Raw genomic sequence first — 57,671 nt, forward strand, 5'->3', positions numbered from 1 at the left:
GATCATCACGCGATGGCCCACCCCAACGGCGACACCAAGCTCTCCGGCGTGTCCACCGCCCTCAGCGAGCCACCAAACCCCACCACTCCAGGGGACTCACCCGCCAGGAGTTCCCGGTCATCGTCGACGGCCCGCGCCCGGGCCAGGAACTGCCCGAGATTGGCCGGTCCAGCAGTGTCGGTACCGACTGGGATAGTGAGGTCATCGCTCAACAGATCGGCGAAAGCGGTGAGAGTTACTGCGTCCATGACGCCCACTCCTCAAGATCACGAGAAGCCAATAGCGAAGGAACCGGTCGAGCCGCGTGACGATCGGTCACCCGGCCACTCATGTTCCTCGTGGTTCGTTCCGCGAGTTCGGAATCATTGATCTGATCCCAACTCGACTACGTCTATGATATACCTCATGCGACATCCGCACAATAGTTCTAACAACATTGTGCGGAGCATTCCGATAACCTGTCTCACTGCACAAACAGGGCGTTCAGCTCCGAGTCCTGCCCCCACGATTTTCCCGACGGAGGTGCGGGTGTCCCACGCAACGATCTACGACGGCCTCTACGTTCAAGCCCGCGGCAACTTGCGCGCCGAGCTCACCACAGCGCTGCGCACCGGGCGGATCGGCCGCACACCCCGCCACGGCACCTCGACCACTACCACCTCGACCACTACCACCCCGACCACTACCGCTCCGGCCTGTGCCGGGGTCTCGATCAGCGAACGACCGCCCGAAGCCGGTGACCGGGCCATCCCCGGCCAGTGGGAAGGCAACCTCCTCATCAACGACGACACCGGATCGGCGATCGGCACCCTGGCCGAACGCAGCACCGGCTTCCTGCTCCTGCTCCACCTGCCCGAGGACCATCGCGCCGAGACAGTCGCCACCGCTATGCGACGCGCCATCACGACCCTGCCAGAACAGTTGTGCCGGTCGTTGCCCGGAAACAGCGGCAACGACACGGACGCCCACGCCGACATCACGAACGCAACCGGCCTGCCGATCTACTTCGCTGACCCCCGCAGTCCGTGGAAACGCGCCGCCGGCGAAAACACCAGTGGACTCCTCTGCCAGTACTTCCTCGAAGGAACCGACCTCTCGTTCCACGGCCCCGGCATTCTGGACAACGTCGCCGCCGAGGTGAACGCCCGCCCCCGGGAGCGCTATGGCTTCCGCACCCCGGCCTACCTGATGCAGCGACTCCTCGACGCAGACCTCACCCCCGACGCCGATGCGCCGGACGCGCCATCCCGGCTCGTCTAGAAGAGTTCGTCAGATGTCCGGGCCGACCGCACCAGGTCCCGGCAGATCTCCATCTGTCCGGTGTGCTGGGTGAGTTCCCGGAGCAGGTGCACCACCACGAACTCCGGTGTCGACGAGGCCGCGTCGGCGCGCGTGGAACCGATGGCGCCGCGGTCGGCGATGCCGTCGGTCAGGGCCAGGTGCAGGTAGCGGGGCAACCGCTCGGCGATCCGATCCAGTAGCGCCCGCGCGTGGGCCACGGAACCGCGCGCGGTGAACTCGGCCGCGCGATCACGCGGAAGGTGTTCACCGGCAACGAGGTTCCCGCCCCAATCGGCGACGACGCCGTCGAGGTGGGTCACCAGGACGAAGACCGAATTCATGGTCGGCGGCAGCGGGGTGGCGTTCACCGTGTCGTCGTCGAGGTCGTCGAGGACCGCCGCGATGGTCGCGACGGTCTCTTCGGCGATACGCAGGCAGGCGGTCTCCAGCGCGGAAGTGCTCGCGGAAGTGCTCACCGAACGCGGCTCCGGTCAGTCCTCGAAGAGTGACCGACGCAGCTTCTCGTCCTTCTCCAGGACGATCGACTCCAGGTCGGCCTGGAACTGCTCCATCGCCACGCGCAGCCGCGGTTCGGCGATGCCGAGCATGCGGACCGCCAGCAGGCCCGCGTTGCGCGCCCCGCCGATCGACACGGTGGCCACCGGCACCCCGGCGGGCATCTGCACGATCGACAGCAGCGAATCCATGCCGTCGAGGAACTTCAGCGGCACGGGCACGCCGATCACCGGGATCGGGGTGGCCGCGGCCACCATGCCCGGCAGGTGCGCGGCGCCGCCGGCACCGGCGATGATCACCACAATGCCGCGCTCGGCGGCTCCGCGCGCGTAGTCGAGCATGCGGTGCGGCGTGCGATGGGCGGACATCACGCCCACCTCGAAGGGCACGCCGAACTCGGCGAGCGCCTCGGCGGCGAGCTTCATCACCGGCCAGTCCGAATCGCTGCCCATGATGAGGCCGACGCGCGGCGCGGGTGCAGTCATGTCAGTTCTCTCCCTGATGTGGATCCCAGCCGTCGGTCCAGACGCCGTGGCTCATCCAGTGTGCCGCACGCTCGGCCCGCTCCCGCACGTCGGCGAGGGGCTGACCGGGACGGCCCACGATGTTGAGGTGGCCCACCTTGCGGTCCGGGCGCTCGGCCTTGCCGTAGAGGTGCACCTTGGCCTCGGGCAACCGGGCCATCAGGTGGTGCAGGCGCTCGTCCATCGACATCTCCGGCACATTCTCGGCGCCGAGGATGTTCGCCATGACCACCACGTCGGCGGTGGCCGCGGTGGCCCCGAGCGGATAGTCCAGCACCGCGCGCAGATGCTGCTCGAACTGCGAGGTCACCGCCCCGTCCATGGTCCAGTGACCACTGTTGTGCGGCCGCATCGCGAGTTCGTTGACCACCAGGGCGCCGTCGACCGTCTCGAACAGCTCCATGGCCATGTTGCCCACCACGCCCAGTTCGTCGGCCAGCCGCAGCGCCATCTGCTGGGCGCGCTGCGCGGTCTCCTCGTCGAGGCCGGGCGCCGGAGCCAGGACGACGGCGCACTGTCCATTGCGCTGAATGGTCTCCACCACCGGCCACGCCGCGCCCTGCCCGTGCGGCGACCGGGCGATCATCGCCGACAGTTCACGTACCATCGGCACCTTCTGTTCGGCCATCAGCACCGAACTGTCGGCGGCGGCGTCGAAGACCTCCAGCGCCTGCTCCTGCCCGCAGTCGATCAGCCAGACGCCGCGCCCGTCGTAGCCGCCGCGGACCGCCTTGAGCACGATCTGCCAGTCGTGCGCGGCACCGAACTCGATCAGCGCCGACCGGGCCGCAGCACGGTCTCCGGCCAGGTCGACGAACGCCGGCACCGGCAGGCCCAGCTCGGCCAGCCGGTTCCGCATGAGGAGCTTGTCCTGCGCGTACTGCAGCGCCGCCGACGGCGGACGCACGGCGACGCCGTGCGCCTCCAGCGCCCGGAGGTGCTCCAACGGCACCCCCTCGTGGTCGAAGGTCAGCGCCACCGCCCCCTCGGCGGCCCGCAGCAGGTCGTCGAGGTCGTCGTGCGAACCCAGGACCACATCGGGGCTCACCACCGCCGCGGGGTCGCCGGCCGAACCGGCCAGGACCCGCAGGCACTGACCCAGTGCGATCGCGGACTGATGCGTCATGCGGGCGAGCTGTCCGCCACCGATCATGGTGACGGTCGGCAGGCCTGCGCGCGGGGAAGCTGAAGGCGTACTCACGGTGTAATCCTGGCACGATCGCGGGCCCGTCGGCACAACGAGGCTCCCCAGACCCGCCCGCCGCGCCCGGGTCCGCCCGTCGAGCCGGAGGCCGAATCGCTCACAAACACGGCCGACGATTCCTGGCTGGACCGATTCTGTACGTACAATGACTCTTTGTGCCATCCATCGACGGGCTTGCCTCCCTGCTGCCCGACCCCCTGCATCGCCTGGCACTGAAGTACAGCGAGTTCGTCAAGTTCGCCATCGTCGGCGGCACCACCTTCGTGGTGGACATGGCCATCTACTACGGCCTGATCTTCACCGTGCTGGAAGAGAAGCCGGTGGTCGCCAAGGTGATCTCGGGTGTGATCGCCACCATCTTGAGCTACATCCTCAACGCCGAATGGGCGTTCAAGAACCGCGGCGGCCGGGCCCGACACCACGAGGCGCTGCTGTTCTTCGCCATCAGCGGTATCGGCGTCGTCCTCGCGGCGGCACCCCTGTGGCTGGGCAACAACGTCTTCGACATGCGCCAGAACCTCGGGACCGTGGAGTTGGCCGTGGTCGACTTCATCCTCGCATTCATCCTGGGCAATCTGCTGCAGATGGCCTTCCGGTTCTGGGCGCTGCGCCGGTTCGCCTTCCCCGATCAGCAGCCGCCGGGCGGTCATGGCGGTTCCACCGACGTGGATCCGTCGGCGGAGGAACTCACCGATGAGGAACTGGGCCACGCCTGAGCGCCGAATCGGCCCCGCAGTTCTCGGAACGGGCGGGCACCACGATGGTGAAGACCGCCGGGCGTCGTGACGCCAGATCCAGGCGCCCGCCGTCGGCTTCGGTGAGTGCCCGCGCCAACGACAGCCCCACCCCACTGCTGGACGTACCGGAGACGCCGCGCCGGAAGATCTCCCCCACCAGTTCGTCGGGCACGCCGTCGCCCTCGTCGGAGACCGTGATCCGCACGACGTCCGCGGAGGCCAGATCCTCCACCCGGACGGTCACCGTCCCACTGCCGTGCCGGAGCGCGTTGTCCAGCAGCACGCTCAACGCTTCGCGCAGGCGCCCGGGCCGACCGCTCACCGGCCGCGGGACACCGTCGATCCGCACGTCGATCCGGCGGTCGGCCGCGGTGAACGTCGATTCGAGATCCTCGGCGAGCCCGCGCACCACCTCCGGAACCGCCACCGCGGTGCGTTCGCCGTCGTCGGCCCGCGAGGCCGCCACGAACTCGTCCAGGTCGGCGGCCAGGTTCTCCACCAGGTCCATCGCCTCCTCCGCCTCGTTGACCACGTGCGGGTCCGGGTGCAGGGTGAGCTCGTCCAGACGCAGGTGAATCGCGGTGAGCCGGCTGCGCAGCTGGTGGGACGCATCGCCGATCACCTGCCCCTCGCGCTCCAACCGGCGCAGCACCGCGGTGTTGGCCTCCGACAGCGCGGTCGTCACGCGATCGAGCTCGTCGATCCCGTAGTACGGCCACGGCGAACTCAGATCGCCGCGCGCCATCGCCGTCGCCCGGGTGGCCACCTGCCGCAGCGGCCGGGTCAACCGGAGAGCCGTGACGAACGCGACCAGCACCCCCACCGCGAGGGTCACCAGAATGACCACCACCAGGACGCCCACCGCGAGCCATTGACGGGAGCGCACGTCGCTGCGCGGCACCGACAGGGTCAGCAGATAGCCCGGCCCCAGCGTGACCGATTCGGACACCTGATCGCGCGCCGCCGGTCGACCGATCTCCTCGGCCCCGGAGGGCCCGACGAGAGTGAGCGTGCCGTTGCCGGGCACGAGCAGCCGGAAGTCGTCCAGTTCCAACTTGTCCGGCCCGACCAGCCGGCCCGCGGTCTCCTCGGTCAGCACGTACTCCGAGATCGACTTGAGCCGGTCGGCCAGGTCTTCGTGGGCGTTGAGCGAGATACCGGTCCACGTCAGCGTGGTCAACGGCACGCCGAGCAGCACGGCCAACGCCGCCATCGTCACGAGCATCGCCCGCACCAGTTGTTGCCGCATGGGGCCCACCGTCAGGGATCGAAGCGGAAGCCGACGCCGCGCACCGTCGCGATGTGCTTGCGCCGCCCCGGCTGGTCGTCGCCGAGCTTCCGGCGCACCCAGGAGATGTGCATGTCCAGGGTCTTGGACGACCTCAGATCCGTCGAACCCCACACCTCGGTCATGATCTCGTCGCGGGTGCGCACCTGCCCGGGGGTCTCCATCAGACAGCGCAGCAGGTCGAACTCCCGGTTGGCGAGGGTCAGTTCGGTGCCGTCGACGACGACCCGGCGCGCCCGGGCGTCGAGCTGGATGTCGCCGCTGTCGAGGACCACGTCGTCGCCGCCGGCGCTGCGGCGCTGCAGCGCCCGCACCCGGGCCAGCAGTTCGGCGAGCCGGAACGGCTTCCCGACGTAATCGTCGGCCCCGGCGTCGAGCCCCACCACGAAGTCCACCTCGTCGGTGCGTGCGGTCAGCATGAGCACCGCCAGCTGGGGCCGTTCGCTGCGGATCCGGCGGCACACCTCCAGCCCGTCCATCCCGGGCAGACCCAGGTCGAGGATCACCAGCGAGTACGCGCCGGACACGGCCGCGGCCAGGGCCTCCGGACCGGTGCCCACCACGGTGCAGTCGTTGCCCTCCCGGTTGAGCGCCCGCGCCAACGGCTGGGCGATCGACGGGTCGTCCTCGGCCAGCAGCACCGCGCGCCCGCCGGTCATCGTCGACCCCGGTCGTCGTCGGGCTCGTCGAGGAGCTGTTCGTACAGCAGTGCGTGCACGGCTTCCACCCGCGGGATGTCGGCGAAGGTCAGCGGGTCCTCGGACGCCGACTGGATCTGCAGCGATCCGGTGCGCAACAGCCGATCGATCAGGCCGTGCTCGAATTCGACGGTGTTGATGCGGCTGATCGGGATGTCGATGCCCGACCGCGTGAGAATGCCTGTCCGGTAGATCACCCGGCGATCGGTCACCACGAAGTGGGTGTAGCGCCAGGTGAGCAACGGTCGGACGAGCCACCACACGCTGCCCACCGCCCACACCGCGACGATCGCCACCGTGCCCCAGGTACGCGCGGCCTCCGAGTCCTGCGAACTCCACAGCAGTCCCAGCGCCAGCCCGGCGACCGCGGTGATCAGCCAGAACAGCAGAATCGGTGGCACCAGCGATTTCCAGTGCGGATGCCGGTGCACCACCACCACCTCGTCGGGTGCCAGGTTCTCCCGCGGGTATGCCATGCCGATCAGCGTAGTCCGCGGCCACCCCGGTACCGGCAGTACACTGGAGTCCCAGTTGTCCGCGCCGCCTCAGTGAGCGGCACCACCGCAGACCACAGGCAGGGACCGATGACTTACTCCGATCCGCGTGACCCTCGTCGGCAGTCGCCGCCGACCCGCGCGTACAGCGCCGACCCGGCCGGCTATCCGACCAACCCGCCCACCCAATCCGGTTACACCCAGCCCGGTCACACCCAGCCCGGTCAGAGTCCCGCGGGTTATCCGGCGGCGCCGAGCCCGCGCGGCCCGAGCCGTCGCCCGGACCTGGATCCGCTGCTGTTCTCCGGCGGCGTCTTCATGACCGGTGTGGTCACCGGCCTGGCCGCCTGGCTGATCGCCTGGATCATCGGCCTCATCGCCCGCGCGGTCACCGCCACGGGCCAGTTCGGGGCGTGGAATCCGCTCGACCCCGGCGGCGAGTACTGGTTCGCGCTCGCGGGCTTCCTCACCGCGCTGGTGGGCGGCGCACTCTGGTACCTGCTGCAGCTGGTCACGCCGACACCGGACAGCTTCTACCGCTGGATCGTCGGGCTGCTGATCATCGCCGCCTTCGTGGTGCCGCTGGCGGCCGACGGCGACATCTGGCGCGGCCTGGCGACCGGCGTGATGCACGTGTGCATCGGCATTCCCGTGCTGTCGCTGATCCCGACGATGGGCAATCGCAGCAAGCAGCGCCACTGACACGGCGAGTCCGTCGACCGGACCCGAATTCCGGTCGAGCCCAGATCAGGTCAACCGCAGATGGGTCACATCCCCGGCCGAGGCGGCCACGGGCCCCTGCGGACCGTCCACCACGATGCGGCCCTCGTCGTCGACGTCGACGGCGATGCCGATCACCTCGACGTCCCCGGGCAGCACCAAGCGCACCCGTTTGCCGAGCGTCGCGCAGGCCCGTCGGTATTCCGCGGCCAACGCGGGCAGCTCGGCGGGCCACCGATTCAGCAGCCCCGACAGCGCCGACAGGTAGGCCGCGGCCAGCGTCGTCGGATCGACCGCCGTGCCGGTCAGTTCCCGCAGGCAGGCCGCGGTCTCGATGGCCGGTTCGGCCGCCGTCAGGTCCAGGTTGAGACCGGTGCCGATCACTGCGACCCCGCCGTCGCCGGGCGTCGGCGCGAACTCGCAGAGGATGCCCGACAGCTTCCGGCCGCCCCGCGCGTCGGCACTCGCATCCGGCACCAGCACGTCGTTCGGCCACTTGAGGTCCACGTCGACGCCGGAGACCTCGGCGACCGCGGTCCGCACGGCCAAACCGGTCAGCAGCGACAGCCAGCCCACCGCCGGGGTCTGGGCCGCGTCCACCCGCAGCGCCGCCGACACCGCCAGCTGTCCCGGCGGGGTCTGCCACACCCGGGCGTAGCGGCCGCGGCCGGCCGTCTGCTGCCCCGCGATGAGCACGGCCGCGTCCACGTCGTCGCCCGCTGCGGCGCGCGCGACGAGGTCGGCGTTGGTGGAGCCGGTCGCGGCGACCACCTCCACCTGACGCCAGCGAGTGCCGTCCAGGGCACGGGCGAGGGCAGCGGGATCGGGCAGCACGGGAGAGCTCACGCTCACGAGCCTAATGGCCCGGCCGAGACGCCCATTCCTACTGGCCAGTACATGTGTCGGTTCACACCCGCGCCCCAACCCTCGATAGCATGAGGTCCCATGACCACTGCTCGCCGCGACGACGACGCCGCTCCTGACATCCACACCACGGCAGGCAAGCTTGCCGATCTCCGCAACCGGCTCGCCGATGCCGAGCATCCCGTCGGCGAGGCCGCCATCGAGAAGGTGCACGCCAAGGGCAAGCTGACCGCCCGCGAACGCATCCTGAATCTGCTCGACGACGGCTCCTTCGTCGAGCTCGACGCGCTGGCCCGCCACCGCAGCACCAACTTCGGCCTGTCCGACAAGCGCCCGGTGGGCGACGGCGTCGTGGTGGGCTACGGCACCGTCGACGGCCGCGAGGTCTGCGTCTTCAGCCAGGACGTCACCGTCTTCGGCGGCAGCCTCGGCGAGGTGTACGGCGAGAAGATCGTGAAGGTCATGGACCTCGCGGTCAAGACCGGCCGCCCGCTCATCGGCATCAACGAGGGTGCCGGCGCCCGCATTCAGGAAGGCGTCGTCTCGCTCGGGCTGTACGGCGAGATCTTCCACCGCAACGTCCGCGCCTCCGGCGTGATCCCGCAGATCTCGCTGATCATGGGCCCCGCCGCCGGCGGCCACGTGTACTCCCCCGCCCTCACCGACTTCACGGTGATGGTGGATAAGACCAGCCAGATGTTCGTGACCGGCCCCGACGTGATCAAGACCGTCACCGGCGAGGACGTCACCATGGAGGATCTGGGCGGCGCCCACACCCACATGACGCGTTCGGGCGTGGCGCACTACGTCGCCGAGGACGAGCTCGACGCCCTCGAGTACGTGCGGGACCTGCTCAGCTACCTGCCGAGCAACAACCGCGCCGAGGCCCCGCGCCTGCCGGCACCCGATCGGGTCGGCTCCATCGAGGACAACCTCACCGAGGAAGACCTCGAACTCGACACCCTGATCCCCGACTCGCCGAACCAGCCGTACGACATGCACGAGGTGATCCGCCGTCTGCTCGACGACGACGAGTTCCTCGAGGTGCAGGCCGAGCGCGCGATGAACATCATCGTCGGCTTCGGTCGCGTCGACGGCCGCAGCGTCGGCATCGTGGCCAACCAGCCGACCCAGTTCGCCGGCTGCCTGGACATCGACGCCTCGGAGAAGGCCGCCCGCTTCGTGCGGACCTGCGACGCGTTCAACGTGCCGATCATCACGCTGGTCGACGTCCCGGGCTTCCTGCCCGGCACCGACCAGGAGTACAACGGCATCATCCGCCGCGGCGCCAAGCTGCTGTACGCCTACGGCGAGGCCACCGTCGGCAAGGTCACCGTCATCACGCGCAAGGCCTACGGCGGCGCGTACGACGTGATGGGCTCCAAGCACATGGGCGCCGACGTGAACCTGGCCTGGCCCACGGCGCAGATCGCCGTGATGGGCGCCTCGGGCGCGGTGGGCTTCGTCTACCGCAGCCAGCTCAAGGAGGCCGAGGCCAACGGCTCCGACGTCGACGCGCTGCGCCTGGAACTCCAGCAGGAGTACGAGGACACGCTGGTCAACCCGTACGTCGCCGCCGAGCGCGGGTACGTGGACGCGGTGATCCCGCCGAGCCACACCCGCGGTCAGATCGCGAACGCCCTGCGTCTGCTGGAGCGCAAGTACGTGCAGCTGCCGCCGAAGAAGCACGGGAACATCCCCCTGTGAGTGCGAGTTCAGCGAACGAAGGAGTCACTCCGGTGAGCAACGAGACGGGCCAGAGCCCGAACGAGGCCGGCGCGCCGGCGCAGCCGTTCCTGACGGTGGTCAAGGGCAACCCGAGCGACGAGGATCTCGCCGCGCTGGTGGTCGTGCTGTCGGCCGCCGCCGGTTCGGCGGCGCCGAGCGGCCCGGGCACCAACGACCGGTGGGGCGCACCCACCGATCTGCACCGGCCCACGTGGGGCATGCCGACCAGCTACGTGCACGGTCACTGACATGACGCGGGTCCTGTTGGGGTCCGCCTCGCCGGCCCGGCGGCGCGTCCTGATCGACGCCGGGCTGGCCCCGCTGGTACTGGTGGCCGACCTCGACGAGGACGCACTGGTCGACGAGCTCCAGGCCGCCGGCACACCGCCGGCGGAGATCGTCACGGCGCTGGCCCGCGCCAAGGCGGCCGCGCTGCTGCCCCGGATCCTCGGCTCCGCCGATTCGGAGTTCTCCGAGGTGGCCGCCGACGGGGTGGTGCTGACCTGCGACTCCATGCTTCTGATCGACGACGAACTGGTCGGCAAGCCGCTCACCCCGCAGGTGGCGGTGCAGCGCTGGCGCCGCATGCGCGGTCGCACCGGTCTGCTGATCACCGGCCACGCCGTCACCCGGCTGCGCGACGGCGCGGCGATCGCCGAGGTCGCCGCGTCCAAGTCGACCGTGATCGCGTTCTCCGACGTCAGCGACCAGGCCATCGAGCGCTACGTCGCCACCGGCGAACCGCTGCAGGTGGCGGGCGGATTCACGCTCGACGGGCGCGGCGGCTGGCTGCTCGACGGCATCGACGGCGATCCGTCGTCGGTGATCGGCATCAGCCTGCCGTTGACACGGGAACTGCTCACGCGGGTCGGGATCGACGTCACCGAGCTGTGGGCTTGACCGATTCGGGGGTCCGGCCGATTCGGAGGCTTGACCGATTCGGGGGCCTGACCGACGTGCCCGGCCCCGCGCACGCGCCGACACCGACCGCGACCGAGCCGGTCGCGGTCGGCGGCCGTATGCTTGAAATTCCAAGCGGTCCGCGTTCGGCGGTTCGCTGCGCCGAGCAGGAGTAGCACGTGACAGTGGAATTCGATCCGAACCCGTCGTTCGGCGCTTTCGCCCATCCCGAGCGACTGGTCAGCACCGAGTGGTTGTCCGCGCACCTGGGCACCCCCGGTCTCAAGATCATCGAGTCCGACGAGGATGTGCTGCTCTACGACATCGGACACATTCCGACCGCCCAGAAGGTCGACTGGCACCTGCACCTGAACAATCCGGTCACCCGCGACTACATCGACGGCGAGGCCTTCGCCGAACTGATGCGCAGCAAGGGCATCGAGCGCACCGACACCATCGTCGTCTACGGCGACAAGAACAACTGGTGGGCGGCCTACGCGATGTGGGTGTTCACCCTGTTCGGTCACGAGGACGTGCGCCTGCTCGACGGCGGTCGCACCGCCTGGATGGACGAGCAGCGCGAGACCTCCTTCGAGGTGCCCGAATACCCGCGCAGCGACTACCCGGTGATCGAGCGCGACGACGCGACCATCCGCGCCTTCGCCGACGAGGTGCGTTCGGCGATCGGCGCGGAGCCGCTGATCGACGTCCGCTCGCCGCAGGAGTACACCGGCGAGCGCACGCACATGCCGGACTACCCCGAAGAGGGCGCACTGCGCGGCGGCCACATCCCCACCGCCGTGTCCATCCCCTGGGCCCGCGCGGCCGCACCCGACGGTCGTTTCCGCAGCCGCCCCGAGCTCGACGAGATCTACGCCGGCTTCGATCCGGCCACGCCGACCATCGCCTACTGCCGCATCGGCGAACGCTCCAGCCACACCTGGTTCGTGCTGACCTACCTGCTGGGCTTCTCCGCCGTGCGCAACTACGACGGTTCGTGGACCGAGTGGGGCAACGCGGTGCGGGCGCCCATCGTCACCGGCGACGAGCCCGGCGTGCTCGAGGGCTAGCGTTCCCATGCCTCTCACTCCCGCCCTCGCCGCGATCGTCGACGATTTCGCCGACCTCGGTCACCCCGATCGCATCACTCTGCTGTTGGAGTTCGCCGACGATCTGCCGGAGCTGCCCGAGCACCTGCACGCCGAGTCGATGGAGCCGGTGCCGGAATGCCAGTCGCCGATCTTCCTGTCGGTCGACGCGTCCGATCCCTCGGCGGTGCGCCTGTACTTCAGCGCACCGCGCGAGGCGCCGACCACGCGCGGTTTCGCCTCGATCCTGCACTCCGGTCTCGACGGCGCGTCGGCGGCGGAGATCGCGGCGGTGCCGGTCGACGTCGTCAACGACCTGCATCTGGGTTCGGTGATCTCCCCGCTGCGCCTGCGCGGGATGACCGGCATGCTGGTGCGGATCCAACGCCAGGTCGCCGAGCAGACCGCCGCGCCGTCCTAGCGTCCACGAAAAGTCCTGCGGCCCCATGGAATTCACGCAGTTTCTCGATGCCAAGGTGCGTCCCGGCGCGCTCGCCGAATGGATCCCCGCCGTCCCCGGCGGCCTCGGCAGCTGGCACCGGGACCCGCGCGGCACCTCCCACAATCACGAGCAGCACCTGCGGGCGGCCCACGACTATCGCGTGCGCACCCAACGCGAGGGCGGCCGCGAGGCCTGGCTCGGGGTGGCCGTGGAGTTCGACGAGCAGATCTCGCTGGCGGCGGTGCGCACCGCCGTGCTCGCGTGGATCAATCGTCACGAGGTGCTGCGCACCCACGTGACCCTGGTCGGTCCCCGCACCGAGCGGTACACCACCGATCCCGGCACGGTGCACCTGCGCATGACCCGCGTCGGGTGGTACCGGGACGCCGACCTGCTGTTGGAGCAGATCGGCGGCTCGTTCGACCGGGCCACCACGCCCATGCACTGGCCGGCCTATCGATTCGCCACCGTCGCCCGCGCGCACAGTTTCACCCTGCTGTTCGCCGCCGATCATTCCCTGGTCGACGGCTACTCGCTGATCAACTCCCAGTACGAGCTGCGCGAGCTGTACGCCGCCGCCGTCGAGCGCCGCGCACCGCAACTGCCGCCGACCGGCAGCTACATCGACTTCTCCGGGGCCGAGCGCGTCGCCGCCGACTCCGCCGACGATCGGCACACCGCGGTGGCCGTCTGGGACGAGTTCCTGGCCGGGCGCACCGACCTGCCCAGCTTCGCGCTGCTGCCCACCCCGCCGCCGGCGCGGCCGACGGCCCCCGGCGAGCACACGGCGCCGGCCCAGCACTCGCGCACCAGCCGACTGCTCGACGATGCCACCGCCGAGGCCTTCACTCGCCGCTGCACCGACCTGGGCGGTTCGCTCATCGGCGGCATCCTGGCCGCGACCGCGCTCGTGTATCGGCGGCACAGCGGCGCGGACCGGTTCGCCACCCTGATGCCGCGGCACACCCGCAACCACGCCCGCTTCCACGGCGCGCTCGGCTGGTTCGTCGCCCTGGCGCCGGTCACCGTCGACATCTCCGACGATCCCAGCTTCCCGACGGCGCTCGAACGCGTCATGGTCTCCCTCGACCGCGCCCGGGAGGGCGCCGCCCTGCCGCTGTTGCGGCTGGCCACCATCCTCGGCTTCGATCCCGAGCCCAAGTTCGTGGTCTCGTTCATGGACACCCGGGCCGTTCCGGGGGCCGCCGCGGCCGACGAGGGCGCCGCCCAGGCGCTGCGCTCGCACGCCTACGCCGACGACGAGTTCTATCTCTGGGTCAACCGCACGCCGAGCGGACTGCGCATGCACGCACGGTTCCCGGCGGCGGAGTCGGCGCAGGACGTCGGCGCCGTTCTCCAGGGATTTATCGACGACTTCGCCGACCTACTCGCGAGTATCGCCGTCGGAGGGTAAATATCGAGACGTGCCATACGCGGCTCGACCGGGAATACTCGGCGGGTTGGCGTGAGGGCGTGCGGCGCCGACGCCTAGAGTGAGGTAGGTCGTGCCGGTCGTCCGGCAGTGTCATCGCGCTGCGACGACCACCTAGAAGTGCCCACGGCGAGTTCGCCACAACGAGCTCCCACAACAGAAATTCAGTTGTCCCCGACAACAGCCCGCCACCGCGGGCCCCAGCCAGGAGAGCCAGTGCCCAACACCGAGATCCCCCAGAAGACCATCAAGAAGGTACTCATCGCCAACCGCGGTGAGATCGCGGTCCGTGTGATCCGTGCGGCACGAGATGCGGGCATCGCCAGCGTGGCCGTCTACGCCGAGCCCGACGCCGGTGCCCTGTTCGTCGAACTGGCCGACGAGGCCTTCGCGCTCGGCGGGCAGACCTCGGCCGAGTCCTACCTCGTCTTCGACAAGATTCTCGACGCCGCCGCCCGTTCCGGCGCCGACGCCATCCACCCCGGCTACGGCTTCCTGTCCGAGAACGGCGACTTCGCCCAGGCCGTCGAGGAGGCCGGACTCACCTGGATCGGCCCGCCGCCCGCCGCGATCCGCGCCCTCGGCGACAAGGTCACCGCGCGCCACATCGCCGAGCGCGCCGCCGCCCCGATGGCCGCCGGCACCAAGGACCCAGTCTCCGGCGCCGACGAAGTGGTCGCCTTCGCCGAGAAGCACGGCGTCCCGGTCGCCATCAAGGCAGCCTTCGGCGGCGGTGGTCGCGGCATGAAGGTCGCCCACACCATCGAAGAGATCCCCGAGCTGTTCGACTCGGCCACCCGCGAGGCCGTCGCCGCGTTCGGCCGCGGCGAATGCTTCGTCGAGCAGTACCTGGACAAGGCCCGGCACGTCGAGGCCCAGGTGATCGCCGACCAGCACGGCAACGTCATCGTGGCCGGCACCCGCGACTGCTCGCTGCAGCGTCGCTTCCAGAAGCTGGTCGAGGAGGCCCCCGCGCCGTTCCTGACCGACGCGCAGCGCACCATGATCCACGAGTCCGCCAAGGCGATCTGCCGCGAGGCTGGCTACTACGGCGCCGGCACCGTGGAGTACCTGGTGCAGGGCGAGACCGTCTCCTTCCTCGAGGTCAACACCCGCCTGCAGGTGGAGCACCCGGTCACCGAGGAGACCGCGGGCATCGACCTGGTGCGTCAGCAGTTCCTCATCGCCGAGGGCCGTGAGCTCGAGCTCACCGAGGACCCGGCACCGCGCGGACACTCCTTCGAGTTCCGGATCAACGGCGAGGACGCCGGTCGCGGCTTCCTGCCCGCTCCCGGCCCGGTGGCCGTGTACCGCGAGCCGTCCGGCCCGGGCGTGCGCGTGGACTCCGGCGTCCGCCAGGGCGATGTGATCGGCGGCCAGTTCGACTCGATGCTGGCCAAGCTGATCGTCACCGGCGCCACCCGCGAGGAAGCGCTGCAGCGTTCGGCGCGCGCGCTGGCCGAGTTCCACGTCGACGGCCTGGCCACGGTGATCCCGTTCCACCGCCACATCGTCGAGAACCCCGCCTTCGTCGGCGACGGTGACTCGTTCGACGTCTACACCAAGTGGATCGAGACCGACTGGGACAACACGATCGAGGCCTACAGCGGTCTCGGCGCCAGCACCGACGAAGACGAGAACCTGCCGCGCCAGGCCGTGGTGGTCGAGGTCGGCGGCCGCCGCGTCGAGGTCTCCCTGCCGGGCGACCTGAACCTCTCCGGCGGCAACGGCAACGGCGGCGCGCAGCGTCGCAAGCCGAAGGCGCGCACCCGCACCAAGGGCGGCGGCAAGGCCGTGTCCGGCGATGCCGTGGCCGCCCCGATGCAGGGCACCGTGGTCAAGGTGGCCGTGGCCGAGGGCGACACCGTCGCCGAGGGCGACCTGGTCGTGATCCTGGAAGCCATGAAGATGGAGAACCCGGTGAACGCGCACAAGGCCGGAGTGGTGACCGGACTGTCGGTGGAAGCCGGCTCCGCCGTCACGCAGGGCACCGTCCTGCTGGAGATCAAGTAATCACCGCACGCGGCAGTAGCGACCACCGATGACCGCCGTCGAAATCAACGCCGGCGCGTGGTACCTACGCGCTCTGCGGCACGACGACCGTCTTTCCGACGTCCCGGCACTGGCCGACCTGGGTCTTCCCGACCCGGCCGGCTACGTCGCCGGGACGTCGGCGGTTGCCGCCCCCGTCGACGACGCCGCGGCCGATGCCGCGCCCGATGCCGCGGTGCGGTGCGTCTGGGCCGTCGCGGAGCCGACGACGGGTGAGCTGGTCGCTCTCGTCGGAGTGGCGGGCGTGCCCGATGGCGAGGCCGCGCTGCGCGGTCTGGCCCGCACCGACTTCGCCCACGCACTCACCGAATCGGTTCCCGTCGTGCGGCGCTACGCCGAGCAGGCCCTCGGTCTGCGGCCCGGCGAACTGATCGCCGAACCCCCCTAACACCCCTACCGGTCGGTTGACTGCCCGGTAGATGTGTCCTTGGTCGCTTCTCGGGCGGTTACGTGAGAGTAGGTACTACCCCCGAGGCCTTCGGCGGCTTACCGTGGAATCACCCGATCGAAGTAGAACCGATCATTTTCGGTCGCGCCCTGTCGCGCCGAGATCCCGCCAGCAGCCCTGGCATCCCCCGAAGCAGAGAAGGGCGCATGTTCCGTCGTATTGCGATTGTCAACCGTGGAGAGGCCGCGATGCGGCTCATCAACGCCGTCCGTGACCTGAATGCCGAGACCGGACAAGCAGTCCAGACCATCGCTCTACACACCGACGTCGACGCCGGTGCCACGTTCGTGCGCGAGGCCGACCTCGCCTACGACCTGGGCCCCGCCTCGGCCCGGCCGTACATCGACCTCGCGGTGCTCGAGCGCGCCCTCACCGAGTCCGAGGCGGACGCCGCCTGGGTCGGCTGGGGCTTCGTCGCCGAGGATCCGGCCTTCGCCGAGCTCTGCGAGAAGCTGGGCATCACCTTCATCGGACCGTCGCCGGAGGCCATGCGCCAGCTGGGCGACAAGATCGGCGCCAAGCTGATCGCCGAGGAGGTCGGCGTGCCGGTGGCACCGTGGAGCCGCGGCCCGGTGGAGACCGAGCAGGAGGCCATCGAGGCCGCCGAACGCATCGGCTACCCCCTGATGCTCAAGGCCACCGCTGGCGGCGGCGGTCGCGGCATCCGCATGGTGGGCGATGCCTCCGCCCTGGTCGACGCCTACCAGCGCACCCGTGACGAAGCCGAACGCGCCTTCGGCAGCGGCGTCGTCTTCCTCGAACGTCTGGTCACCGGCGCCCGCCACGTGGAGGTCCAGGTGATCTCCGACGGTCAGGGCACCGCGTGGGCCCTCGGCGTGCGCGACTGCTCGGTGCAGCGCCGCAACCAGAAGGTCATCGAGGAGTCCGCCTCGCCGGTCCTCGGCCCCGAGCAGGTCGACGAGGTCAAGGCCGCCGCCGAACGTCTCGCCGTGAAGGTCGGCTACCGCGGCGCCGCGACGGTCGAGTTCCTGTACCACCCGGGCGAGAAGCTCTTCGCCTTCCTCGAGGTGAACACCCGCCTGCAGGTGGAGCACCCGATCACCGAGGTGACCAACGACTACGACCTGGTGCGCGCCCAGTTGCACGTGGCCTCCGGCGGTCGCCTCGACGGGGAACGTCCCGTCGAGCGCGGTCACGCCGTCGAGGCGCGCCTGAACGCCGAGGACCCGGACCGGGACTTCGCGCCCTCGCCGGGCTACATCGCACGTCTGGAACTGCCCAGCGGCCCCGGCGTCCGCGTGGACACCGGCGTCAGCGAGGGCGACACCATCCCCGCCGACTTCGACTCGATGATCGCCAAGATCATCGCCTACGGCAGCACGCGCGATCAGGCGCTGGCCCGTCTGCGCCGCGCCATGTCGCGCACCCGCGTGGTGATCGAGGGCGGCGCCACCAACAGCAGCTTCATCATCGACCTGCTCGATCAGCCCGAGGTGATCGACGGCAGCGCCGACACCGGGTGGATCGACCGCGTCCGCGAGCAGGGCCGTCTGGTCTCCCACCGGCACTCCTCGGTCGCCTTGGCCGCCGCCGCCATTGACGCCTACGAGGAGGAGGAGCGGGTCGAGCTCAACCGCCTGCTCGCGACCGCCCGCGGCGGCCGCCCGCAGGTGATGCACGAGAGCGGACGTCCCGTCGACTTCAAGTTGCGCGGTGCGAGCTACCGGGTGAGCGTGGCCCGGGTCGACGCCCAGCGCTTCCGCGTGATCATCGAGGCCGGCGCCCAGAAGCAGACCGCCCGGGTCCAGATCGAGCGGTACGACGAGCACACCGGCCGCATCACGGTCAACGGTGAGCGCTTCCGCGTCCTCACCGATACGCACGGCCCGGTGCACCTGGTGGACGTCGACGGCGTGACCCACCGGGTCAGCCGCGACGAGGGCGGCGTGGTCCGCTCCCCCGCGCCCGCACTGGTCATCGCCACCCCGCTGGAGGTCGGCGCCGAGGTGCAGGCCGGCGACCCGGTGCTGGTGCTGGAGAGCATGAAGATGGAGACGGTGCTGCGCGCGCCGTTCCCCGCCCGTCTGAAGGAGTGCGTGGTCTCCGTCGGCGCCCAGGTGGAGACCGGCGCACCGCTGCTGCGCCTGGAGCCGATCGCCGACGGCGCCGACGCCGCCGCCGACACCGGCGCCGAGGCGCGCCTGGACCTGCCCGAGTCGCGCACCGACGCGTCCCCGGCCGAACTCGCCGCCACCGAACGCGACATGCTGCGCGCCCTGATGCTCGGCTTCGACGTCGATCCGGGCACCGGCACCCGCGTCCTCGACGACTACCTGGCCCTGCGCCAGACGGAGATCGACGCCGACGAGCGTCCGCTGGCCGCCGAGCTGGACCTGCTGGGCATCTTCGCCGACCTCGCCGAGCTGGCCCGCCGCCGTCCCTCCGACGACGACGTCCACGATCGCGTCCACAGCGCCCGCGAGCACCTGCACACCTACCTGCAGAGCCTGGACGTGGAACTGTCCGCGGCACCCGAGCAGTTCCGCGCCAAGCTGGCCGCGGCACTGGCCCACTACGGCGTGCCCGACCTGGAACGCACCGACGAGCTCGAGAACGCCGTCTTCCGGATCTTCCTGGCCCTGCAGCGTCTGGACGACGTGGTTCCCGGGATCTCCGCGCTGCTGCGTCGCTGGATGAAGGAGCCGCCGCCGCCTGCGGAGCTGCGCGAGCACACCGGCCACGTGCTCGAGCACGTCGTCGCCGCCACCCAGCTGCGTTTCCCGGTCATCGCCGACCTGGCCCGCGGCGTCCTGTACGCCTGGTACGGCCAGCCGCGCCTGCGCCGTAAGCGCGAACGCGTCTACGCCGCCATCGACAGCGACCTGAACTACCTCGACCAGCATCCGAAGGCCTCCGACCGCGCCGAGCGGATCGCCGAGATGGTCAAGAGCACCGAACCGCTGGTGCGCGTGCTCAGCCGTCGCCTGGTCGACGACTCGCTCGACAACTCCGCGATGCTCGAGGTCCTCACCCGCCGCTACTACGGCAACAAGGGCCTGTCCGCGGTCGCCACCCACCGGGCCGGCGGCTGCACCTTCGTGCTCGCCCAGCGCGGCGGCTCGCTTCTGGTGTCGGCGGCGACCAGCTTCGACAAGCTCGACACCGCGATCTGCGGCCTGGCCGAACTGGTCGACGGCGCCGCCTCGATCGACGCCGACGTCTATGTGCGCTGGGACGATCAGCCCGAGAGCCTCGACGAGATGACCGCGGCCCTGCACGACGTCGTGAGCGCCCGCCTCCTGCCGAATCAGGTTCACCGGGTCACCGTGACCGTGGCCGGGCTCGGCGACGAGGCCATGCACCACCACGTCACCTTCCGGCCGTCGGCCACCGGGATGGCCGAGGACCGCCTGATCCGCGGTCTGCACCCGTACATCGCCCAGCGCATGCAGATGGAGCGCCTGCGCAAGTTCGATGTGACGCGGCTGCGTTCCTCCGACGACGAAGAGGTCTACCTGTACCGCGCGGTGGCCAAGGCCAACCCGGGCGACGACCGCCTGATCGCCTTCGCCCAGGTCCGCGACCTGATCGCGGTGAGCGAGCAGGACGGCAGCATTCTGACCCTGCCGACCGCCGAGCGCACCTTCGAGGCGTGCGTCGACTCGATCCGCCGGGCACAGGCGCGCCGCCCGTCGTCGAAGCGGTTCAACACCAACCGCATCGTCATGTACATCTGGCCGCCGCTGGAGGTCAGCCGCGAGCAGGTGGCCCGCGTCGTCACCCACACGCTGGGCACCGCCGCCTCCACCGACGGCGCCGGGCTCGAGGAGATCGAGCTGATCGCCCGGCACCTGGACCAGGAGACCGGGGAGCTCGCCAAGGTCTCGGTCCGGGTCACCTTCGACGCCGCAGGCGAAACCCAGGTCACCGTCGGCGACCCCGACGACAGCCCCATCGAGCCGGTCGACGAGTACCGGCAGAAGGTGCTGCGCGCGGCCCGCCGCAACAACGTCTACCCCTACGAGCTCACCGATCTGCTCGGCGACTTCACCGAGTACGACCTGAACGACGCCGACGAACTGGTGCCGGTGGACCGGCCCAAGGGTCGCAACACGGCCGCCGTCGTCGTCGGCACCGTGACCACCCCCACCGAGAAGTACCCGGAGGGTGTCGAGCGCGTGGTGATGTTGGGCGACCCGACCAAGGCCTTGGGCGCGCTCACCGAGCCGGAGTGCCGCCGGTACATCGCGGCTCTGGATCTCGCCGAGGAGCGCAAGCTTCCCGTCGAGTGGTACGCGCTGTCCTCCGGTGCCGCCGTGAAGATGGATTCGGGCACCGAGAACCTGGACTGGGTGGCCGCCGCGCTCAAGCGGATCGTGGAGTTCACCCAGGACGGCGGCGAGATCAACATCGTCGTGTCCGGTATCAACGTCGGCGGCCAGGCCTACTGGAACGCCGAGGCCACCATGCTGATGCACACCAAGGGCATCCTGGTGATGACCCCGGACTCGTCCATGGTGCTCACCGGTAAGCAGGCCCTGGACTTCTCCGGCGGCGTCTCGGCCGAGGACAACTTCGGTATCGGCGGCTACGACCGCGTGATGGGCCCCAACGGCGAGGCGCAGTACTGGGCGCCGAACCTGACCGCGGCCATCGGCGTGATGATGAGCCATTACGACCACACCTACGTGGTCCCCGGCGAGGACGGCCCGCGTCGCGCGGCCTCGTCCGACCCGATCGATCGCGATGTGTCCGGCTTCCCGCACCAGCTCGAGGGCAGCGAGTTCGCCACCGTGGGCGAGATCTTCTCCGCCCAGGCCAACCCGGATCGCAAGAAGCCGTTCGACATCCGCTCGGTGATGCGCGCGGTGGTCGACCAGGATCTGCCCGCCCTGGAGCGCTGGGCGGACATGGCCGACGCCGACACCGTCGTGGTGGAGGACACCCACCTGGGCGGCTATCCGATCACCCTGATCGGTGTCGAGTCCACCCCGGTGGCCCGGCGTGGCTTCCTGCCCACCGACGGACCGGACACCTTCAGCGCCGGCACCCTGTTCCCGCAGTCGTCGAAGAAGGCGGCCCGCGCGATCAACGCGGCCAGCGGCAACCGGCCGGTGGTGGTGCTGGCCAACCTGTCCGGTTTCGACGGTTCCCCGGAGTCCCTGCGCAAGCTGCAGCTGGAGTACGGCGCCGAGATCGGCCGAGCCATCATCAATTTCGAGGGCCCGATCGTCTTCTGCGTGATCTCGCGCTACCACGGCGGCGCGTTCGTGGTCTTCTCCAAGGCCCTGAACCCGAACATGACCGTGCTGGCCATCGAGGGCTCCTTCGCCTCGGTGCTCGGCGGCGCCCCGGCCGCGGCCGTGGTCTTCGCCGGGGAGGTGCGCACGCGCACCGAGAACGACCCGCGCGTGCACGAGCTGCAGACCCGTCTGGAGCACGCCTCGGACACCGATCACGCCGGTGTGGCGGCCGAGCTCGAGGAGACGCGTGCCTCGGTGCGCTCGGAGAAGCTCGCCGAGGTCGCCGCCGAGTTCGACGCCGTGCACAGCATCGAACGGGCCGTGCAGGTGGGCTCCGCCGACGCGATCATCAGCGCCGCTCAACTGCGTCCGAGCCTGATCAAGGCCATCGCACCCACCGCGGACTGACTCGGTCCCCGCACTGACGGCCGCGGGCCCGCCGGTTCTCCGGCGGGCCCGCGGCCGTCGTCGTCTCCCGGCGGGTCAGTGCGCCGACGGCTCCGGCCCGACCAGATCGGAACAGTCGACGCACGTGACCTCGTCGGCGTGGTCGCCCAGATAGCCGATGGCGCCGCCGGAGGCCGCGAGCAGTTCACCGGCGGAGTCGAGCAGGTCGGCGCCCACGTACACCGGCTGGCCCCAGTGTCCGTGACGCACCCCACGGACCACCGCGTCGCGGCGGCGTTCGGCCGCGGCCAGCAGGCGCGCCACCCCGACGCCGCCGATGTCGGCGCTGTCGACCGTCTGCAGCAACACCCCGGCGATCGGATCCAGCCCGCGGGCGAAGGTCAACGCGGCCTGCACCGTGGCGTCGAGCCCGTCGTACCAGGAGGGCAGATAGAAGGTGGTCGACGTGTCGCGCGGCGCCGCGACCACTCGACTGCCGAGTGCCACGTACAGGGCGTCGCAGCCGCCCGCCCCGAAGCCCGCCAGGAGCAGCTCCAGGCGTTCGAGCTGCGGCACATCACCGTCGCCGGGCGCCTCCCGCTCGTCGCCGCGCGCCACCAGCACCATCCCGACGACCGGCGCGTCCCGGACGTCAGGGCCCTGACCACCCTGTTTCGCCACCATAATGGCCCCAGCCTACTCGTGCCCGGAGCCCGAGCGGGGTGGGCGGCCCGGCAATTAGAATCATCGTGCGCCGCGAAGGTGACAACCTCGGCGTCGCCGCCCTAGGGTCGTAGACGCAATCGGTTCGTCCGTAGCGCCGTCGCCAAGGAGCCCCTGCGACCGCGCGGACGTCGAGCGAATTCGCTGCTGCGGCAACGAGATTCGCGAGAGGGAATCCGGTGGGACTCCGGAGCTGACCCGCAGCGGTATATCGGAACGACCGCCGTCACCGGCACTGGACGCCTCGTGCGTCTGGGAAGCGACGGCCAGTAGGAGCGCCTGGCATCCAGGCTCGCCGATGAGCCCGAAGACCTGCCCGTTGTATCGGATGCGCCGCATCCGATGACGGATCGCCTCGTGGACCGGGCGGAGTCAACGCACGCTCAACTCCTGGGCTCGTCGTCTCCGCATCCGGTAGGGCGCTTCGTCGTCAGTTTCAGCATGCAGGAGAACATCAGATGGGCTTTCACACCACCGTGACCGGCGTCGCGCGTATCGGCGCCGACCGGGAACTCAAGCGCGCGGTCGAAGGATACTGGGCGGGCCGACTCGGTCGGGAGCAGTTGCACGAGGTCGCGGCGCAGCTGCGGCAGACCGGTCGGCAGCAGCTGCTGGCCGCGGGCCTGGACTCGGTCCCGGTCAACACCTTCTCGTACTACGACCAGATGCTCGACATGGCCGCGACCGTCGGCGCCTTGCCGCCGCGGGTCGCCGGCATCGCCGACCCGTTGGATCGCTACTTCGCGGCCGCCCGCGGCACCGCCGAGGTGACGCCGCTGGAGATGACCAAGTGGTTCGACACCAACTACCACTATCTGGTGCCCGAGCTGGGCCCGGACACCGTCTTCGCGCTCGACGCGGGCACGGTGCTGGCCGACCTCGCCGAGGCCCGGGCCGAGGGCGTCCCGGCGCGACCGGTGCTCATCGGACCGATCACCTTCCTGGCCCTGTCCAAGGCCGTGGACGGCGGCGCCGCTCCCCTGACCCGCCTCGACGAACTGCTGCCCGTCTACGAGCAGTTGCTGGCGCAATTGGCCGCGGCCGGCGCCGAGTGGGTGCAGCTCGACGAACCGATCCTGGTGACCGGCACCGACGACCTGCCCGAGCGCACCGAGCGCGTCTACACCCGGCTGGCGGCCGCCGCGCAGCGTCCCCGGCTGCTGGTCACCACCTACTTCGGCGATGCGGGGGCCTGCCTGCCCGCGCTGGCGCGCGCCGGTGTCGAGGGCGTCGGCGTCGACCTCGTCGCCGGTTCGGCCGATTCGGTGCGGGCCGCGGGCCTGACCGATCAGCTCGTGGTGGCCGGTGTGGTGGACGGCCGCAACGTGTGGCGGACCGACCTCGACGCGGCGCTGGCCACGCTCACCGACCTGCGCGAGCACGTCGGCGAGCTGGCGGTGAGCACCTCGTGCTCCACGCTGCACGTGCCGTACTCGCTGGCCCCGGAGACCGAGCTCGACGACACGCTGCGCGGGTGGCTGGCCTTCGCCGCGGAGAAGTTCGACGAGGTGGTCGCGCTGTCGGGGGCCCTCGCCGACGGGCGGGAGACGCGGGCGGGCGCCTTCGACGCCGCGCGGGCGGCGCTGGCCACCCGCGCCGACGATCCGCGCGTGCACGATGCGGACCTGCGTCGCAGGCTGTCCGCGCTGACCGGCGCCGACCGCACCCGTTCGGCGGCCGCCGAACGCCAGGCGCTCAGCCGCCGCCATCTGGGGCTGCCGTCCCTGCCGACCACCACCATCGGCTCGTTCCCGCAGACCGCGGACATCCGCGCGGCCCGCGCCCGACTGCGTGCGGGCACGATCGACGAGGCGCAGTACCGCGCACAGATGGAAGCCGAGATCGCCGCGGTGATCGACCTGCAGGAGCGGATCGGTCTGGATGTGCTGGTGCACGGCGAGCCCGAACGCAACGACATGGTGCAGTACTTCGCCGAGCAGCTCACCGGCTTCTTCGCCACCGCCGCAGGCTGGGTGCAGTCGTACGGCTCGCGCTGTGTCCGGCCGCCGATCCTGTTCGGCGACGTCCGGCGCCCGACGCCGATGACCGTGGACTGGGCGGTGTACGCGCAGTCGCTGACCGACAAGCCGGTCAAGGGCATGCTCACCGGACCGGTCACCATCCTGGCCTGGTCGTTCGTCCGTGACGACCAGCCGCTGGCGCAGACCGCCGACCAGGTGGCCTTGGCCATCCGCGACGAGACCCTCGACCTGCAGCACGCGGGCATCGGCATCATCCAGGTGGACGAGCCCGCGTTGCGGGAGCTGCTGCCGCTGCGGGCCGCGGACCGTGCGGCCTACCTGGAGTGGGCGGTGGCGGCCTTCCGGCTGGCCACGGCGGGCGTGGAGACCACCACGCAGATCCACACCCACCTGTGTTACTCGGAGTTCGGCGACGTGATCGGCGCCATCGCCGATCTGGACGCCGACGTCACCTCGATCGAGGCCGCCCGCTCGCACATGGAGGTGCTCGACGACCTCAACGCGATCGGCTTCGCCGCCGAGGTGGGTCCGGGCGTCTACGACATCCACTCCCCGCGGGTGCCGGCGGCGGACGAGATGACCGCGCTGCTGCGGGAGGCCCTGGCCGCGGTGCCCGCCGACCGCCTGTGGGTGAACCCGGACTGCGGTCTCAAGACCCGCACCACCGAACAGGTCACGGCCGCGTTGACGGCCATGGTCGACGCCGCGCACGCCGTCCGCGAGCGATGAGGCGCTGACCTCGGACTCGCCCTCCTCCGCGAGGGCGAGTCCGAGGGTGGCCCGTCACCGCCAGGCGAACACCGGCTGTTCCAGCTCCGCCACGCGGGTGTCGCGGCCGAGCACCACCACCTGCGCGAACTGGTAGATTACCGCTGCGGTCGGTGCGTGCACCCACCGATTCATGATCGGGAGCCGGATCACCGGCAGCGGCGACTCGGCGATGGTGTCGAAGGCCGCGGGCGCGATCACCTCGTCGAGGGTGACGTAGAACAGCTCGTCCACCTCGTCCGGGCTCGGTGCCGGGGTCACCGGCTGGTCGATCCAGCACACCACCGGGGTGATCAGGTACCCCGAGCGGGTGGCGTAGTCGTCGAGCAGCCCGAGCACCGACTCCGGCCCCAGGCTCACTCCGAGTTCCTCGTCGAGTTCCCGGAGCGCGGCCTGCACCACCGTCTCACCCGGGTCCAGGCGCCCGCCCGGCAGCGCGAACTGGTTGGCGTGACTGCGCAGGGTCGACGGTCGCCGCGCCACCCAGATACCGCGGGTGCCGTCCACCGGCGCCACCGTGATCGCCACCGCCGACGGTTTCAGCGCGGGGTCGTCGATCGGATGCCGCTCCCACGCCGACAGGCGCTGTGCGGCGAGCTCCCGGGTCAGTTCCATACTCATGGGTCTACCCCATGCGCGCGCTACCGGACAGTCACCGGCGGCTCACTCGAACTCGACCAGCAGATCGCCCGCCCCCACCTCGGTGGCCGGACCGACGGTCACCCGCCGCACCACGCCCCCGGCCGGGGCGGTGATCGACGCCTCCATCTTCATCGCTTCGATGGTGCCGATCACCCCGCCGGGCTCCACCCGCTCGCCCACCGCGACGGCCACGGTGACCACCCCGGAGAACGGTGCCCCCACCTGCGCCGGATTGTCCTTGTCGGCGCGCTCGCGCACCTGCGTGGACACATCGGCGCTGCGATCGAGCACCGGCACCGGACGCAGTTCGCCGTTGAGCGTGCACATCACCGTGCGCACCCCGGCGGCGTCGGGCTCGGACACCGCCTCCAGCCGAATCAGCAGGTCCACGCCCTCGCGCAGCCGGACCCGGTGCTCGAGGCCCTGCTGCAGCCCGTAGAAGAACTGGTAGGCGGCCAACCGCGAGGTGTCGCCGTATTCGGCCACGTGCGCCTGATATTCGGCGGTGGGACCGGGGAAGAGCAACCGGTTCAGGGTGTCGCGGCGCTGCTGCCCGGGCGTCCGCAGCGCGGCGGAGTCCTGCGCCGACAGCTCCTGGTCGGACTGCTCCACGCTGCGCCCGGCCAGCACCTGCGCGCGCAGCGGCTCGGGCCAGCCCGCGGCGGGCTCCCCGAGCTCGCCGGCCAGGAAGCCGACCACCGAATCCGGGATGTCGTAGGCGGTCGGGTCGGCGGCGAAATCATCGGCGGAGATGCCCTGCGCCACGAAGGCCAGCGCCAGGTCGCCGACCACCTTCGAGGACGGGGTCACCTTGACCGGCCGGCCCAGCAGCCGGTTGGCCCCGGCGTAGGCCGTCTCGACGGCCTCGAACCGGTCGCCCACACCGATCGAGATAGCCTGCTGCCGCAGATTGGACAGCTGACCGCCGGGGATCTCATGGTCGTAGACGCGGCCGGTGGGCGCGGGCACGCCGGATTCGAAGCACCCGTACATGCGCCGCAACGACTCCCAGTACGGCTCCAGGGACATCACCTTGCCCAGGTCCAGCCCGGTGTCGTAGTCGGTGTGAGCGGCCGCGGCGACGATGGCCGACAGCGACGGCTGGCTGGTGGTCCCCGACAGCGGTGCGCTGGCCCCGTCGACGGCGTCCGCACCGGCCTCCCAGGCCGCCAGGTAGGTGGCCAGCTGACCGCCCGGCGTGTCGTGGGTGTGCACGTGGATCGGCAGGTCGAACTCCTTGCGCAGCGCGCCGACCAGGGTCCGCGCCGCCGCGGGCCGCAGCAGCCCGGCCATGTCCTTGATGGCCAGGACGTGCGCGCCGGCGTCGACGATCTGCTCGGCCAGCGTCAGGTAGTAGTCCAGCGTGTACAGGTCCTCGGCCGGGTCGGCCAGATCACCGGTGTAGCTCAGCGCCACCTCGGCCACCGTGGTGCCGGTCGCGAGCACCGCGTCGATGGCCGGCCGCATGGCGTCGACGCTGTTGAGGGCGTCGAAGATGCGGAAGATGTCCACGCCGGTGCGCGCGGCCTCCTCGACGAAGGCGGCGGTCACCTCCGTCGGATACGGGGTGTAGCCGACGGTGTTCTTCCCGCGCAGCAGCATCTGCAGGCAGATGTTCGGCATGGCCGCCCGGATCCGCGCCAGGCGCTCCCACGGGTCCTCCTTGAGGAAGCGCAGGGCCACGTCGAAGGTCGCCCCGCCCCAGCACTCCACCGACAGCAGTTCCGGGGTCTGCGCGGCCACGTAGGGCGCCACCGACACCAGGCCGCTGGTGCGTACGCGGGTCGCGAGCAGCGACTGGTGCGCATCCCGGAAGGTCGTGTCGGTCACCGCGAGCGCCTTCTGCTCCCGCAGCGCCTTCGCGAAACCCTTGGGCCCCAAGGCCTCCAGCCGCTGCTTGGAACCGGCGGGAGGATTCGCCAACAGTTCCGGGGCCAGCTCCGGCAGCTTGGTGTGCGGGTGCACGGCCGTCGGCACCACCCCGTGCGGGCGGTGCACGGTGACATCGGCCAGGTAGTTCAGCAGGCGCGAGCCCCGCTCGGACGATCGGATGGCGGTGAGCAGCTCCGGTCGTTCGTCGATGAACGAGGTGGTGATGGCGCCGGCCCGGAAGTCCGGATCGGCCAGCACCGCGCTGAGATAGTCGATGTTGGTGTGCACGCCGCGGATCTTGAACTCGGCGAGCGCCCGCTGCGCCCGGGTCACCGCCGTCGGGAAGTCTCGGCCGCGGCAGGTCAGCTTCACCAGCATCGAGTCGAAGTAGCCGGTGATCTCCGAGCCGAGTGCGGCCGCCCCGTCGAGCCGGACGCCGGTGCCGCCGGGCGCGCGGTAGACGTTGATACTGCCGGTGTCCGGGCGGAAACCGTCGGCCGGGTTCTCGGTGGTGATGCGGCACTGCAGGGCCGCGCCGTGCAGTGCGATGGTCTCCTGGGTCAGCCCGAGATCGGCCAGGGTCTCCCCCGCCGCGATCCGCAGCTGCGCCGAGACCAGGTCCACATCGGTCACCTCCTCGGTGACGGTGTGCTCCACCTGGATCCGCGGGTTCATCTCGATGAAGAAATGGCCGCCGCGCTCGTCCACCAGGAACTCGACGGTGCCCGCGCAGGAGTAGCCGATGTGTTCGGCGAACCGCACGGCGTCGTCGCAGATCCGTTGCCGCAATTGCGGATCCAGGTTCGGCGCCGGCGCGATCTCGATCACCTTCTGGTGCCGACGCTGCAGCGAGCAGTCCCGCTCGAACAGGTGCACCACATTGCCCTCGGCGTCGGCAAGGATCTGCACCTCGATGTGCCGCGGGTTCACCACCGCCTGCTCCAGGAAGACGGTCGGATTGCCGAACGCGGCCGCGGCCTCGCGGGAGGCCGCGCCGATCGCGTCGGCCAGCTCGGCCCGCTCCTCCACCCGGCGCATGCCGCGGCCGCCGCCGCCGGCCACGGCCTTGACGAAGATCGGGAAATCCATGCCCTCGGCGGCCGCGAGCAGTTCGTCGACGTCCGACGACGGCTCGCTGCCGACCAGGACCGGTAGTCCGGCCTCCCGCGCCGCCTGCACCGAGTGCTTCTTGTCCCCGGTCAGTTCCAGGACCGCCGCGCTCGGACCGACGAAGGCGATTCCGGCGTCCGCGCAGGCCGCGGCCAGTTCCGGGTTCTCCGAGGCGAAGCCGTACCCGGGGTAGATCGCATCGGCCCCGCAGTGCCGCGCCACCCGCAGGATCTCCGCCACCGACAGGTAGGCCTGCACCGGATGGCCCGGCTCGCCGATCTGGTACGACTCGTCGGCCTTGCCGCGGTGCACGCAGTTGCGATCCTCCACCGGATACACCGCGACGGTGCCCGCACCGAGCTCGTAGGCGGCACGGAACGCGCGCACCGCGATCTCGCCGCGGTTGGCCACCAGGACTTTGCCGAACATGTCATGCCTCACTGTTGGTTCGCCGGTGCCGTGCACGTGCTCCGGCCGTTAGGGAAACGGTAGGGGGTTACGCCGGTACGGGTCGCTGAATCGGCCCGTCGTAGGCCGACAGCGGCCGGATGAGCGCGTTCGAGCGCGTCTGCTCGACGATGTGGGCGGTCCAGCCGGTGATGCGACTCATCACGAACAGCGGCGTGAACATCGGAATGTCGAAGCCCATCAGGTGGTAGGCGGGCCCGGTCGGGAAGTCCAGGTTCGGCTTGATCCCGGTGCGTGCCTCCATGCCCTCGGCCAGTTCGCGGTAGATCTGCAGCCACGTCGTCGTGCCGCAGTGCTCGGACACCGCGACCAGCGAGTCGTACATGGTCGGCACGCGCGAATCGCCGTTGCGATACACGCGATGACCGAAGCCCATCACCTTCTCCTTGGCGTCGAGCTTGGCCGCCAACCAGGCCGCGGCGTTCTCGGGGGCGCCGATCTCGATCATGTCGTGCATCACCGCCTCGTTGGCGCCGCCGTGCAGCGTGCCCTTGAGCGCGCCGATCGCCGCGGTGACGGCGCTGTACAGATCCGACTGCGTCGAGGTGACCACGCGCGCGGCGAAGGTCGACGCGTTGAAGCTGTGCTCGGCGTACAGCACCATCGACGCCCGGAAGGCATCGACGATCACCGGATCGGGCACCTCCCCGAAGCACATGTTCAGGAAGTTCTCGGCGTAGTCCAGCCCGTGGTGCGGCTCGATCGGCGCCAGGCCGCGGCGCCGCCGGAAGTCGGCGGCGACGATCGTCGGCAGCACCGCGAACAGGCGCAGCGCCTTGTCCAGATTCGCCGCGACCGTCGGGACGTCCTCGTCGGGGTCCTCGCTGCCGAGGTAGCTCACCATGGTGCGCATCACGTCCATCGGGTGGCACGTCTCCGGGATCCGGTTCAGCACCGCCTGCGCCGAACGGTTCAGGCGCCGGTTGGCACGTTCTCGCTGCGAGAACAGCGCCGCCTCGGCGTGGGTGGGCAGCTCCGAATGCCACAGCAGGAAGGCCACCTCCTCGAAGCTCTTGCGCGTGGCCAGTTCCGCGGCGTCGTAGCCGCGATAGGTCAGGCTGTTGGTCTCCGGCACCACCTTGGAGACCGCCGTGGTGTCGACGACGACACCGGCCAGGCCCTTGAAGATCGGGGGGTCACTGACGATCGGGGGGTCACTGGGGATCTGGGGATCGCTCATGCGGAATCTCCTCCTGCGGTGTAGGTGAACAGCGACGAATCGAAGTCGTTGTAGTCGGCGTAACGCACCAGCTCGTAGAGCCGCTGCCGGTGCTGCATCCGGTCGACGACGCCGGCCTGCGTGCCGTCGAGTGCGATCTGTCGCAGCCCGTCCTCCACCGCGCCCATCGCCAGGCGGAGTGTGGTGACCGGGTAGATCACCGCGTTGTAGCCGAGATCGTGCAGCTCGGCCGCACTCAGCAGCGGGGACTTGCCGAACTCGGTCATGTTGGCCAGCAGCGGCGCCTCCACCGCGGCGCGGAAGCGGGCGAACTCGTCCGGGTCGGCCAGCGCCTCGGTGAAGATCAGGTCGGCACCGGCCGCGACGTAGGCGCGGGCCCGTTCGATGGCCGCGTCCAGCCCCTCCACGTCGCGCGCATCGGTGCGTGCACAGATCACGAAGTTCGGGTCGCGCCGCGCGCCGACGGCCGCGGTCAACCGCTGAATCATCTCCTCGGCCGGCACCACTTCCTTGCCGTCGAGGTGGCCGCAGCGCTTCGGGTTCACCTGATCCTCCAGGTGGCAGCCGGCCAGGCCGGCGTCCTCGAGCGCCGCGACGGTGCGGGCCGCACTCATCGGCTGCCCGAAACCGGTGTCGGCGTCGATGAGCGTGGGCAGATCCGTCGCGCGGGCGATGGCGCCGCCGCGTGCGGCGACCTCGCTCAGCGTGGTCAGGCCGATGTCGGGCAGCCCCAGGTCGGCCGAGAGCGCGGCCCCGGAGACGTAGACGCCCTCGAAGCCGAGGTCGGCCACCAGCTTGGCCACCAGCGGCGAGAACGCTCCGGGCCAGCGTTGCAGCCGAGAAGAGTTCAGCCCGGCCCGCAGCGCTGCGCGCTTGTCGGCGTCGGTGACGCCGGAGGAGAAGACGCTCATCAGAGGATGCCTTCCCCGGTGGCCGGTGCGCTCGCCAGCACGTCGTCGAGCACGCGCACGTTGAGCGCGCCGAGTTCCCCGGCCCGCAGCGACGCCAGATCGGTGGCCGCGGTCGTGAACCGCTCCTGCTCGCCCGGCGCCACCACGCCGTCGGCCATGCGGGCGAACTTGTCCAGGTACTGCGCCCGGGCGAAGGGCCGTGCGCCCAGCGGATGGGCGTCGGCGACGGCCAGTTCGTCGGTGATCACCTCGCCGTTGCGCAGAGTGATCACCGCGCGGGCGCCGAAGGCCTTCTCGGTGGGATCGGCCGAATGGTAGCGGCGGGTCCACTCCGGATCCTCGACGGTGGAGATCTTGTTCCACAGTTCGATGGTGTCGGGGCGGTTGGCGCGTTCGGGGGCGTACGAACGCTCGTGATCCCAGTCGCCGTCCTGCAGGGCCACCGCGAAGATGTACATCACCGAGTGGTCGAGCGTCTCGCGGCTGGCACTGGGATCGAACTTCTGCGGATCGCCCGAGCCGGTGCCGATGACGTAGTGCGTGTGATGGCTGGTGTGCAGGACGATCGACTCGACGTCGGCCAGATCGTCGATCCGCGAACGCATCCGGCGGGCCAGGTCGATCGGCGCCTGACTCTGGTATTCGGCCGAGTGCTCCTTGGTGTAGCTGTCGCAGATGGCCCGCTTGGGCTCACCCGGTCCGGGCAGCGGCACGGTGTAGCGCGCGTCGGGACCGCCGAGGAGCCAGGCGATCACGCCGTCCTCGCCCTCCCAGATGGGGGCGGGTGCGCCCTCGCCGCGCATGGCGCGGTCGACGGCCTCCACCGCGATCTTGCCGGCGTGCGCGGGAGCGTAGGCCTTCCAGCTGGAGATGGCGCCCTTGCGCGACTGGCGGGTGGCCGTGGTCAGGTGCAGGGCTTGGCCCACCGCCTGGTAGATCACGTCGATCTCCAACCCGAGCATGGTGCCCAGGCCCGCGGCGGCCGACGGCCCCAAGTGCGCGACGTGGTCGATCTTGTGCTCGTGCAGGCAGATGCCCCGCACCAGATCGATCTGGATCTCGTAGGCCGTGGCCAGACCGCGGATCAAGTCGTGGCCGCTGGCCCCGACGCGCTGCGCCACCGCGACGAGGGCGGGGATGTTGTCACCCGGGTGGGAGTAGTCGGCGGCCAGGAAGGTGTCGTGGAAGTCGAGTTCCCGCACGGCGACGCCGTTGGCCCAGGCCGCCCATTCCGGGGCGAACAGACCGTCGACGCCGAACACCGTGGATCCGCCGTCGAGCGGACGCGTCTGCGCCTGCCGGCGCGCCGAGGTGACCGGGCGGCGCGCCACCGACGCCGCGCTGACGGCGGCGTTGTCGATGATCCGGTTGACGATCATGTCGGCGGTGTCGGCCGGCACCTCGACCGGGTCGACGGCGACCTGCGCGATCTTGTACGCCAGGTGCTCGGTGGTCGGGAAGAGCTCGGAACTGCGTCGGGTGTAGACCTCGTGATTGATCATGTTTGCACCGTACGCAGACCCGGCAAGCGGGCGAAAGACCTGGCAAATGCGTATTTTTGCGAACTTGTCGACACTATCCTGCGAACATTGCGGACGACGCGAGGATTACCCTTGCCCCATGGCCAAGACTTACGTGGGCGCCCGACTGCGCCGACTGCGCGAGGACCGCGGCGTCAGCCAGGCGACGCTGGCCCGCCGCCTCGAACTGTCCACCAGCTACGTCAATCAGCTCGAGAACGATCAGCGGCCGATCACCGTCCCGGTGCTGCTGCGCCTGACCCGCGAGTTCGAGTTGGCACCGGACTTCTTCGCCGCCGACGGCGATGCCCGCCTCACCGCGGATCTGGCCGACATCCTGCTCGAACACGGCGAACAGTCCCCCTCGACCGCCGAGATCAGCGAATTGGTGGCCCGCATGCCGGGCGTCGGCCACACCCTGGTGGCCCTGCAGCGCCGCCTCACCGCAGCCACCACCGAACTCGACAGCGTGCGCGGCACGCTCGGTGCCGTGGCCGCCGACACCGAGACGGCCGGCGGCACCCCGTTCGAGCAGGTGCGCGACTATTTCTACGACCGCCGCAATCACGTGCCCGAACTCGACGCGGCCGCCGAGGACCTGTTCGCGCGCGCCGGCCTGCAGATCGGCGGCCTCGACCTGCAGTTGGCGCGGTTCCTCGACGCCGAGTACGGCATCGCCGTCGCGATCGTCTCGTCGGTCCCCGGCGACGCCGGTGCCGAACCTCCCAAGCGCCGCTACGACCCGGCCACCGCCACCGTCTACCTGCCCCGCCGACTCACCCCGGGCCAGCGCGCCTTCCAGCTGGCCACCCAGCTGGCCCTGCTCGGCCAGCGCGACCTGATCGACCGCTTGATCGCCGACGTGACCCCGGGCTCGGTCGCCGTCGCCCGCACCGGCCTGGCCAACTACTTCGCCGGCGCCCTGCTGCTCCCCTACACGCAGTTCGCCGCCGCGGCACGGCGCCTGCGGTACGACGTGGACCTGTTGGCCCGCGACTTCGAGGTCGGTTTCGAGACGGTCTGCCATCGCCTGTCCACGTTGCAGCGCACCGGCGACCGCGGGGTCCCGTTCATCTTCGTGCGCGTCGACAAGGCGGGGAACATCTCCAAACGCCAGTCCGCCACGGCCTTTCACTTCTCCCGGGTGGGCGGCAGCTGCCCGCTGTGGGTGGTGCACGACGCCTTCTCGATGCCGGGCCGGATTCACACCCAGCTCGCGCAGATGCCGGACGGCCGCACCTACTTCTGGTTGGCGCGCACCACCGACCCGGCGCAGCAGGGGCACCTCGCGACGCCGTCGAACTTCGTGGTCGGCCTGGGCTGCGACCTGGCCCATGCCGAAGAGCTGATCTACGCCACCGGGGTGGATCTGCGGGACCCGCGCACCGTCGTGCCGATCGGCGCGGGCTGCAAGGTGTGCCCGCGCCCGGCGTGCCCGCAACGCGCCTTCCCGCTGCTCGGCCGCCCCATCGACCACCAGGAGACGGTCAGCCCGGCGACCCCGTACGCCCCCGGCTCACCGTGACGCCCCGCCGCCGCCAGTGCGCCAATTCCAGCGCCGCGGCCACCGTGATCGCCGACTCGGCGAGCGGCACCGGCAGCAGGGACTCGGCCCGGGCCAGTCGCCGCACCACTGTGTTGCGGTGGGTGTACAGCCGCTCGGCGGTGGCCGCGGCGTTGCACCGCTGCGCGAACCAGACGCGCAGACACTCGGCGATCTCGCGATCCGCGTCGAGCAGATCGCCGAGAGTGGCGGTGAGGAATTCGTCGAGCCGGGTGTCGTCGTCGGTCAGCACATCCAGCAGCCGCAGCTCCTCGTAGCGCGCCAGCCGCTGTTCCGAGCCCATCCGACTCACCAGACGAAACGCGGTCAGTGCCTGAAAGTGGCTGCGCCGGAAGCCTTCCCGGCCCGATCCGGGTGCGCCGAGGGCCACCCGCACATCGTCGACACCGCGCAGCGCCGCCTCCACGTCGATCCGCACGGCCGGAAACCACACCCACAGTTGCGAGACGCCGGCCAGCACGGTGAGTCGGTTCGCTATGCCGTTGGCGGTCATGATCGCTTCGCAGACCGCCTCCAATCGGTCCGCCCCCAGCTCGGGCCTGCCGGAGATCACCGCGGCCAGCTGCGGCCCGTCCAACCGGTAGCCGAGCTGCGCCGCGGACCGCGCGTCCGACAGCGGTGCGCCCTCCAACAGCAGCGCCACGGCCGCGCGGCGTTGCGCGTGCGTGTCGCCGGCCAACTCCGCGCGCGCCACCTCGATCATCTCGGCGAGCGCGAACACCGTGTCGTCGACGAACCGGGCGATCGAATCCTGCGTGACCTGCATGAGCTCGCGCAGCTCCGCGGGATCGTCGGTCAGCCCGAAACAGATGCCCATCCACAGCTGCCAGACCCGGTTCTGTGCCGTGCGGAACGAGTCCAGCACCCCGGAATCGAATCCGCGACGCACCGCATCGCGGACGAAGACGGTGGTCTCCTCGGTGATGAGCACGCTCACCCGCTCCCCGGGACGGGCGGCGTTCATCGCCGCCCAGTGGGCGATGTTGCCGGCGTTGGTCCGCAGGACCACCTGCGTGAGCGCGGGGTCCTCGGTGATCATCGCCATGCCCGCACCCTGGAGTGCACTCTCGTCGAGCGCCCGCATCAGTTCCGGCGTAGGGTCCAGCACCACCTGCACGCCCCGCCGGATGAGCTGCGCGACGGCCGGGCTCACCGGCCCCGCGCGCGGCGTCAGCTGCGGCACCGGTACCCCGTCGTCGATTCCCATATGGTTGATACTGCACCAGAAGGCAACCCGTCTAGGTGCATAACGACATTGCGAAAATGTGGCGCCCACCACAATCATGGAATGAGACGACGACCGCACCACGGCTCCTCGTCGACCCGACACCTCGACCCCAAGGAAGTCCCGATGTCCACCGACACCTCCACCGACCTGCTCGACGTCCTCATCATCGGCGCCGGTATCTCCGGAATCGGGGCGGCCCACTACCTCACCGCCGAGCTGCCCGGAAAATCGTTCACCATCCTCGAGTCCCGGCACACTCCGGGCGGCACCTGGGAGCTGTTCAAGTACCCCGGCATCCGTTCGGATTCGGACCTGCACACCTTCGGTTTCGAGTTCAAGCCGTGGACCGACAATCAGGCCATCGCCGACGCACCGCGCATCCTCGACTACCTCAACGAGGCCATCGCCGACGACCGGCTCGCCGACAAGATCCAGTACCACCGCCGCGCCGTGTCGGCCGACTGGAACACCACCGAGGCGGCCTGGCACGTCACCGTGCGCCGCACCGACGACGCCGAGGCCCCGTCGGAGATCATCAAGGCGCGCTGGATCTTCGCCGGCACCGGGTACTACAACTACGACCAGGGCTTCTCGCCCGAGTTCCCCGGCCAGGAGCGCTTCACCGGACAGATCGTGCACCCGCAGCACTGGCCGGAGGATCTGGACTACCGCGGCAAGCGGGTCGTGGTGATCGGCTCGGGCGCCACCGCCGTGACCCTGGTTCCGTCGATGACCGACGAGGCCGAGCACGTCACCATGCTGCAGCGCACCCCCACCTACGTGATTCCGCTGCCCCGCGAGGACGCCCTCGCCAACGGCCTGAAGAAGGTGCTCGGTCCCGAACGCGGCTACCGGGTCAGCCGCCAGAAGAACATCCTGCAGCAGCGGCTGGTGTTCGAGCTGTGCCAGCGCTTCCCCCGCACCGCGCGCAAGGTGATCCGTCGCACCAATCAGGCCTTCCTGGGCAAGGAATTTCCGCTCGACCCGCATTTCAATCCGCCGTACAACCCCTGGGATCAGCGGCTGTGCGTCGTGCCCGACGGGGACATGTTCAGCGCCCTGCGCAGCGGCGCGGCGTCGATCGTCACCGACAACATCGCCACCTTCACCGAGAACGGGATCCTGCTCGAAAGCGGCGAGGAGCTGGCCGCCGACATCATCGTCACCGCCACCGGGCTGAACCTGCAGATGTTCGGCGGGATGACGTTCTCCCGCGACGGCGACGCGATCGACCTGACCCGGAGCGTCGCCTACCGCGGCACCATGCTGTCCGGCCTGCCGAACTTCGCGATGGCGATCGGGTACACCAACTCGTCGTGGACCCTCAAGGTCGACATGCTGTGCCAGTACCTCATGCGCGTGATGCGCCATATGGACCGAAACGGCTACACCAGCGTGGAGGCGGTGCCCGACCCGGCGATGGAGCTGCGGCCGCTGCTCGACTTCGGCGCGGGCTACGTCCAGCGGGCCGTCGACACGCTGCCCAAGCAGGGCACGGTGGACCCGTGGCGCATGTCGATGAGCGTCTACGCCGACACCCGCCTGATCCGCCGAGGCCCCGTCGACGACGAAGGTCTGGTGTACGAACGCATCGCCGCGCCGAGCCTGACGACCTCGGCCTGACCCACGCCCGGCGCCGAACGTGCCGAGTTGACCAACCCCGCTCCCCCGGAGCGGGGTTTGTCTTACCTTCAGCGGTAACAGCATTCGCAATGATTTGGAGAACACCCATGGCAGGACTCAGCTCGTGGATCACCCGGCGTGCCCAGCGCACCCCGGACGCGATCGCCCTCGTCGACGCGACCACCGGCGTCACCACCACCTACGCCCAGCTCGCCGTCAACAGCGCGCGCCGCGCAGCGGCCCTGAGCGCCCGCGGCGTCCGCCGCGGCGACCGCGTGATGCTGCTCGGCCTGAACTCCACCGCCCAGTTGGAGACGATGTTCGCCGTCGCCCGCCTGGCCGCGATCACCGTGCCGGTCAACTTCCGCCTCAGCGCCGGCGAGGTCGCCTACCTGATCTCCGACGCGGCCCCCACCGTCCTGCTGCACGACGACATGTTCGCCGACCTCGCCGCGGCCGCCGCCGAGCAGGCGCCGCGCCGGCTGGACGTGGCCCACATCGACGCCCTCGATGTGCCGGAGGAGGCCTTCGCGCCGGAGAACCCCGTGCACGCCGACGACGTCGCCATGCTGATGTACACCTCCGGCACCACCGGTAAGCCGAAGGGCGCCATGCTCACGCACGGCAACTTCGAGTGGAACGCGATCAACATGCTGGTCTCCGGCGAGGGCATGACCCCGCGCGACAAGACCCTGGCGGTGGCCCCGCTGTTCCACATCGGCGGCCTGAGCCTGTACGTCCTGCCGCTGATGTACGCCGGCGGCACCATCGTGGTGGCCCCGGCCTTCGATCCGGCGGCTACGCTCAAACTCCTTGAGGCACACCGCATCACGGTGCATTTCATGGTGCCGGCCATGTGGGATGCGATGCGTCGGGTGCCGACCTTCGACGATCACGACCTCTCGTCACTGCGGACGCTGCTGTGCGGCGGCGCCCCCTGCCCCATCCCGGTGATCGACTTCTACCAGGGCAAGGGCATGACCTTCATGGAGGGCTTCGGCATGACCGAACTGGCCCCGGCGGCCATCATCCTGGAGGCCGAGTACGTCCGGTCGCACGCGGGGTCGGTGGGTCGCCCGATCTTCCACGACGACGTACGCATCGTCGACGGTGACGACAAGGACGTGCCGACCGGCGAGGTGGGCGAACTCCTGCTGGCCGGGCCGAACGTCTTCGCCGGCTACTGGGGACTGCCGGAGGTGACCGCCCACGACATGCGCGGCGGATGGTTCCACTCCGGCGATCTGGCCCGGATGGATGCCGACGGCTTCATCACCCTGGTCGACCGCAAGAAGGACATGATCGTCACCGGCGGCGAGAACGTGTACCCGATCGAGGTGGAGCAGGTGCTGCTGCAGCACCCGGACGTCGAGGACGCCGCCGTGATCGGCCTGCCCGATGAGAAGTGGGGCGAGGGCGTCACGGCGGTGGTGTCGGTACGCGCGGAGGCCTCGGTCTCGGCCGACGACCTGCTCGCGTTCTGCCGCGACCGCATCGCGCACTTCAAGAGTCCGCGCCGGATCGAGTTCCTCGACGTGCTGCCGCGCAATGCCACCGGCAAGCTCCTCAAGCGGACCCTGCGCGAGCAGTTCGGCTCCGACGGGTCGGCCGTGACCCGCTAGGGTCGGCGTCCGCGTTCTGGACCAACCAGTAGGGAGAGCCGATGTCGGTGGCTTCGGACGGATTCGGCTGGCAGTTGGCGGCGGTGATGGTCTATTTCGCCGCCATGCTCGGCATCGGCTACTACGCCTACCGCAAGACCAAGAACGAGTTGGACAGCTACATGCTGGCCGACCGCGGCCTCAAGCCGTGGGTGGCGGCGCTGTCGGCGGGCGCCTCGGACATGTCCGGGTGGCTGCTGATGGGGCTGCCCGGAGCCATCTATCTCAACGGTCTGGTCGAGTCGTGGATCTTCATCGGGTTGATCATCGGCGCGTGGCTGAACTGGAAGTTCGTGGCACCGCGACTGCGGGCGTACACCGAGGTGGCCGACGACGCCATCACCATCCCCAGCTTCCTCGGTAAACGCCTGCACGACCGCACGCACGCGGTGCGGATCACCTGCGGCGTGATCATCCTGGTGTTCTTCACCTTCTACGTCTCCAGCGGCATGGTGGCCTCCGGCAAGTTCTTCGAGGCCTCGTTCGAGGTCGACTACGTGGCCGGCATGCTGATCGTCGCCGGTGTCACCATGCTGTACACCCTGTTCGGCGGATTCCTGGGCGCCTCCCTCACCGACGTCGCCCAGGGCGTGCTGGTGGTGATCGCCCTGCTGGCGGTGCCGATCATCGGTGTCATCGAACTCGGCGGCGTCGGCGCGACCGTCGACGCCATCAACACCGTCGACGCCGACCGCCTGTCGATGATCTCCGGAGGCAGCGCGCTGGCGATCATCTCGGCGGCGGCGTGGGGCCTCGGGTACTTCGGTCAGCCGCACATCATCGTGCGGTTCATGGCGCTGCGATCCCCGTCGGATGCGCCGGTGGCCCGTCGCATCGGCATCGGCTGGATGGTGCTGTGCGGCCTCGGCGCGGTGGGCACCGCCCTGGTCGGCATCGCCTACTACGGTGTGGCGCTGGAGGCCGACAACAAGGCCGAGACGGTCTTCCTGGCGCTCTCGCAGGTCCTGTTCCACCCGTTCATCGCGGGCCTGGTGCTGGCGGCGGTGCTGGCCGCCATCATGTCGACCATCTCCTCGCAGCTGATCGTCTGCTCGTCGGCCCTGGTGGAGGACCTGTACAAACTGGTCGCGGTCAAGGCCGGGTGGCGCGAGCTGGCACCGGCCACCTATGTGCGCCTGGGCCGCCTCGGCGTGCTCGCGGTCGCGGTGATCGCGATGCTCCTGGCGCTCTCCCCGTCCAGCAGCATCTTGGCGCTGGTGGCCTTCGCCTGGGCGGGCTTCGGCTCCGCCTTCGGTCCGGTGGTCATCATGTCGCTGTACTGGCGTCGACTCACCACCGCCGGGGCGCTGGCCGGCATCGTCACCGGCGCCGTCGTGGCCTTCGTGTGGGGGCAGACCTCGCTGCACGAGCACCTCTACGAGATCATCCCCGGCTTCCTCGCCGGCCTGATCGCGATCGTCGTGGTGAGCCTGCTGACCCGCCGCGACGACGTCGAGCAGGTCGACGCCGAGTTCGACGCGGCCGTCGAGCTCTCCGGTGGACGCCGCGGCAAGGAGCACCCGGTCGCGCTCACCCCCTGACCGCCCCTTCCCGATTGACCACTCCGTTCCCGATTGACCATTCCGCTCCCGCGCACCTTCTGAACCGCCGCGGGAGCGGAATCGTCAATCGGGAAGGCCGGGGCGCCTGTGGATGACGGGGACGAGGGTTCCACAGCAGGGCGCGGAGGGGGAACCGGAGGACCCCTCGCGTGCGTCCAAAGAGCATGGAACTGCCACACGACGACCACGGCCTCATCCGCCGCAGCCGCGCCCTCGACACCGGGCACACCGACGAGGAACTGACCGGGCTCCTCGCCGACGGCGTGCTGCTGCGCGTCGTGCGCGGTGTCTACGTCGCCGCCGATCGGGTCCCGGCCCAGACCCGGCAGGCCGACCTCTATCGACTGCGATGTCTGGCGACGGCGACCGCACCCGGCAACACCGTGGTCCTCAGCCACCAATCGGCCGCGGCGGTACTCGGCCTGGAACTCCTCGCGCCCGACCGGACGCGCGTCCACGTGACCAATGGCTTCGGCGAGGGCGGACGGGTGGAACGCCTGCGGCACGTCCACGCCGCGCCGCTCGACGGCACCTGCGTGCGCCGCGCGGGTGTGGCACTGACCGGCGTGGCGCGCACGGCGGTCGACGTCGCGGTCACCGGGTCCTTCGCACAGGCCCTGACCGTCTTCGACTCCGCGCTCCGGATCGGGGTGACCCGCGACGAGCTGACGGCGGCACTGGGCGCACGCCGTCGGCGCGCGATCGCCCGCGCACGGCACGCCCTGACCCTGGCCGACGGCCGCGCCGCCAACCCCGGCGAGTCGTGGAGCCGGGCACAGATGATCCAGGCCGGTCTGCCGCTGCCGATGCTGCAGCGGCGACTCACCCTGGACGACGATCTCGGCGAGGCCTACACCGACTTCAACTGGGACGACGTTCTCGTCGGCGAATTCGACGGCGCCGCCAAGTATCGCGAGCACCTGCGCGAGGGCGAGTCCGCGGCCGACGTCGTCCTGCGGGAGAAGGCACGCGAGAACGCCCTGCGCGATCTCGGCTTCGAGGTGGTCCGGTGGGACTGGCCCGACCTCGAAGCGGGCGCGATGATCCCCCGCCTCACCCGGCGGATGTCCCGCGCCGGCCTCCTGCCTCCGGCACCGGCCCGGATTCCCGATTGACGAATCCGTTCCCGCGCACCTTCTGCAGGTGCGCGGGAACGGAGTCGTCAATCGGGAGCGGAGTCGTCAATCGGGAACGACGACTCGGCGCTCGCGTCAGCCGTTGAGCAGGCCCTTGGCGACGTGGGTCACCTGGATCTCGTTGGAGCCGGCGTAGATCATCAGCGACTTCGCATCGCGCGCCAGCTGCTCGACGCGGTACTCGGCCATGTAGCCGTTGCCGCCGAACAGCTGCACGGCCTCCATCGCCACCTCGGTGGCCGCGCGCGAGGAGTACAGCTTCATCGCCGACGCCTGCGCCAGGGTCGGCGGCTTGCCGGCCTGCGACGCCTCGATCGCGGTGAACAGCATGTTCTGCACGTTCAGTCGGGCGATCTCCATCTCGGCCAGCTTCAACTGGATCAGCTGGAACTTGGCGATCTCGCTGCCCCACAGGGTGCGGGTCTTGGCGTAGTCCAGCGACAAGCGCAGGCACTCGTTGATGATGCCCAGGCTCAGTGCCGCGATGCCGATGCGCTCGGCGGTGAAGCCCGCCTTGGCGCTGTCGCCGCCACGCTTGTCCGAGCCGGTGTCCTCGGTCTCGCCCAGCAGGCGGTCCTTGGACAGCCGCACGTTGTCGAAGAACAGCTCACCGGTGGGCGAGCTCATCATGCCCATCTTCTTGAACGCCGGGCCCTGGGTGAGGCCCTCCATGCCGGTGTCGAGCACAAAGGTCAGCACCTTGCGCTCGCGCATCGGGGTGCCGTCGCCCTCGTCGAGCTTGGCGAAGACGACGATGGTGTCGGCGTACGGACCGTTGGTGATGAAGGTCTTATTGCCCTTGAGGATGTAGTCCTCGCCGTCGCGGCGCACGGTGGTCTTCATGCCGCCGAGCGCATCCGAGCCGCTGTCGGGCTCGGTGATGGCCCACGCGCCGATCTTCTCCATGGTGACCAGACCGGGCAGCCAGCGGCGCTTCTGCGCCAGGGTGCCGCGGCTGCGGATGGTCGAGACGGTCAGACCCATCGACACGCCCATCGAGCCGATCAGGCCCAGCGCCACCCCGGCCATCTCCATGTTCAAGATCATGAACATCGGATTGGCCAGCGTCGTGGAGCCGCCGCTGGACTTCTTCTCCCCGGCCTCCTCGGCGGCGAGTTCCTTCTCCAGGTTCTCCGCCGCCATGGTGTCCATCCCGAAGGCGGCCAGCATCTTGCGGGTGATGTCGAACGGAGGCAGCACACCGGTCTCGAGCTCGTCGATGTGCGGGCGCACCTCCTTCTCGATGAACGCGCGCACGGCATCGCGCACCATCAGATCTTCTTCAGACCACTCGAACAACTCAGACCTCCGGGCTAGAACACGTTCTACTTAGGTTCTGACAGTAGCGTGAACACGGTGAAGGCGATAGACCAGGAGTGGCCGGGCCGCGTCCATGCCCCGGACAGCCTCGACCCCGACCGTCTCGACGCGCTCACCGACATCGGGGACGAGGCCGGGTCGTCGGCCGATCGGCAAGGCGCCGAACGGATCTGGGCCGCGGCCCGGCACTGGTATCAGGCCGGAACGCAGCCGGGGATCGCGGTGTGCGTGCGTCGTCGCGGCGAGGTGATCCTCGACCGGGCCATCGGCCATGCCCGCGGCAACGGACCCGATGACGAGCCGTCGGCGATCAAGGTGCCGCTGCGCACCGACACCCCGGTCTGCGTGTTCTCCGCGGCCAAGGCGATGGCGGCGACGGTGCTGCACCTGCTGATCGAGCGCGGCGACCTGCGCCTTGACACCCGCGTCGACGATCTGCTGCCCGGCTATCGCGCACACGGCAAGGGACGCACCACGGTCGATCATGTGCTGACGCACCGCGCGGGCGTGCCGATCCCCACCGGCCCGCGACCGGATCTGCGCCGCAGCGAGGACAGCGAATACACCCGGGCCATGCTGGCCGACCTGCGGCCGATCTACCCGCCGGGCGCGGTGCACTTCTATCACGCCCTCACCTGGGGGCCGCTGGTGCGCGAGATCGTCGCCGCCGCCACCGGTTCGAGCATCCGCGACATCCTGGACGCGGAGATCTTGGCGCCCTTGGGATTTCGCTGGACCAACTTCGGGGTGTCGACCGACGACGTCGCGCGGGTCGCGCCCAGCTACGTGACCGGACCGCCGAACTCGGCCGCCGTGGACGCCGCGTTCACCAGGGTGATCGGCGGCTCGATGGCCCAGATCGTCCCGATGGCCAACAAGGCGCCCTTCCTCACCGGCGTGGTGCCCTCCTCCAACGCCGTGTCCACCGCCCACGAACTGTCCCGCTTCGCCCAGCTCCTGCTCGACGGCGGCGAACTCGACGGTGTGCGGGTGCTGTGGCCGTCGACGCTGCGCGCAGCGACCCGACCGCGCCGTCGACTGCGCCCGGACGTGGCGACCGGCGGCGTCCCGCTGCGCTGGGGCACCGGGTACATGCTCGGCTCCCGACGCTTCGGGCCGTTCGGCCGCGACGCACCGGCCGCGTTCGGGCACACCGGCCTCACCCAGATCGCGATGTGGGCCGACCCGGAGCGGGACCTGGCCGCCGCGGTGATCTCCACCGGAAAACCGAGCGGGCACCCCGAAGCCGGGCGCTACGCCGCCCTGCTGGACACCGTCAACGCCGCCCTCGCCCGCTGACCGCCCGACCGGTGTCGGACCCGTGCGGTTGAATGGGACCATGGCCGACGACGCGGAGCTACTGGCGGACTTCGGTCCCGCCACCCGCCGCTGGTTCACCGGTGCCTTCGGCGCGCCCACCGCCGCCCAGAGCGGCGCCTGGCGGTCCATCGCGAAGGGCCAGGACACCCTGGTGATCGCCCCGACCGGATCGGGCAAGACCCTGGCCGCGTTCCTCTGGGCCATCGACCGGCTGGCCGCGCAGCCGCCGACGGACCAGCGCGCCGCGGGCGTCCGGGTCCTGTACATCTCGCCGCTCAAGGCCCTCGCGGTCGACGTCGAACGCAACCTGTCCGCACCACTGGTCGGTATCGGCCACGCGGCCGCGAGCCTGGACCTGCCGGTCCCCGCGGTCACCGTCGGGGTCCGCTCCGGCGACACTCCCGCCGCCGCGCGCCGCACGCTGGCCGCCCACCCGCCGGACATCCTCATCACCACGCCCGAGTCGCTGTACCTGATGCTCACCTCCCGGGCCCGGGAGAGTCTGCGCACCGTCACGACGGTGATCGTCGACGAGATCCATGCCCTGGCCGGCACCAAACGCGGCAGCCACCTGGCGCTGTCCCTGGAACGCCTCGACGCGCTGACCGGCGACCGCGCCCAACGCATCGGCCTCTCGGCCACCGTCCGCCCCCCGGCGGTGGTGGCAGGCTTCCTCTCCGGCGCCGCCTCCTGCACCGTCGTGGCGCCGCCGGCGGCCAAGACCTTCGATCTGCGCGTGGACGTGCCCGTCGAGGACATGACGAACCTGCCCGTCCCGCCCGGCGACGGCGACCTCGACGACGCCTTCTCCCCGACCGCCGGCTCGCTGTGGCCGTTCGTGGAGGCCGCCATCGTCGACGAGATCGAGCGCCACCGCTCCACCATCGTCTTCGCCAACTCCCGTCGCCTGGCCGAACGACTCACCGCACGTCTCAACGAGATCGCCGCCGAACGGGCGGGCCTGGACGTCGACGGCGACCGACGGAACCCGGCGGTCCCCGGCGGCGCACCGGCCACCATCACCGGTGCCGTCACCACCGCGGGGGCGCCGCCCGTACTGGCGCGCGCGCACCACGGCTCGGTGAGCAAGGAGCAGCGCGCCGACATCGAGGACAGCCTCAAGTCGGGCCGCCTGCGCGCCGTGGTCGCCACCAGCTCCCTGGAGCTGGGCATCGACATGGGCGCGGTGGACCTGGTGATCCAGGTGGAGACCCCGCCCTCGGTGGCCTCCGGGCTGCAGCGCATCGGACGCGCCGGGCACCAGGTCGGCGAGATCAGCAAGGGCGTGGTCTACCCCAAGCATCGGACCGACCTGATCGGCTGCGCGGTCACCGTCGCCCGCATGCTCGACGGCGAGATCGAACAGCTCCGCGTGCCCCGCAATCCGCTCGACATCCTGGCCCAGCAGACCGTCGCGGCCGCCGCCGTCGACGACGTGCAAGTGGACCAGTGGTACGACACGGTGCGCCGGGCGGCGCCGTACCGTGAACTGACCCGCGACGTCTACGACGCCGTCCTGGACCTGATCTCCGGCCGCTACCCGTCCGACGAGTTCGCCGGGCTCGCCGCGCGCGTGGACTACGACCGCGCCACCGGCACTCTCACCGCGCGTCGCGGCACGCTGTCGCTCGCGGTCACCTCCGGCGGCACCATCCCCGACCGCGGCATGTTCGGCGTCTTCCTGGCGGGTGAGGACTCCGCCCGCCGGGTGGGCGAGCTCGACGAGGAGATGGTCTACGAGTCGCGGGTCGGCGACGTCTTCGCCCTCGGCACCAGCAGTTGGCGCATCGTCGAGATCACGCCCGACCAGGTGCGCGTGGTCCCGGCCTTCGGGCAGCCCGGCCGACTCCCGTTCTGGATCGGCGACGCCGTGGGCCGCCCGGCCGAGCTCGGCGCCGCCATGGGCCGCTTCGTCGGGGCGGTGGCCGACGAGGCCGAACTCGACGCCCACGCCACGCGGATCGGACTGTCGGCCAACGCCCGCACCAACCTCGCCGCGCTGATCGACGACCAGCGCGCCGCCACCGGCACGCTGCCCACCGACCGGACCCTGGTGGTGGAGCGCTTCCGCGACGAGCTCGGCGACTGGCGGCTGATCCTGCACTCCCCGTACGGGCTGCGGGTGCACGCGCCGTGGGCCAGTGCGATCGCCACCCGACTGTCCGCCGACCTGGGCCTCGACGGCGCCACCACGGCCACCGACGACGGCATCATCGTGCGCCTGCCCGACACCGACGACGAGCCGCCGGGCGCCGCCGTCTTCGACGTGGACCCCGACGAGATCGAAGACATCGCCACCCGCGCGCTCGCCGACTCGTCGATGTTCGCCGCGCGGTTCCGCGAGTGCGCGGCCCGCGCCCTCCTGCTGCCGCGCCGCAATCCCGGCAAGCGCGCGCCACTGTGGCAGCAGCGCCAACGCGCCGCGCAACTGCTGGCGGTGGCCGCGAAGTTCCCCGACTTCCCGATCATCCTGGAGACCGTCCGCGAGTGCCTGGAGGACGTTTACGACCTGCCCGCCCTCCTGGACGTGCTCACCCGGATCCGCGGCCGTCGCATCCGCCTGCTGGAGGTGGAGACCCCCAGCCCGTCGCCGTTCGCGGCCGCGATGCTGTTGGGCTACACCGGCTCGTTCATGTACGACGACGATGCGCCGCTGGCCGAACGGCGCGCCACCGCCCTCACCCTCGACACCGCCCTGCTGGCCCAGCTGCTCGGCCGGGTGGATCTGCGCGAGCTCCTCGACCCGGCCGTCATCGCCGACACCGTCGCGCGCCTGCAGCGCACCGCCGAAGAGCGCCGGGCCCGCGACGGGCAGGACGTGACCGACCTGCTGCGCTGGCTGGGGCCGCTCACCCGCGAGCAGATCGGCGAACGGTATTCCGGTGCCGCCGATCTGGATGCGGTGCTCGCCGACGAGGTGGACGCCGGTCGCATCGTCGCCGTCGTGATGCGCGGCCTCGGGCATTTCGCCGCGACCGACGACGTCGCCAAGTTGCGCGACGGCCTCGGCATCCCGCCGCCGCTGGGCGTGCCCGCCGCCTACCTGGAGGCCAGCGCCGATCCGGTCGGCGACCTGGTGCACCGGTACGCGCGCACCCACGGACCGTTCACCGCCGACGAGGCGGCCCGCGAGCTGGGGATGGGGGTGGCCGTGGTGCGCGGCGCCCTGACCGCGCTGGCCGGTCGCCGCGCCGTGATCGAGGGCGAGTTCGTGCCCCGCGAGGATGCCGAGCGGTCGCAGTGGTGTCACAGCGAGGTGCTCGGTCAGCTGCGGCGCGGGTCCCTGGCCGCCGGCCGCGCCGAGGTGCAGCCGGTCAGCACCGACACCTATGCGCGCTTCCTGCTCGACTGGCAGCACGTGGGTGCGCCGCTGTCGACCGGCCGCGACCCCCGGCTGCGCGGGGCGCACGGGGTGCTCTCGGTGATCGAACAGCTTGCCGGGCAACCGGTTCCCGCGTCGGCCTGGGAGTCGCTGGTCCTGCCGGCGCGCGTGCAGGACTATCGCCCGGCCCTGCTCGACGAGCTGCTCTCCGCCGGCGAGGTGATCTGGTCCGGGCACGGCCGGATCGGCGGTTCGGACGGCTGGGTGAGCCTGCACCCGGCCGAGTCCGCGCCGCTGACCCTGCGGCCCGCCGACGACCTGGAGCTCACCGATCTGCACCGCGGCATCCTCGCCGCCGTCGACGGCGGCGCCCTGCGCTACGGGCAGTTGTCCACGGCGCTCGACGAGGCCGGCCTGGCCGTCGGCGACGAGAACCTCCGGCACACCGCGCTGTGGGATCTGGTCTGGTCCGGGCACGTCGCCAACGACTCGTTCGCTCCGCTGCGGACGCTGCTCACCCCCGGCCGGTCCCGTTCGGGCAGCCAGTCCTCAGCGCCGTCGCACCGGGTGCGCGGCGGCGCCCGGCCCCCGCGGCTGCGCGCCGCACGACTGTCCAGCCGCTACCTCGCCGGCGCCGAGGGGTCGCCGGTGCCGCCGCTCGTCGGCGGCCGCTGGGTCACCCTGGAACGGGCCGCGCTCGATCCCACCGCAGCGGCCGCGGCCACCTGCGAGATCCTCCTCGACCGCTACGGCGTGGTCACCAAGGGCGCGGTCACCACCGAGGAGGTGCCGGGCGGCTTCGCGCGGATCTACAAGGCGCTCAGCGTCTTCGAGGATTCCGGTCAGGCGCGGCGCGGCTACTTCATCGACGGCCTGGGCGGCGCGCAGTTCGCCGCCGGCCACACCGTCGACACCCTCCGCGCGGCCGCATCGGTGCCCCGCGAGCAGCGGCTCACCGCCCACCTGCTCGCCGCCACCGACCCGGCCAACCCGTACGGCGCGGCCCTGGCGTGGCCCGCCACCACCGGGCATCGTCCCGGGCGCAAGCCCGGCGCCCTGGTCGTGCTGGTCGACGGCGAGCTCACCCTGTTCATCGAACGCGGCGGCAAGCGGATACTGACCTTCACCGACGGCACCGAGCAGTGGGAGGCCGCCGCCGCGGCTCTGGCCGACGCGGTCCGCCGGGGACGTCTGCCGCGGATCCACATCGACCAGATCGACGCCGAACCCGCGCTGCGCACCCCGTTGGGCACGATTCTGTCCGAGCAGGGTTTCGCCACCACGCCGCGCGGGCTGCGCATGAACTACGACCCGCGCCATGCCTGAGGGCGACACGGTCTATCGCGCCGCGCATCGACTGCACGCGGCACTCGCGGGAAAGACACTGTCCGGCAGCGACTTCCGCGTTCCGAAGTGGGCCACCACCGACCTGACCGGCGCCACCGTCGACGGGGTGCGGTCGGTCGGAAAGCACCTGTTCATCGACGTCTCCGAGGCCGGCGGCCGCACGCTGTCGATCCACTCGCACCTGATGATGGACGGCGCGTGGCACCTCTACCGCCACGGCGAGAAGTGGCGCAAGCCAGGATTCACCGCCCGCGTCGTGCTGCGGGCCGACGACGTCGAGGCCGTCGGATTCGACCTGGGAATCCTGGAGCTGTGTCGCGATCCGGCGGCGGCCGTCGCCCACCTCGGACCCGATCTACTCGGCCCCGGCTGGGACGCGGACCGCGCCGTCGCCGATCTCGCGGCCGACGGCGACCGGCCGGTGGGTGCGGCCCTGCTGGATCAGCGCAACCTGGCCGGAATCGGCAACATCTACCGCAGCGAACTGTGCTTCCTGGCCGGTGTCCACCCGCTGATGCCGGTGCGATACGTCGATCTGGGTGCGGTCGTCGCCGACGCGCACCGCCTGCTGACCGCCAACGCCCTGACCCCGGTCCGCTGCACCACCGGCGACCGCCGCCGCGGCCGTGAGCTGTGGGTCTACGGCCGCGACCACCGCCCGTGCCGACGCTGCGGCAGCGAGATCCGGCGCGATCGGGTCGGCGCCGATCCGCGCGGATCGGCGCACGAGCGCGTGATCTACTTCTGTCCCGCCTGCCAGCCGATCAGACCGGGTAGCGATCCGGCTCCGGGCCGAACCGGAACCGGCGGCCGCTGATCTCCTCCACGTCGATCTCGACGTAGTTCATCTTCAGGGTGGGCACCCACGGCTTCAGCGGCAGCTGATCGGCGTCCATGATCTCCTGGGTGCCGGTCAGGATGCGGGCGCGCCCCTTGGCGACGACGCTCCAGCCGATCTTGCTGGTGAAGCCGTCGGTCTCGAAGGCCACTCGAGTGTTCACCGCGACCTCGGTCAGCTTGGTGCCCTCGCCGGTGCGGAACAGGATCTTGCCGTCGTGGGCGTAAGCGTTGATCGGGAAGATCTCGGGTTCACCGGCCACGCTCAGCGCCAAGCGACCCATCACGCTCTCGGACAACAGGTTCCAGCACTGTTCCTCGTCCAGGACGGTGATCTCTTCCATGTCTCCCTCTTCCTCTCCGGCCACTACCGGGGACCGACGGTACCGCTGGCTCCACCCTATGCCGACCATCGTCGCCCCGCAGGTCGCCGCGGACCAGGGCACTACGTCCCGGTGGCGGCGTCTGCGGGCGTGGGCTTCCTCACTCCGGTGCGGGCACCGGTTCCAGGATCTCGCGCCGAGCCTCGGGCGCGGCCACGCGCAGGGCGTCGGCGGCCTCGTCGTCGGGCTGGCGCTGCGAGGCGACCTCCGCGGCGACCCGCGCGCAGTAGTTCTCGATCTCCCACTCGCGCTGCTCATCGGTCCAGCCCAGGATCGGCGCCATCAGTTCGGCGGCCTCGCGGGCACAGTCGACGCCGCGATGGCTGTACTCGATCGCGATCCGCGTCCGCCGCGCCATCACGTCCTCCAGGTGCAGCGCCCCCTCGCTGGCGGCCGCGTAGGCCACCTCCACCCGCAGGTACTGGGGTGCGGCGCCCAGCGGGCGCAGCAGCGACGGATCGTCGACGGCCGCGGTCAGCACCTCGTCGAGCAACGAGCCGTACCGGTTCAGCAGGCGCCGCACCCGATACGGGTGCAGACCGTACTGCTGCCCGAGGTGCTCGCACTGGTTGATCAACGCGAAGTAGCCGTCGGCGCCGAGCAGCGGCACCCGGTCGGTGACCGACTCCCCCACCCGGTCCGGGATGAAGGCGGCGGCCGCGTCCACGGCGTCGGCACCCATCACCCGGTAGGTGGTGTACTTGCCGCCGGCGATCGAGATCAGCCCGGGCGTCACCACCGCCACCGCGTGCTCGCGCGAGAGCGCCGAGGTGGACTCGTCCTCACCGGCCAGCAGCGGCCGCAGCCCGGCGTACACGCCCTCGATGTCGTCGTGGGTCAGCTGGGTCACCAGCTCCTCGTTGACCCGCGTGAGAATGAAGTCGATGTCCGCGCGGGTGGCCGCCGGGTGCGCGAGGTCCAGGTTCCAGTCGGTGTCGGTGGTGCCGATGATCCAGTGCGTCTCCCACGGGATCACGAACAGCACCGACGTCGGGGTGCGCAGGATGATGGCCGTCTCGCTGACGATCCGGTCGCGCGGAATCACGATGTGCACGCCCTTGGAGGCGCGCACGGTGAAATGCCCGCGCTGACCGGACAGTTTCTGCACCTCGTCGGTCCAGACGCCGGCGGCGTTGATCACCGACTGGGTGGCCACCGTGGCGGTGGCACCGCTCTCGGAGTCGCGCACCTTGACGCCGATCACCCGGTCGCCGTCCTTGACGAAGCCGACGGCCTGCGTCGACGTGCGCACCACGGCCCCGTACTGCGCGGCCGTGCGCGCCAGGGTGAGCGTGTGTCGCGCGTCGTCGACGACGGTGTCGTGGTAGCGGATGCCGCCGATCAGCGCCTCCCGCTTGAGACCCGGGGCGATCCGCAGCGCGCCCGCGCGGGTCACGTGGCGCTGGCCGGGCACCGACTTGGCGCCGCCCATCCGGTCGTACAGGAACAGTCCGGCGGCCATGTAGGGCCGCTCCCACACGCGCTTGGTCAGTGGAAACAGGAACGGCAGCGGCTTGACCAGGTGGGGCGCCAGCAGGCTCAGCGAGAGTTCCCGCTCGCGCAGCGCCTCGCGCACCAGGCCGAACTCCAGCTGCTCCAGGTAGCGCAGGCCGCCGTGGAACATCTTCGACGATCGGCTCGACGTGCCGGAGGCGAAGTCGCGCGCCTCCACCAGCGCCACGCGCAGGCCGCGGGTGGCGGCATCGAGCGCGGCACCGGCGCCGGTGACCCCGCCGCCGATCACGACGAGATCGAACTCTTCCTCGCTGAGTCGCCGCCACGCGTCGACGCGCTGGGCCGGGCTCAAATCCGCAGGTCGATCCTGGTTCTTCTCAGTGGACACGCCCCGAACTCTACCGGAGCGTAACCGGGTGCCGTGAGAGACTGACCGCGTGAGCCAGACCACCGTCGCCCCCGCGAACCGCTACGTCGCCGCCATCGATCAGGGCACCACCTCGACCCGCGCCATGCTCTTCGATCACGCCGGATCGGTCGTCGCCAGCGAGCAGACCGAGCACCGGCAGATCTTCCCGCAAGCCGGGTGGGTGGAGCACGACCCCATCGAGATCTGGCGCAACACCCGCCGCGTGGCCGGAGCGGTGATCGGCGCGGGCGAAGCCGGTCCCGGCGAGATCGCCGCGTGCGGCATCACCAATCAGCGGGAAACCACCGTGGTCTGGGATCGGCACACCGGGCAGCCGGTCTACAACGCGATCGTCTGGCAGGACACCCGCACGGCCGAGCTGTGCGAGGAACTGGCCGCCGCACCGGACGGGCTCGGCGAACCCGGCGTGGACCGCTACCGCGAGCGCACCGGTCTCCCGCTGTCGACGTACTTCTCCGGCCCCAAGATCCGGTGGATCCTGGACAACGTCGACGGCGCCCGCGAGCGCGCCGAACGCGGCGACCTGTACTTCGGCACCATGGACACCTGGCTCATCTGGAACATGACCGGTGGCGCCCGCAACGAGGGCGTGCACGTCACCGACGTCACCAACGCCTCGCGCACCCTGCTGATGAATCTGCGAACCCTGGAGTGGGACGCGGAGATCTGCGCCGACCTGGGCATTCCGCTCGCCATGCTGCCGGAGATCCGTTCCAGCTCGGAGGTCATCGCCCAGCTCACCCTGGGCGGCACCTACCCGGAGATCCCGCTGTCGGGCATCCTCGGTGACCAGCAGGCGGCCACCTTCGGTCAGGCTTGCCTGGAACCCGGCGAAGCCAAGAACACCTACGGCACCGGCAACTTCCTGCTGATGAACACCGGCACCGATCCGGTCTTCAGCCGGCACGGGCTGCTGACCACCGTCTGCTATCGCCTTGGCGACGAGCCCGCCCGCTATGCGCTGGAGGGCTCGATCGCGGTGACCGGCTCCCTGGTGCAGTGGCTGCGGGACAACCTTGGGCTGATCGCTTCGGCCCCCGAGGTGGAGGAGTTGGCCGCGGACGCCGACGACAACGGCGGCGTCTACTTCGTGCCCGCCTTCTCCGGGCTGTTCGCCCCGCGGTGGCGCCCCGATGCGCGCGGCGTGATCGTGGGCCTGACCCGGTTCGCCGACAGGCGTCACCTCGCCCGCGCCGTCCTCGAGGCCAGCGCCTACCAGACCCGCGAGGTGATCGAGGCCATGCAGGCCGACTCCGGCGTCGCGCTGACCACTCTCAAGGTGGATGGCGGCATGGTGGTCAACGACCTGCTCATGCAATTCCAGTCCGACATCTTGAACGTGCCGGTGGTGCGGCCGGTGGTCAACGAGACCACCGCGCTCGGCGCCGCCTACGCCGCCGGCCTGGCCGTCGGGTTCTGGGATTCCGCCGAGGACATCCGCGGCAACTGGGCCGAGGGCGGCCGGTGGTCGCCGGCGATGGACGACGACGAGCGCGAGCGTCTCTTCGCGGGCTGGAACCGGGCGGTCACCCACTCCTACGACCTGGCCTGACTTTCCCCGAAAACCTTGACCTACAACCAAATGGTTGTATATTGGGAAGGGTGAACGAGGATGACGAGGATCGGGCGGATGCCCTGTTCCACGCCCTCTCCGACCGGACACGACGCAGCATTCTGCGACGGGTACTGGCCGGCGAGCACTCGGTCACCGCGCTCGCGGCGGACTACGACATGAGTTTCGCCGCCGTTCAGAAACACGTCGCCGTGTTGGAGAAAGCCGGGCTGCTCACCAAGCGGCGCAGCGGCAGGCAGCAACTGGCCTCCGGCGACGTGACCGCCGTCCGATCGGTGCAGACCATGCTGGCCGGCATCGAACAGATCTGGCGCGGCCGGATCGCCCGCGTGGACGAGCTCCTCGCCTCCGATCCCGCCCCGCCGTCCCCCTGACCGCACTTCTTCACTCCCCGGGAGTCACCATGCCTGTCATCGACGTCACCAGTGACATCGCCACCTGCACCCTCACCATCGAGGCCGCCTTCGCCGCACCCGTCCAGCGGGTGTGGGACCTCTACGCCGACCCGCGCCAGCTCGAAAAGGTGTGGGGCCCGCCGGAGGTTCCGGCCACCTTCGTCGACCACGACCTGACCCCCGGTGCCAAGTGCACCTACTTCATGACCGACCCGAACAGCGGCGAGAAGTACTACGGCTGGTGGCTCATCACCGAGGTGGCCGCGCCGACCCTGCTGACCTTCGACGACGGTTTCGGCGACGCCGAGTTCAATCCGGCGCCCGGCATGCCGGTCAGCAAGAACGTCTATCGCTTCGAGGCCGCCGAGGGCGGCACCCGTGCCGTCTACACCTCCGTCTTCCCCGACGCCGAGTCGTTGCAGCAGGTCCTGGACATGGGGATGATCGAGGGCGCCACCAGCGCGATCAACCAGATCGACGGCTTCCTGGCCGGCGCCTGACCGCCTCAGCGCGCGCGCTGAGCCCGGTGCCGTCGCTGGGCCGCGAACTCGGCGAACACGGCCGCCACGGCGACCACCCCGATGAGGGCGTAGCCGAAGCTCAGCACGCGCGCCGATCCGAGCACCGCCGGGCCGCCGACCGACACCAGCAGACCGGCCAATGCCGCACCGAAGGCCGTCGCGATCAGCTGCGTGGTGTTCATGCCCGCCGAGACGTGCGCGGCCTCGTGCGGATCGTCGCTGATCCGCAGCCCCGCGGTGAGCCAGTGCGCCATCGCCATACCGATGCCGCAACCGGCCACGAACAGGGCGGCGAACCAGCCGGCCACCACGGCGCCGCTGGGCGCCTCGCTCTGCAGGGCGCCGTAGCCGACGAAGCCGACCGAGATCAGCAGCGGACCGGCCACCTGCACCGCCCGCTGCGTTGAGGCCGTGGTGACCGTGGAACTGATCAGCGAGGCGACGGTCCACCCCCAGGAGATCGCCGCGCCGAGCAACCCGGCGACCAGCGGCGACATCCCGCCGAGCCGTTGGCCGAACAGCGGGACGAAGGTCTCAATGGTCGAGGCCAGGGTGAGCAGCGCGATGGCGAGGTAGATCCAGCGCAGCGGCGAGGATCCCCGGTAGGTCTGCTTCGGCAGCACCCGGTTCGACGCCGAACGCTCACGCAGCACGAACGCCGCGGCGGCCACCACGGCCGCGAGCACCCACAGCACGGTGCTCGTCATCGACGACACGATCGAGGCCAGGCTCAGGGCCAGCGCCGCCGCGGCGAGCAGCACCAACGCGAACCACGGCACCGGGTCGGCGTCGCCGCTGCTCGCGGTCCGCGTCGGCAGTACTCGTGCGGCCACCGCCCCCAGGGCGAGAGCGAGGATCGCCAACAGTCCGAAGGCGCCGCGCCAGAAACCGATGTCGGCGAAGAAACCGCCCACCACCGGGCCGGCCACGTTGCCCACACCCCACATGGCCGACAGCAGTGCCACCGCGCGCTGCCACAGGTGCGCGGGCAGCACCAGCCGTACCACCGCGAACGCCAGGCCGGCCAACAGTCCGGCGGCCACGCCCTGCACGGCCCGGCCGGTGAGCAGCACCGGCATGCTCGGCGCGGCGGCCGCGAACAGCGTCCCGAGCGCGAAGACCCCGAAGCCCGCCACGTACGACAACCGACTGCCGAACCGGTCCAACGCCCGCGAGACCACCATCGACGAGGCGACCGCCGCGACCACGAAGACCGTCATCGTCCACGCGTAGAACTCGCCGCCACCGATCTGCGCCACCGCACTCGGCAGCAGACTGGTGGTCACATAGGTATTCGTCGCGAACAGTCCGATGCCGCCGGCCAGCACCACCACCGGTGCCCGATGGTCGTGGCCGAACAGCTCGCCCCAACTGCCGACGGCGGCGGGCACGCCGACTCAGTCCAGGTCGTCGTGACGTACCAGCTGGCGCGCGGCCTCGGTAATCGATCCGGACAGCGACGGGTACACCGAGAAGGTGTTCGCCAGGTCGGAGACCTGCAGCTTGTTCTCCACCGCCAGCGCGATGGGCAGGATCAGTTCCGAGGCGATCGGCGAGACCACCACACCGCCGATCACCACGCCGGTGGCCGGTCGGCAGAAGATCTTCACAAAACCGCGGCGCAGGCCGCTCATCTTGCCGCGCGGGTTGGTGGCCAGCGGCAGCATGACGGTGCGCGCCGGGTACTCCCCGGAGTCGATGGCGTTCTGCGAGACCCCCACCGCCGCGATCTCCGGCCGCGTGAAGATGGCCGAGGCGACCGTCTTGAGTCGAATCGGGCTCACTCCCTCGCCCAGCGAGTGGTACATGGCGATGCGGCCCTGCATGGCGGCCACCGATGCCAGCGGCAGCACGCCGGTGCAGTCGCCCGCGGCGTACACGCCCGGCACCGAGGTTCGCGAGACGCGGTCGACCGTGATGTAACCGCCGCGGTCCACGGCCACCCCGACATCTTCCAGGCCCAGGCCCTTGGTGTTCGGAATGGAGCCGACGGTCATCAGCACGTGCGAGCCGGTGATGGTCTGCCCGTCGGCCAGGTGCACCTCGACACCGTCGCCGACCCGCGCCACCCGATCGGCACGCGCGTGCTTGACCAACGTGACACCGCGCTCGGCGAATGCTTCTTCCAGCGCCAGCGCCGCATCTTCGTCCTCGTGCGGCAGGACGCGATCGCGGCTGGAGACCAGGGTCACCGACACCCCGAGTTCGGTGTAGGCGTGCACGAACTCGGCGCCGGTCACACCGGAGCCGACCACCACCAGGTGCTCGGGCAGGTCGTCGAGGTCGTAGAGCTGACGCCAGTTGAGGATTCGTTCCCCGTCCGGCTTGGCGTCGGGCAGCTCGCGCGGCGAGGCGCCGGTGGCGATCAGCACCACCTCGGCTTCGAGCGACTCGACGGTGCCGTCGGCGTGCGTGGCGATCACCTCGTGCACACCGCTGCCCGGCGCCGTCTCCGACAGCATGCCGGTGCCGACGACGATCCGGATGCCTTCGCTGACCAGTCGCGCCCGAATGTCCGCCGACTGCGCAAAAGCGAGGTCCTTGACCCGCTGGTTGATCTGCGGCAGCGTGACCGGCGCCGAGACGTCGATCGACACGCCGAGATCGGCCGCCTTGCGCACCTCGGTGCGCACACCGGTGGTGGCGATGAAGGTCTTGCTCGGCACGCAGTCCCACAGGACGCAGGCACCACCGATTCCGTCCGAGTCGATGAGCGTGATGTCGGCGCCGTACGCAGCGCCAGCCAGCGCCGCTTCATAGCCTGCCGGTCCCCCACCGATGATCACGATTCGTGCCACTTAGCCATCTCCT

Annotated in this window: 44 protein-coding genes and 1 riboswitch; of the genes, 24 read left to right on the plus strand and 20 right to left on the minus strand. The window is 70.5% G+C overall.

The window, feature by feature from the left end:
* Positions 1-5 precede the first annotated feature (5 nt).
* A complete protein-coding gene (locus ACFFJD_RS12610) occupies positions 6-248 on the minus strand; it encodes a hypothetical protein (RefSeq protein WP_382364651.1) in 243 nt (80 codons plus the stop codon).
* Positions 249-528: 280 nt separating this feature from the next.
* Here ACFFJD_RS12610 and ACFFJD_RS12615 point away from each other — a divergent pair, with 280 nt between their 5' ends.
* Positions 529-1,260: an IS30 family transposase gene (locus ACFFJD_RS12615; protein WP_382364653.1), complete on the plus strand. Its 732-nt coding sequence runs from the start codon at positions 529-531 to the stop codon at positions 1,258-1,260.
* Here the strand turns inward: ACFFJD_RS12615 and ACFFJD_RS12620 are convergent.
* Genes ACFFJD_RS12620 through ACFFJD_RS12630 form a run of 3 tightly spaced genes read right to left on the minus strand, consistent with a single transcriptional unit; the run spans position 1,257 to position 3,522 of the window.
* Positions 1,257-1,757, minus strand: coding sequence for a mycothiol transferase (locus ACFFJD_RS12620; RefSeq protein WP_382364655.1), 501 nt, complete (start codon positions 1,755-1,757; stop codon positions 1,257-1,259). The two genes, ACFFJD_RS12615 and ACFFJD_RS12620, sit on opposite strands and share 4 nt — an antisense overlap.
* A 15-nt stretch (positions 1,758-1,772) precedes the next feature.
* The gene (gene purE / locus ACFFJD_RS12625) at positions 1,773-2,282 is read right to left on the minus strand and encodes a 5-(carboxyamino)imidazole ribonucleotide mutase (protein ID WP_382364657.1); all 510 of its coding nucleotides are present in this window, start codon (positions 2,280-2,282) and stop codon (positions 1,773-1,775) included.
* A 1-nt stretch (position 2,283) separates the two neighbouring features.
* A complete protein-coding gene (locus ACFFJD_RS12630; RefSeq protein WP_382364659.1) occupies positions 2,284-3,522 on the minus strand; it encodes a 5-(carboxyamino)imidazole ribonucleotide synthase in 1,239 nt (412 codons plus the stop codon).
* Between the two features lie 158 nt (positions 3,523-3,680).
* Here ACFFJD_RS12630 and ACFFJD_RS12635 point away from each other — a divergent pair, with 158 nt between their 5' ends.
* Positions 3,681-4,241, plus strand: a complete 561-nt coding sequence (locus ACFFJD_RS12635; protein ID WP_382364661.1) for a GtrA family protein — start codon at positions 3,681-3,683, stop codon at positions 4,239-4,241.
* On the opposite strand, the gene ACFFJD_RS12640 is transcribed toward ACFFJD_RS12635, so the two are convergent.
* Genes ACFFJD_RS12640 through ACFFJD_RS12650 form a run of 3 tightly spaced genes read right to left on the minus strand, consistent with a single transcriptional unit; the run spans position 4,213 to position 6,724 of the window.
* Positions 4,213-5,511 carry a HAMP domain-containing sensor histidine kinase gene (locus tag ACFFJD_RS12640; protein ID WP_382364663.1) on the minus strand — a complete coding sequence of 433 codons (1,299 nt, stop codon included), beginning with the start codon at positions 5,509-5,511 and terminating at the stop codon, positions 4,213-4,215. The genes ACFFJD_RS12635 and ACFFJD_RS12640 overlap by 29 nt on opposite strands.
* Positions 5,512-5,522: 11 nt before the next feature.
* The gene (locus tag ACFFJD_RS12645) at positions 5,523-6,209 is read right to left on the minus strand and encodes a response regulator transcription factor (RefSeq protein ID WP_382364665.1); all 687 of its coding nucleotides are present in this window, start codon (positions 6,207-6,209) and stop codon (positions 5,523-5,525) included.
* Positions 6,206-6,724: a PH domain-containing protein gene (locus tag ACFFJD_RS12650; protein ID WP_382364667.1), complete on the minus strand. Its 519-nt coding sequence runs from the start codon at positions 6,722-6,724 to the stop codon at positions 6,206-6,208. Before ACFFJD_RS12650 ends, ACFFJD_RS12645 begins: the two co-directional genes overlap by 4 nt.
* Before the next feature lie 108 nt (positions 6,725-6,832).
* On the opposite strand from ACFFJD_RS12650, the gene ACFFJD_RS12655 reads away from it, so the two are divergent.
* Complete coding sequence (locus tag ACFFJD_RS12655; RefSeq protein ID WP_382364669.1) at positions 6,833-7,444, plus strand: DUF6069 family protein; 612 nt, start codon at positions 6,833-6,835, stop codon at positions 7,442-7,444.
* Positions 7,445-7,489: 45 nt separating this feature from the next.
* Here ACFFJD_RS12655 and ACFFJD_RS12660 read toward each other — a convergent pair whose 3' ends face one another.
* Positions 7,490-8,308, minus strand: a complete 819-nt coding sequence (locus tag ACFFJD_RS12660) for a biotin--[acetyl-CoA-carboxylase] ligase (protein WP_382364671.1) — start codon at positions 8,306-8,308, stop codon at positions 7,490-7,492.
* Positions 8,309-8,407: 99 nt separating this feature from the next.
* Here ACFFJD_RS12660 and ACFFJD_RS12665 point away from each other — a divergent pair, with 99 nt between their 5' ends.
* The 9 genes from ACFFJD_RS12665 to ACFFJD_RS12705 all read left to right on the plus strand — a co-directional run bounded on the left by ACFFJD_RS12665 (position 8,408) and on the right by ACFFJD_RS12705 (position 22,028).
* The gene (locus tag ACFFJD_RS12665) at positions 8,408-10,033 is read left to right on the plus strand and encodes an acyl-CoA carboxylase subunit beta (RefSeq protein WP_382364673.1); all 1,626 of its coding nucleotides are present in this window, start codon (positions 8,408-8,410) and stop codon (positions 10,031-10,033) included.
* Between the two features lie 32 nt (positions 10,034-10,065).
* The gene (locus ACFFJD_RS12670) at positions 10,066-10,302 is read left to right on the plus strand and encodes an acyl-CoA carboxylase subunit epsilon (RefSeq protein WP_382364675.1); all 237 of its coding nucleotides are present in this window, start codon (positions 10,066-10,068) and stop codon (positions 10,300-10,302) included.
* 1 nt (position 10,303) lies between these two features.
* Positions 10,304-10,954 (plus strand): Maf family protein, encoded by a 651-nt coding sequence (locus ACFFJD_RS12675; RefSeq protein WP_382364677.1) that lies wholly within the window; start codon positions 10,304-10,306, stop codon positions 10,952-10,954.
* Positions 10,955-11,133: 179 nt separating this feature from the next.
* Positions 11,134-12,024 (plus strand): sulfurtransferase, encoded by an 891-nt coding sequence (locus tag ACFFJD_RS12680; RefSeq protein WP_382364679.1) that lies wholly within the window; start codon positions 11,134-11,136, stop codon positions 12,022-12,024.
* A 7-nt stretch (positions 12,025-12,031) separates the two neighbouring features.
* Positions 12,032-12,463: a SufE family protein gene (locus tag ACFFJD_RS12685; protein ID WP_382364681.1), complete on the plus strand. Its 432-nt coding sequence runs from the start codon at positions 12,032-12,034 to the stop codon at positions 12,461-12,463.
* Positions 12,464-12,488: 25 nt separating this feature from the next.
* The gene (locus ACFFJD_RS12690) at positions 12,489-13,898 is read left to right on the plus strand and encodes a condensation domain-containing protein (RefSeq protein ID WP_382364683.1); all 1,410 of its coding nucleotides are present in this window, start codon (positions 12,489-12,491) and stop codon (positions 13,896-13,898) included.
* A gap of 234 nt (positions 13,899-14,132) precedes the next feature.
* Positions 14,133-15,929, plus strand: coding sequence for an acetyl/propionyl/methylcrotonyl-CoA carboxylase subunit alpha (locus ACFFJD_RS12695; protein ID WP_382364685.1), 1,797 nt, complete (start codon positions 14,133-14,135; stop codon positions 15,927-15,929).
* Between the two features lie 28 nt (positions 15,930-15,957).
* Entirely contained in the window at positions 15,958-16,356 is a 399-nt protein-coding gene (locus ACFFJD_RS12700; protein WP_382364687.1) for a hypothetical protein, read from the plus strand.
* A gap of 206 nt (positions 16,357-16,562) precedes the next feature.
* On the plus strand, positions 16,563-22,028 hold the full coding sequence (locus ACFFJD_RS12705) for an ATP-binding protein (protein ID WP_382364689.1): 5,466 nt from the start codon (positions 16,563-16,565) through the stop codon (positions 22,026-22,028).
* A 75-nt stretch (positions 22,029-22,103) separates the two neighbouring features.
* On the opposite strand, the gene ACFFJD_RS12710 is transcribed toward ACFFJD_RS12705, so the two are convergent.
* A complete protein-coding gene (locus tag ACFFJD_RS12710) occupies positions 22,104-22,691 on the minus strand; it encodes an NTP transferase domain-containing protein (protein ID WP_382364691.1) in 588 nt (195 codons plus the stop codon).
* A gap of 173 nt (positions 22,692-22,864) precedes the next feature.
* Positions 22,865-23,064: riboswitch (cobalamin riboswitch) on the plus strand.
* 124 nt (positions 23,065-23,188) lie between these two features.
* Between ACFFJD_RS12710 and metE the strand changes: the two genes are divergently transcribed.
* Positions 23,189-25,441 carry a 5-methyltetrahydropteroyltriglutamate--homocysteine S-methyltransferase gene (metE, locus tag ACFFJD_RS12715; RefSeq protein WP_382364693.1) on the plus strand — a complete coding sequence of 751 codons (2,253 nt, stop codon included), beginning with the start codon at positions 23,189-23,191 and terminating at the stop codon, positions 25,439-25,441.
* 54 nt (positions 25,442-25,495) lie between these two features.
* Here metE and ACFFJD_RS12720 read toward each other — a convergent pair whose 3' ends face one another.
* The 5 genes from ACFFJD_RS12720 to prpD form a co-directional block, all read right to left on the minus strand.
* Complete coding sequence (locus tag ACFFJD_RS12720; protein WP_382364857.1) at positions 25,496-26,095, minus strand: NUDIX hydrolase; 600 nt, start codon at positions 26,093-26,095, stop codon at positions 25,496-25,498.
* A gap of 48 nt (positions 26,096-26,143) precedes the next feature.
* Positions 26,144-29,533: a pyruvate carboxylase gene (locus ACFFJD_RS12725; RefSeq protein WP_382364695.1), complete on the minus strand. Its 3,390-nt coding sequence runs from the start codon at positions 29,531-29,533 to the stop codon at positions 26,144-26,146.
* A gap of 67 nt (positions 29,534-29,600) precedes the next feature.
* On the minus strand, positions 29,601-30,752 hold the full coding sequence (locus ACFFJD_RS12730) for a bifunctional 2-methylcitrate synthase/citrate synthase (protein WP_382364697.1): 1,152 nt from the start codon (positions 30,750-30,752) through the stop codon (positions 29,601-29,603).
* Positions 30,749-31,663, minus strand: a complete 915-nt coding sequence (gene prpB, locus ACFFJD_RS12735) for a methylisocitrate lyase (protein WP_382364699.1) — start codon at positions 31,661-31,663, stop codon at positions 30,749-30,751. Before prpB ends, ACFFJD_RS12730 begins: the two co-directional genes overlap by 4 nt.
* Positions 31,663-33,165, minus strand: a complete 1,503-nt coding sequence (gene prpD / locus ACFFJD_RS12740) for a 2-methylcitrate dehydratase PrpD (protein ID WP_382364701.1) — start codon at positions 33,163-33,165, stop codon at positions 31,663-31,665. Before prpD ends, prpB begins: the two co-directional genes overlap by 1 nt.
* Positions 33,166-33,283: 118 nt before the next feature.
* Here prpD and ACFFJD_RS12745 point away from each other — a divergent pair, with 118 nt between their 5' ends.
* Positions 33,284-34,708, plus strand: coding sequence for a short-chain fatty acyl-CoA regulator family protein (locus ACFFJD_RS12745; protein WP_382364703.1), 1,425 nt, complete (start codon positions 33,284-33,286; stop codon positions 34,706-34,708).
* Here the strand turns inward: ACFFJD_RS12745 and ACFFJD_RS12750 are convergent.
* Complete coding sequence (locus tag ACFFJD_RS12750; protein ID WP_382364705.1) at positions 34,671-35,954, minus strand: PucR family transcriptional regulator; 1,284 nt, start codon at positions 35,952-35,954, stop codon at positions 34,671-34,673. The two genes, ACFFJD_RS12745 and ACFFJD_RS12750, sit on opposite strands and share 38 nt — an antisense overlap.
* A 144-nt stretch (positions 35,955-36,098) precedes the next feature.
* On the opposite strand from ACFFJD_RS12750, the gene ACFFJD_RS12755 reads away from it, so the two are divergent.
* From ACFFJD_RS12755 to ACFFJD_RS12770, 4 genes are all read left to right on the plus strand, one after another.
* A complete protein-coding gene (locus ACFFJD_RS12755) occupies positions 36,099-37,598 on the plus strand; it encodes a flavin-containing monooxygenase (protein ID WP_382364859.1) in 1,500 nt (499 codons plus the stop codon).
* 107 nt (positions 37,599-37,705) lie between these two features.
* Positions 37,706-39,220 (plus strand): acyl-CoA synthetase, encoded by a 1,515-nt coding sequence (locus ACFFJD_RS12760; RefSeq protein ID WP_382364707.1) that lies wholly within the window; start codon positions 37,706-37,708, stop codon positions 39,218-39,220.
* A 41-nt stretch (positions 39,221-39,261) separates the two neighbouring features.
* On the plus strand, positions 39,262-40,800 hold the full coding sequence (putP, locus tag ACFFJD_RS12765; protein ID WP_382364709.1) for a sodium/proline symporter PutP: 1,539 nt from the start codon (positions 39,262-39,264) through the stop codon (positions 40,798-40,800).
* A gap of 185 nt (positions 40,801-40,985) precedes the next feature.
* Positions 40,986-41,936, plus strand: a complete 951-nt coding sequence (locus ACFFJD_RS12770) for a type IV toxin-antitoxin system AbiEi family antitoxin (protein ID WP_382364711.1) — start codon at positions 40,986-40,988, stop codon at positions 41,934-41,936.
* 96 nt (positions 41,937-42,032) lie between these two features.
* On the opposite strand, the gene ACFFJD_RS12775 is transcribed toward ACFFJD_RS12770, so the two are convergent.
* Positions 42,033-43,256 carry an acyl-CoA dehydrogenase family protein gene (locus ACFFJD_RS12775; RefSeq protein WP_382364713.1) on the minus strand — a complete coding sequence of 408 codons (1,224 nt, stop codon included), beginning with the start codon at positions 43,254-43,256 and terminating at the stop codon, positions 42,033-42,035.
* A gap of 57 nt (positions 43,257-43,313) precedes the next feature.
* On the opposite strand from ACFFJD_RS12775, the gene ACFFJD_RS12780 reads away from it, so the two are divergent.
* From ACFFJD_RS12780 to ACFFJD_RS12790, 3 genes are read left to right on the plus strand one after another with little or no spacing between them, the layout of a single operon-like run.
* Entirely contained in the window at positions 43,314-44,576 is a 1,263-nt protein-coding gene (locus ACFFJD_RS12780) for a serine hydrolase (protein ID WP_382364715.1), read from the plus strand.
* 40 nt (positions 44,577-44,616) lie between these two features.
* Positions 44,617-49,245, plus strand: coding sequence for an ATP-dependent helicase (locus ACFFJD_RS12785; RefSeq protein WP_382364717.1), 4,629 nt, complete (start codon positions 44,617-44,619; stop codon positions 49,243-49,245).
* The gene (locus tag ACFFJD_RS12790; RefSeq protein ID WP_382364719.1) at positions 49,238-50,083 is read left to right on the plus strand and encodes a DNA-formamidopyrimidine glycosylase family protein; all 846 of its coding nucleotides are present in this window, start codon (positions 49,238-49,240) and stop codon (positions 50,081-50,083) included. Before ACFFJD_RS12785 ends, ACFFJD_RS12790 begins: the two co-directional genes overlap by 8 nt.
* Here the strand turns inward: ACFFJD_RS12790 and ACFFJD_RS12795 are convergent.
* Positions 50,031-50,447, minus strand: coding sequence for a pyridoxamine 5'-phosphate oxidase family protein (locus ACFFJD_RS12795; RefSeq protein ID WP_382364721.1), 417 nt, complete (start codon positions 50,445-50,447; stop codon positions 50,031-50,033). The two genes, ACFFJD_RS12790 and ACFFJD_RS12795, sit on opposite strands and share 53 nt — an antisense overlap.
* Positions 50,448-50,586: 139 nt before the next feature.
* Positions 50,587-52,329: a glycerol-3-phosphate dehydrogenase/oxidase gene (locus ACFFJD_RS12800; protein ID WP_382364723.1), complete on the minus strand. Its 1,743-nt coding sequence runs from the start codon at positions 52,327-52,329 to the stop codon at positions 50,587-50,589.
* Positions 52,330-52,378: 49 nt separating this feature from the next.
* On the opposite strand from ACFFJD_RS12800, the gene glpK reads away from it, so the two are divergent.
* From glpK to ACFFJD_RS12815, 3 genes are read left to right on the plus strand one after another with little or no spacing between them, the layout of a single operon-like run.
* Complete coding sequence (gene glpK, locus ACFFJD_RS12805; RefSeq protein WP_382364725.1) at positions 52,379-53,923, plus strand: glycerol kinase GlpK; 1,545 nt, start codon at positions 52,379-52,381, stop codon at positions 53,921-53,923.
* A 50-nt stretch (positions 53,924-53,973) separates the two neighbouring features.
* Positions 53,974-54,318: an ArsR/SmtB family transcription factor gene (locus ACFFJD_RS12810; RefSeq protein WP_382364727.1), complete on the plus strand. Its 345-nt coding sequence runs from the start codon at positions 53,974-53,976 to the stop codon at positions 54,316-54,318.
* A 29-nt stretch (positions 54,319-54,347) separates the two neighbouring features.
* A complete protein-coding gene (locus tag ACFFJD_RS12815) occupies positions 54,348-54,839 on the plus strand; it encodes an SRPBCC family protein (RefSeq protein WP_382364729.1) in 492 nt (163 codons plus the stop codon).
* Positions 54,840-54,844: 5 nt separating this feature from the next.
* Here the strand turns inward: ACFFJD_RS12815 and ACFFJD_RS12820 are convergent, their stop codons facing one another.
* Together ACFFJD_RS12820 and ACFFJD_RS12825 are read right to left on the minus strand one after the other, a co-directional pair.
* The gene (locus ACFFJD_RS12820) at positions 54,845-56,251 is read right to left on the minus strand and encodes an MFS transporter (protein WP_382364731.1); all 1,407 of its coding nucleotides are present in this window, start codon (positions 56,249-56,251) and stop codon (positions 54,845-54,847) included.
* A gap of 6 nt (positions 56,252-56,257) precedes the next feature.
* A complete protein-coding gene (locus ACFFJD_RS12825; RefSeq protein WP_382364733.1) occupies positions 56,258-57,658 on the minus strand; it encodes an NAD(P)H-quinone dehydrogenase in 1,401 nt (466 codons plus the stop codon).
* Positions 57,659-57,671: the final 13 nt, after the last annotated feature.

The organism is Gordonia phosphorivorans (assembly GCF_042432625.1).
In the GTDB taxonomy this organism is placed as follows: domain Bacteria; phylum Actinomycetota; class Actinomycetes; order Mycobacteriales; family Mycobacteriaceae; genus Gordonia; species Gordonia phosphorivorans.

Bases quoted from the DNA above. Each gene is read 5' to 3' on its own strand.
- ACFFJD_RS12685 (WP_382364681.1), top strand. From the start codon at position 12,032: ATGCCTCTCACTCCCGCCCTCGCCGCGATCGTCGACGATTTCGCCGAC.
- ACFFJD_RS12790 (WP_382364719.1), top strand. From the start codon at position 49,238: ATGCCTGAGGGCGACACGGTCTATCGCGCCGCGCATCGACTGCACGCG.
- ACFFJD_RS12705 (WP_382364689.1), top strand. From the start codon at position 16,563: ATGTTCCGTCGTATTGCGATTGTCAACCGTGGAGAGGCCGCGATGCGG.
- ACFFJD_RS12770 (WP_382364711.1), top strand. From the start codon at position 40,986: ATGGAACTGCCACACGACGACCACGGCCTCATCCGCCGCAGCCGCGCC.
- ACFFJD_RS12795 (WP_382364721.1), bottom strand. From the start codon at position 50,447: ATGGAAGAGATCACCGTCCTGGACGAGGAACAGTGCTGGAACCTGTTG.
- ACFFJD_RS12675 (WP_382364677.1), top strand. From the start codon at position 10,304: ATGACGCGGGTCCTGTTGGGGTCCGCCTCGCCGGCCCGGCGGCGCGTC.
- ACFFJD_RS12690 (WP_382364683.1), top strand. From the start codon at position 12,489: ATGGAATTCACGCAGTTTCTCGATGCCAAGGTGCGTCCCGGCGCGCTC.
- ACFFJD_RS12745 (WP_382364703.1), top strand. From the start codon at position 33,284: ATGGCCAAGACTTACGTGGGCGCCCGACTGCGCCGACTGCGCGAGGAC.
- ACFFJD_RS12640 (WP_382364663.1), bottom strand. From the start codon at position 5,511: ATGCGGCAACAACTGGTGCGGGCGATGCTCGTGACGATGGCGGCGTTG.
- prpB (WP_382364699.1), bottom strand. From the start codon at position 31,663: ATGAGCGTCTTCTCCTCCGGCGTCACCGACGCCGACAAGCGCGCAGCG.
- purE (WP_382364657.1), bottom strand. From the start codon at position 2,282: ATGACTGCACCCGCGCCGCGCGTCGGCCTCATCATGGGCAGCGATTCG.
- ACFFJD_RS12755 (WP_382364859.1), top strand. From the start codon at position 36,099: ATGTCCACCGACACCTCCACCGACCTGCTCGACGTCCTCATCATCGGC.
- ACFFJD_RS12610 (WP_382364651.1), bottom strand. From the start codon at position 248: ATGGACGCAGTAACTCTCACCGCTTTCGCCGATCTGTTGAGCGATGAC.
- ACFFJD_RS12665 (WP_382364673.1), top strand. From the start codon at position 8,408: ATGACCACTGCTCGCCGCGACGACGACGCCGCTCCTGACATCCACACC.
- ACFFJD_RS12655 (WP_382364669.1), top strand. From the start codon at position 6,833: ATGACTTACTCCGATCCGCGTGACCCTCGTCGGCAGTCGCCGCCGACC.
- metE (WP_382364693.1), top strand. From the start codon at position 23,189: ATGGGCTTTCACACCACCGTGACCGGCGTCGCGCGTATCGGCGCCGAC.
- ACFFJD_RS12760 (WP_382364707.1), top strand. From the start codon at position 37,706: ATGGCAGGACTCAGCTCGTGGATCACCCGGCGTGCCCAGCGCACCCCG.
- ACFFJD_RS12815 (WP_382364729.1), top strand. From the start codon at position 54,348: ATGCCTGTCATCGACGTCACCAGTGACATCGCCACCTGCACCCTCACC.
- ACFFJD_RS12645 (WP_382364665.1), bottom strand. From the start codon at position 6,209: ATGACCGGCGGGCGCGCGGTGCTGCTGGCCGAGGACGACCCGTCGATC.
- ACFFJD_RS12725 (WP_382364695.1), bottom strand. From the start codon at position 29,533: ATGTTCGGCAAAGTCCTGGTGGCCAACCGCGGCGAGATCGCGGTGCGC.
- ACFFJD_RS12730 (WP_382364697.1), bottom strand. From the start codon at position 30,752: ATGAGCGATCCCCAGATCCCCAGTGACCCCCCGATCGTCAGTGACCCC.
- ACFFJD_RS12650 (WP_382364667.1), bottom strand. From the start codon at position 6,724: ATGGCATACCCGCGGGAGAACCTGGCACCCGACGAGGTGGTGGTGGTG.
- ACFFJD_RS12785 (WP_382364717.1), top strand. From the start codon at position 44,617: ATGGCCGACGACGCGGAGCTACTGGCGGACTTCGGTCCCGCCACCCGC.
- ACFFJD_RS12710 (WP_382364691.1), bottom strand. From the start codon at position 22,691: ATGGTGGCGAAACAGGGTGGTCAGGGCCCTGACGTCCGGGACGCGCCG.
- prpD (WP_382364701.1), bottom strand. From the start codon at position 33,165: ATGATCAATCACGAGGTCTACACCCGACGCAGTTCCGAGCTCTTCCCG.
- ACFFJD_RS12750 (WP_382364705.1), bottom strand. From the start codon at position 35,954: ATGGGAATCGACGACGGGGTACCGGTGCCGCAGCTGACGCCGCGCGCG.
- putP (WP_382364709.1), top strand. From the start codon at position 39,262: ATGTCGGTGGCTTCGGACGGATTCGGCTGGCAGTTGGCGGCGGTGATG.
- ACFFJD_RS12700 (WP_382364687.1), top strand. From the start codon at position 15,958: ATGACCGCCGTCGAAATCAACGCCGGCGCGTGGTACCTACGCGCTCTG.
- ACFFJD_RS12720 (WP_382364857.1), bottom strand. From the start codon at position 26,095: ATGGAACTGACCCGGGAGCTCGCCGCACAGCGCCTGTCGGCGTGGGAG.